At 59.5% G+C, this 57,671-nt stretch carries 41 protein-coding genes (2 of these 41 only partly in view); 15 read left to right on the forward strand and 26 right to left on the reverse strand.

Annotated elements, in window-relative coordinates:
• The 3 genes from LOY38_RS06340 to LOY38_RS06350 form a co-directional block, all read right to left on the reverse strand.
• Positions 1-137, reverse strand: the beginning of a protein-coding gene (locus tag LOY38_RS06340; RefSeq protein WP_258699280.1) for an NEL-type E3 ubiquitin ligase domain-containing protein. It extends 4,984 nt beyond the left edge of the window; 137 of the gene's 5,121 nt are visible here — the first part of the coding sequence; it begins with the start codon at positions 135-137; its stop codon lies beyond the left edge, outside the window.
• Positions 138-292: 155 nt separating this feature from the next.
• The gene (locus LOY38_RS06345) at positions 293-3,403 is read right to left on the reverse strand and encodes a transglycosylase domain-containing protein (RefSeq protein WP_258699281.1); all 3,111 of its coding nucleotides are present in this window, start codon (positions 3,401-3,403) and stop codon (positions 293-295) included.
• 281 nt (positions 3,404-3,684) lie between these two features.
• Positions 3,685-4,143, reverse strand: coding sequence for an REP-associated tyrosine transposase (locus tag LOY38_RS06350; protein ID WP_258699282.1), 459 nt, complete (start codon positions 4,141-4,143; stop codon positions 3,685-3,687).
• A gap of 488 nt (positions 4,144-4,631) precedes the next feature.
• Between LOY38_RS06350 and LOY38_RS06355 the strand changes: the two genes are divergently transcribed.
• Positions 4,632-6,050: an amino acid permease gene (locus tag LOY38_RS06355; RefSeq protein WP_258699283.1), complete on the forward strand. Its 1,419-nt coding sequence runs from the start codon at positions 4,632-4,634 to the stop codon at positions 6,048-6,050.
• Between the two features lie 56 nt (positions 6,051-6,106).
• On the opposite strand, the gene LOY38_RS06360 is transcribed toward LOY38_RS06355, so the two are convergent.
• Positions 6,107-7,231, reverse strand: coding sequence for an OpgC family protein (locus LOY38_RS06360; RefSeq protein WP_258699284.1), 1,125 nt, complete (start codon positions 7,229-7,231; stop codon positions 6,107-6,109).
• Positions 7,232-7,474: 243 nt separating this feature from the next.
• On the opposite strand from LOY38_RS06360, the gene LOY38_RS06365 reads away from it, so the two are divergent.
• Genes LOY38_RS06365 through LOY38_RS06375 form a run of 3 tightly spaced genes read left to right on the forward strand, consistent with a single transcriptional unit; the run spans position 7,475 to position 11,512 of the window.
• Positions 7,475-8,416 carry a glycosyltransferase family 2 protein gene (locus LOY38_RS06365; protein WP_258699285.1) on the forward strand — a complete coding sequence of 314 codons (942 nt, stop codon included), beginning with the start codon at positions 7,475-7,477 and terminating at the stop codon, positions 8,414-8,416.
• Between the two features lies 1 nt (position 8,417).
• Positions 8,418-9,926, forward strand: coding sequence for a glucosyltransferase domain-containing protein (locus tag LOY38_RS06370; RefSeq protein ID WP_258699286.1), 1,509 nt, complete (start codon positions 8,418-8,420; stop codon positions 9,924-9,926).
• Positions 9,923-11,512 (forward strand): glycosyltransferase family 39 protein, encoded by a 1,590-nt coding sequence (locus LOY38_RS06375; protein ID WP_258700672.1) that lies wholly within the window; start codon positions 9,923-9,925, stop codon positions 11,510-11,512. Before LOY38_RS06370 ends, LOY38_RS06375 begins: the two co-directional genes overlap by 4 nt.
• Here the strand turns inward: LOY38_RS06375 and LOY38_RS06380 are convergent.
• The 6 genes from LOY38_RS06380 to LOY38_RS06405 form a co-directional block, all read right to left on the reverse strand.
• Positions 11,490-13,109: an FMN-binding glutamate synthase family protein gene (locus LOY38_RS06380; RefSeq protein WP_258699287.1), complete on the reverse strand. Its 1,620-nt coding sequence runs from the start codon at positions 13,107-13,109 to the stop codon at positions 11,490-11,492. The two genes, LOY38_RS06375 and LOY38_RS06380, sit on opposite strands and share 23 nt — an antisense overlap.
• 285 nt (positions 13,110-13,394) lie before the next feature.
• Positions 13,395-14,801: an ATP-binding protein gene (locus tag LOY38_RS06385; protein ID WP_258699288.1), complete on the reverse strand. Its 1,407-nt coding sequence runs from the start codon at positions 14,799-14,801 to the stop codon at positions 13,395-13,397.
• On the reverse strand, positions 14,798-16,609 hold the full coding sequence (locus tag LOY38_RS06390; RefSeq protein WP_258699289.1) for a DAHL domain-containing protein: 1,812 nt from the start codon (positions 16,607-16,609) through the stop codon (positions 14,798-14,800). Before LOY38_RS06390 ends, LOY38_RS06385 begins: the two co-directional genes overlap by 4 nt.
• On the reverse strand, positions 16,606-17,565 hold the full coding sequence (locus LOY38_RS06395) for a cytochrome-c peroxidase (protein ID WP_258700673.1): 960 nt from the start codon (positions 17,563-17,565) through the stop codon (positions 16,606-16,608). Before LOY38_RS06395 ends, LOY38_RS06390 begins: the two co-directional genes overlap by 4 nt.
• 44 nt (positions 17,566-17,609) lie before the next feature.
• Positions 17,610-19,484 (reverse strand): bifunctional diguanylate cyclase/phosphodiesterase, encoded by a 1,875-nt coding sequence (locus LOY38_RS06400; RefSeq protein WP_258699290.1) that lies wholly within the window; start codon positions 19,482-19,484, stop codon positions 17,610-17,612.
• Positions 19,481-21,787: an EAL domain-containing protein gene (locus tag LOY38_RS06405; RefSeq protein WP_258699291.1), complete on the reverse strand. Its 2,307-nt coding sequence runs from the start codon at positions 21,785-21,787 to the stop codon at positions 19,481-19,483. The genes LOY38_RS06400 and LOY38_RS06405 overlap by 4 nt, the downstream gene beginning before the upstream one ends.
• 257 nt (positions 21,788-22,044) lie before the next feature.
• Here LOY38_RS06405 and LOY38_RS06410 point away from each other — a divergent pair, with 257 nt between their 5' ends.
• The 4 genes from LOY38_RS06410 (at position 22,045) to LOY38_RS06425 (ending at position 25,160) form a co-directional block, all read left to right on the forward strand.
• Positions 22,045-23,424: an HD domain-containing phosphohydrolase gene (locus tag LOY38_RS06410; RefSeq protein WP_258699292.1), complete on the forward strand. Its 1,380-nt coding sequence runs from the start codon at positions 22,045-22,047 to the stop codon at positions 23,422-23,424.
• A gap of 121 nt (positions 23,425-23,545) precedes the next feature.
• A complete protein-coding gene (locus LOY38_RS06415; RefSeq protein ID WP_258699293.1) occupies positions 23,546-23,980 on the forward strand; it encodes an NUDIX domain-containing protein in 435 nt (144 codons plus the stop codon).
• Between the two features lie 23 nt (positions 23,981-24,003).
• Entirely contained in the window at positions 24,004-24,642 is a 639-nt protein-coding gene (locus LOY38_RS06420; RefSeq protein WP_258699294.1) for a LysE family translocator, read from the forward strand.
• A 2-nt stretch (positions 24,643-24,644) separates the two neighbouring features.
• Positions 24,645-25,160 carry a GNAT family N-acetyltransferase gene (locus tag LOY38_RS06425; protein ID WP_258699295.1) on the forward strand — a complete coding sequence of 172 codons (516 nt, stop codon included), beginning with the start codon at positions 24,645-24,647 and terminating at the stop codon, positions 25,158-25,160.
• A 240-nt stretch (positions 25,161-25,400) separates the two neighbouring features.
• On the opposite strand, the gene metR is transcribed toward LOY38_RS06425, so the two are convergent.
• Entirely contained in the window at positions 25,401-26,318 is a 918-nt protein-coding gene (gene metR, locus LOY38_RS06430) for a transcriptional regulator MetR (protein WP_258616935.1), read from the reverse strand.
• 110 nt (positions 26,319-26,428) lie between these two features.
• Here metR and metE point away from each other — a divergent pair, with 110 nt between their 5' ends.
• Complete coding sequence (gene metE / locus LOY38_RS06435; protein WP_258699296.1) at positions 26,429-28,741, forward strand: 5-methyltetrahydropteroyltriglutamate--homocysteine S-methyltransferase; 2,313 nt, start codon at positions 26,429-26,431, stop codon at positions 28,739-28,741.
• 137 nt (positions 28,742-28,878) lie between these two features.
• On the opposite strand, the gene LOY38_RS06440 is transcribed toward metE, so the two are convergent.
• Complete coding sequence (locus tag LOY38_RS06440; protein WP_258699297.1) at positions 28,879-34,458, reverse strand: dermonecrotic toxin domain-containing protein; 5,580 nt, start codon at positions 34,456-34,458, stop codon at positions 28,879-28,881.
• 79 nt (positions 34,459-34,537) lie between these two features.
• Positions 34,538-36,562 (reverse strand): hypothetical protein, encoded by a 2,025-nt coding sequence (locus tag LOY38_RS06445; RefSeq protein ID WP_258699298.1) that lies wholly within the window; start codon positions 36,560-36,562, stop codon positions 34,538-34,540.
• Positions 36,563-36,835: 273 nt separating this feature from the next.
• Here LOY38_RS06445 and LOY38_RS06450 point away from each other — a divergent pair, with 273 nt between their 5' ends.
• Together LOY38_RS06450 and LOY38_RS06455 are read left to right on the forward strand one after the other, a co-directional pair.
• Positions 36,836-37,870: an alpha/beta fold hydrolase gene (locus tag LOY38_RS06450; RefSeq protein ID WP_258700674.1), complete on the forward strand. Its 1,035-nt coding sequence runs from the start codon at positions 36,836-36,838 to the stop codon at positions 37,868-37,870.
• 112 nt (positions 37,871-37,982) lie between these two features.
• Positions 37,983-38,648, forward strand: a complete 666-nt coding sequence (locus LOY38_RS06455; RefSeq protein ID WP_258699299.1) for a DsbA family oxidoreductase — start codon at positions 37,983-37,985, stop codon at positions 38,646-38,648.
• Between the two features lie 154 nt (positions 38,649-38,802).
• Here LOY38_RS06455 and LOY38_RS06460 read toward each other — a convergent pair whose 3' ends face one another.
• The 11 genes from LOY38_RS06460 to LOY38_RS06510 all read right to left on the reverse strand — a co-directional run bounded on the left by LOY38_RS06460 (position 38,803) and on the right by LOY38_RS06510 (position 51,350).
• Positions 38,803-39,132 (reverse strand): GlpM family protein, encoded by a 330-nt coding sequence (locus LOY38_RS06460; protein ID WP_258700675.1) that lies wholly within the window; start codon positions 39,130-39,132, stop codon positions 38,803-38,805.
• Positions 39,133-39,140: 8 nt separating this feature from the next.
• Positions 39,141-40,469 (reverse strand): sigma-54 dependent transcriptional regulator, encoded by a 1,329-nt coding sequence (locus LOY38_RS06465; protein ID WP_258699300.1) that lies wholly within the window; start codon positions 40,467-40,469, stop codon positions 39,141-39,143.
• On the reverse strand, positions 40,466-42,367 hold the full coding sequence (locus LOY38_RS06470) for a sensor histidine kinase (RefSeq protein ID WP_258699301.1): 1,902 nt from the start codon (positions 42,365-42,367) through the stop codon (positions 40,466-40,468). Before LOY38_RS06470 ends, LOY38_RS06465 begins: the two co-directional genes overlap by 4 nt.
• Positions 42,368-42,530: 163 nt before the next feature.
• Entirely contained in the window at positions 42,531-43,265 is a 735-nt protein-coding gene (locus LOY38_RS06475; RefSeq protein ID WP_258699302.1) for an amino acid ABC transporter ATP-binding protein, read from the reverse strand.
• The gene (locus LOY38_RS06480; RefSeq protein ID WP_258622810.1) at positions 43,262-43,933 is read right to left on the reverse strand and encodes an amino acid ABC transporter permease; all 672 of its coding nucleotides are present in this window, start codon (positions 43,931-43,933) and stop codon (positions 43,262-43,264) included. The genes LOY38_RS06475 and LOY38_RS06480 overlap by 4 nt, the downstream gene beginning before the upstream one ends.
• Positions 43,933-44,679, reverse strand: a complete 747-nt coding sequence (locus LOY38_RS06485) for an amino acid ABC transporter permease (protein ID WP_007898526.1) — start codon at positions 44,677-44,679, stop codon at positions 43,933-43,935. The genes LOY38_RS06480 and LOY38_RS06485 overlap by 1 nt, the downstream gene beginning before the upstream one ends.
• A 194-nt stretch (positions 44,680-44,873) precedes the next feature.
• Positions 44,874-45,788 carry a glutamate/aspartate ABC transporter substrate-binding protein gene (locus tag LOY38_RS06490; protein ID WP_258699303.1) on the reverse strand — a complete coding sequence of 305 codons (915 nt, stop codon included), beginning with the start codon at positions 45,786-45,788 and terminating at the stop codon, positions 44,874-44,876.
• Positions 45,789-46,195: 407 nt separating this feature from the next.
• Positions 46,196-47,734 (reverse strand): glycerol-3-phosphate dehydrogenase, encoded by a 1,539-nt coding sequence (glpD, locus tag LOY38_RS06495; RefSeq protein ID WP_258699304.1) that lies wholly within the window; start codon positions 47,732-47,734, stop codon positions 46,196-46,198.
• Between the two features lie 331 nt (positions 47,735-48,065).
• Positions 48,066-48,821, reverse strand: coding sequence for a DeoR/GlpR family transcriptional regulator (locus tag LOY38_RS06500; RefSeq protein WP_258699305.1), 756 nt, complete (start codon positions 48,819-48,821; stop codon positions 48,066-48,068).
• A 95-nt stretch (positions 48,822-48,916) separates the two neighbouring features.
• Positions 48,917-50,422 (reverse strand): glycerol kinase GlpK, encoded by a 1,506-nt coding sequence (glpK, locus tag LOY38_RS06505; RefSeq protein ID WP_258699306.1) that lies wholly within the window; start codon positions 50,420-50,422, stop codon positions 48,917-48,919.
• A gap of 76 nt (positions 50,423-50,498) precedes the next feature.
• Positions 50,499-51,350, reverse strand: a complete 852-nt coding sequence (locus LOY38_RS06510; RefSeq protein ID WP_258699307.1) for an MIP/aquaporin family protein — start codon at positions 51,348-51,350, stop codon at positions 50,499-50,501.
• 369 nt (positions 51,351-51,719) lie between these two features.
• Between LOY38_RS06510 and ybaK the strand changes: the two genes are divergently transcribed.
• The gene (ybaK, locus tag LOY38_RS06515) at positions 51,720-52,190 is read left to right on the forward strand and encodes a Cys-tRNA(Pro) deacylase (protein WP_007938929.1); all 471 of its coding nucleotides are present in this window, start codon (positions 51,720-51,722) and stop codon (positions 52,188-52,190) included.
• A 125-nt stretch (positions 52,191-52,315) separates the two neighbouring features.
• Here the strand turns inward: ybaK and LOY38_RS06520 are convergent, their stop codons facing one another.
• On the reverse strand, positions 52,316-53,425 hold the full coding sequence (locus tag LOY38_RS06520) for an ABC transporter ATP-binding protein (protein WP_258699308.1): 1,110 nt from the start codon (positions 53,423-53,425) through the stop codon (positions 52,316-52,318).
• Complete coding sequence (argF, locus tag LOY38_RS06525) at positions 53,422-54,342, reverse strand: ornithine carbamoyltransferase (protein WP_258699309.1); 921 nt, start codon at positions 54,340-54,342, stop codon at positions 53,422-53,424. Before argF ends, LOY38_RS06520 begins: the two co-directional genes overlap by 4 nt.
• A gap of 405 nt (positions 54,343-54,747) precedes the next feature.
• Here argF and LOY38_RS06530 point away from each other — a divergent pair, with 405 nt between their 5' ends.
• From LOY38_RS06530 to grxD, 3 genes are all read left to right on the forward strand, one after another.
• Positions 54,748-55,038: a hypothetical protein gene (locus LOY38_RS06530; RefSeq protein WP_258616910.1), complete on the forward strand. Its 291-nt coding sequence runs from the start codon at positions 54,748-54,750 to the stop codon at positions 55,036-55,038.
• Between the two features lie 134 nt (positions 55,039-55,172).
• Positions 55,173-57,281 (forward strand): molybdopterin oxidoreductase family protein, encoded by a 2,109-nt coding sequence (locus tag LOY38_RS06535; RefSeq protein WP_258699310.1) that lies wholly within the window; start codon positions 55,173-55,175, stop codon positions 57,279-57,281.
• 97 nt (positions 57,282-57,378) lie between these two features.
• Positions 57,379-57,671 carry the 5' portion of a Grx4 family monothiol glutaredoxin gene (grxD, locus tag LOY38_RS06540; RefSeq protein WP_258699311.1) on the forward strand. Its footprint extends 49 nt past the window's final position, so 293 of the gene's 342 nt are visible here — the first part of the coding sequence; the start codon lies at positions 57,379-57,381; its stop codon lies beyond the right edge, outside the window.

Consider the following 57,671-nt stretch of genomic DNA (forward strand, 5'->3'; position numbering starts at 1 on the left):
ATCTTCAATCCAGTAGCCGCCAGTGCTTGGCCTCTGCTGACGGTGGCGGTTTTGAAGTTGTCGTTGATGGTGTTCTTGATGAACGCGTAGTGCCGGCCTTTATTCGTGTTTTTGGCCGGTGTGTGGGAGTCAGGCATGGCAATCATCCTTGATTGTTTTAAGAATGATCAGCCTATCTGTTGGGGCTCAAAACAAAAGTCTAAACATCTGTGCTCAAACAGCGTTTCCTGGCGCTGAACCGTTGAATATTCGAATCGGAAAAATAACTGAATACCACCTGCTGCGCAAAAACTCACAGTCGCGCTATCGGAACCGGCTGACACGCGACACGGCTACCCGGTTGCAGGTACGGCATGAGAATCGGCGCCATGCCCTTGAGCACTTGCACCGGCAGGGCCGAGGTGAATTTGAACGCCTCGGCCGAGCGTCCGGGCACGAAGGCAGTCAGGGTGCCGAAATGGCGGTCGCCGATGTAGAACACGAAGGTCGCGGTGCGGTTGATCGACTTGGAGCTGAGGATTCGCCCGCCGGAACCGATGGCTTCGATACGGTTGTCACCGGTACCGGTTTTGCCGCCCATGGCCAACGGGGTGCCATCGGCCAGCTTGAAACTGCCTGCCACGCGTTTGGCCGTACCGGCATCCACCACTTGCGACAAGGCCTCGCGCATGGCGGTGGCCACCTCGGAAGGCATCACGCGTTTGCCGACCACCGGATTGTTGACCAGTTGGGTTTCATAGGGCGTATCGGCTGCGAAGTGCAGGCTGTCGATACGCAGCGTCGGCAGACGTACACCGTCGTTGAGGATGGTGCCGATCAGTTCCGCCAGCGCAGCGGGGCGGTCGCCGGAGCTGCCGATGGCGGTAGCCAGCGAGGGCACCAGGTGATCGAACGGATAGCCGACTTTCTGCCAGCGTTGGTGAATGTCGAGGAACGCCTCGATCTCCAGCATCGTGCGAATGCGGCTGTCGCGGGCGCCCTTGTGTTTGCTTTTGAACAGCCAGCTGTAAACCTCCTGGCGTTCGAATTCGCTGGCTTTGACGATCTGGCTGAACTTGGCGTCGGGGTTGTTCAGCAAGTAGCCGATCAACCACAGATCCAGCGGGTGAACCTTGGCGATGAAGCCTTGATCCGGCAGGTCATAGCTGCCCGGGCCGTAACTCAGGTACAGGCGTTCGAGGCGTTCGTCGGTGAGTTTTTCCGTGAGCTTGGCGCTTTTGAGGTGCGAGCGCACGAAGGTGTTGAAGCTCTCCTGGTCGCCCTGCGGGAATAGATAGCGATGCACGGCAGCCATGCGGATCGGTGTCGGGTGCATGCTGTCGAGGAAGGTCTCGAGGCGGGTTTGGGTGTCCTTGTTCTGGTACTTCTTCCAGAACCGCAACAGGAATGCGGTGCCTTCGCGGTCGGCGAACTGGGCCAGGTATTCCTGACGCCGCGGGTCGCGGTCGTCCTTGAGCAATTCGGCGCTGCTGGTGGGGCCGGCGTAGGTGCTGTAGCGCACCAGGTCGCGCATCAGCCGAATGAACGGCAGGTTGATCGACTCACGAATGGCATCGCGCAGGGTCGGCATGCGGCCGTTGTCTTCCTTGCGGAAGTTAACGAACGTGTGCAGCCCGCCACCGGTGAAAAACGCCTCGCCTGGGCTGGCGGAATATTTGCGATCCAGTGCGGCGCCGAGCATTTTTGGCAGGCTGCGGTCGGTGTTCTGAATCATGTAATCGACGGCCCAGCTGCTCAGGCGATCCTGTTCGGCGACTTCGGTTTTCTTCAGTTCGGCAACGCTCATGGTGGCGTAGCGATCGTGCAATTCGGAGATGATCTGCAGGTAGGTGGTGAGCACGCGCATTTTTGCGGTGGAGCCCAGTTCCAGCTTGCTGCCTTCATTGATGTCGAACGGCTGGTCGGTGCTGTCGGTCTGCACCCGTACCCGCGAGCCGTCCGGGGTCAGTTCGAACAGGGTGAAACTGTAGCGCACCTGCGTGGTGCTGGTGGGGGTGAGCAGGCGTTCGCCAATCAAGCCGATTTCCGCGGCATAGGCCGGGTCGGCCAGATGCTTGAGGTACGCGGTGGCCTGGGCTTGCAGCTCGCCTTGCAGGGTGCTGGTGGCGGACAGGTCGAGGCGGTCGAGGTCATACAGCGGACGATTGAGTAACCCGCCCAGACGACTGCGCGCCACACTGATGCCTTTGTTGGTTTCGATCGGCTGAATGGTGGGCTGCGTCTGCCAGTCGCGATAGGTCACTTGGCTGGCCAGTGCCGCCGCCGCGAGTGGCGCATCGATCACGCCATTTTGTGCCAGCAGGCGAATATGGCTGTCGGTGAGGCTGGCCAATTCATCGCGGCCCTTGGTCAAGTAATGGGAAGGGCGGCGCTGGGCAATCATCAGCGACAGCATTTCCCGCAGGGCCAGGCCTTTTTCCGCCAGGCTTTTCTGATCGGTGTCGGTGCTGGCCAGCCGTTCGTTGGCCTTGTTGAAGTCGGCGCCGTACCACACACGCAAACCTTCGGCCATGCCATGCACTTCACCGTGGCCCGGCACCGCCGACAGCGGAACACTGTTGAGGTAGTCGCGAACCACATTTTGCCGTATCTGGAGGGTTTCCGGCCCCGCCTGATAGGCCCGCACGCTGGCGGAAATCATCTGGCGGATTTTTTCCGCGCCCGACACCGTCAAGCCATCGGGCGAGTGTCGATACTTCTCAAGCTGCGTCGCCAGCGTACTGCCACCCGCCGATTGGCCGGGCAGGCGCAACAGCTTGGCCACCTGAGACCACGCCGCCATGCCGAACCGCGGCCAGTCCACGGCGGGGTTGGCCAGGGGCTGACGAGGATCGAGCAAAAAGCGGTTTTCGATAAAGAGCAAGCTGTTGACCACCACAGGAGGGATCGCGGCAAAGCTTGAATAGAGTTGTTGTGGATATTTGAACTGGTACAGCGGTGCCGCGCGGCAATCGGTGATCGACAGCCCGGCCTGGATTTTCTCGGAATAGGGCACGAAAAAGCCCTTGTCGTGGTACTTCATCAGCGCCGGGGAAAAGCGGGTTTGTGCCGACACCACGTAATCGCGCTTGAGCAGGCGCGGCAGAAATTCACTCAGGGCGCTGTAACCCAAACGCTGATCGAACGGGCCTGCGCCAGGGTAGCGAATCGCGTCGCTGGGGCCGGGTTGCAGTTCGTATTTCAGCGAGGCGGCGTATTTGCTGATTTCCCGGGATTGAAACCTGGAGGTGCGCATTTCCTTGGTTGCGGCGAGGCCCAGGACAATCAGGATAATCAGCAGCAGCAACCAGAAAGCCCCCCAGCCGTGCCGGGAACGACGGGGTTTCTCAGGTAAAGGCGCTTCATCCACTCGTTCAGTCGGAACCACGGTTTTACTCGAATCGGTTTGCCACAAAGCGCCCATAGTCGACTGATCCATTCACGCAGATTGATCGGACTTGTTTGAAGCTTAGACGTTGGTTGGCGTTGGTGAAAAAATTGTGAACAACCAAATATCGGGCACGCACCCTTACCTGTGGCAAGGGGGGTGTTGTGGCGAGGGAGCTTGCTCCCGCTGGGCTGCGAAGCAGTCCCAAAAACCAGCAACACTGAGTTTTTTTAAGACACACCGCATTTACAGGACTCACGACTGCTGCGCAGCCGAGCGGGAGCAAGCTCCCTCGCCACAGGTTTGTGGTGCTGGGTTCAAAGCCAGCAGGCATCCCACAGCGGGTAATCGCCAATTTTCTTGACCAGTCCTGCTCGCAAGGGATTGGCAACAATGTAACGGGCGAATGGCAAGAGTTCTTCGCCATCGCGGATTGCCCGATCGTGATAGCCGCTTTGCCAAAAAGCCCCTTCATTGTTTGACGCCCGGTTGATGCTGAGTGTGCTGCGAGATTTGGTGGCTTGCATGAGTTGCGCCAGGGAGCGTTGTTCGAGCTGTACCAACCAATGGAGGTGATCTGGCATGACAACCCAAGCTATTGAGTTGATCCACTTCTGGTCGTGGGCCCGCTTGAGTTCGGCAACTAACAGGCGTCCCAACTGCCAGTCAGTGAATATTCGGCGGCGTTGGTGCACAACCGCAGTGATGAGATAGGCCCGACCTTCTTCCGAAAAGCGTCCATGGCGCAGCAAATGTGAATTGGGGCGTGGATGCATTCCTTGTGTCCTTTTGTAGTGCTCCTCAATTGACCTTAGCCCTTGACCTACCTAGCTGAAGCTGCAACTTCTGCCTGAAATTTCCGAAAACCATGAAGGATCCAATTGAAGGTAGCGCTTTTGTGGCGAGGGAGCTTGCTCCCGCTGGGCTGCGAAGCGGCCCCAATCCCAGCAATCGTGATCTGCCAGGTAAAACCTGTGTGTTTGTTTTGCGACTGCTGCGCAGCCGAGCGGGAGCAAGCTCCCTCGCCACAGGGTGATGTTGTCTGAAAGGACTTTTCCCGAGAGTTGTCGCTGAATGTTGTGGTTTATAGAGTGGAAAGCCCTGTAGAAAGCTTTTTATACTGCACGCCCCGCTGATCTTGCAGGTTTTGTTCTGCAAGACGCGTCCGCCTACGAGGCAGGCCCGGTTTCACCTGACACTGGCTTGTCGGTCGGCGCTTCGACACTCGGTGTGTCATATCCAATAACAAGGAGGTTGTACCCCTATGCCAATCGGCAATCATCTGTCTCACGGCGAGACCGCTCAGGGCGGCCCGCTTAAACGCGAACTGGGCGAACGGCATATCCGTTTGATGGCGCTCGGTGCCTGTATCGGCGTCGGCCTGTTCCTGGGTTCGGCCAAGGCCATCGAAATGGCCGGCCCGGCCATCATGCTGTCCTACATCATGGGCGGTCTGGCGATCCTGGTGATCATGCGCGCCCTCGGCGAGATGGCCGTGCACAACCCGGTCGCCGGTTCGTTCAGCCGTTATGCACAAGACTACCTCGGCCCATTGGCGGGCTTTCTGACCGGCTGGAACTACTGGTTCCTGTGGCTGGTGACCTGCGTCGCCGAAATCACCGCGGTGGCGGTGTACATGGGCGTCTGGTTCCCCGATGTGCCGCGCTGGATCTGGGCACTCGCCGCATTGGTCAGCATGGGCTCGATCAACCTGATCGCGGTGAAAGCCTTCGGTGAGTTCGAATTCTGGTTCGCCCTGATCAAAATCGTCACCATCATTGCGATGGTGGTCGGCGGCATCGGCGTGATCGCGTTCGGCTTCGGCAATGACGGTGTAGCCCTGGGGATTTCCAATCTCTGGGCCCACGGCGGCTTTATGCCCAACGGCGTGCAAGGCGTGTTGATGTCCCTGCAAATGGTGATGTTCGCCTATCTCGGCGTCGAGATGATCGGCCTGACCGCCGGTGAAGCGAAGGACCCGCAGAAGACCATCCCCAATGCGATCGGCTCGGTGTTCTGGCGGATTCTGCTGTTCTACGTCGGCGCCTTGTTCGTGATCCTGTCGATTTACCCATGGAACGAAATCGGCACCCAGGGCAGCCCGTTCGTGATGACCTTCGAGCGTCTGGGCATCAAGACCGCCGCCGGCATCATCAACTTCGTGGTGATCACCGCCGCGCTGTCGTCCTGCAACGGCGGCATCTTCAGCACCGGGCGCATGCTCTACAGCCTGGCGCAGAACGGTCAGGCCCCGGCCGGTTTCGCCAAGACCTCGAACGGCGTGCCGCGTCGCGCGCTGTTGCTGTCGATCGGTGCTTTGCTGCTCGGCGTGCTGCTCAACTACCTGGCGCCTGAGAAGGTCTTCGTCTGGGTCACCGCGATTGCCACCTTCGGCGCGATCTGGACCTGGGCGATGATCCTGCTGGCCCAGCTCAAGTTCCGCAAAGGCCTGAGCGCCAGCGAGCGTGCTGGCCTCAAATACCGCATGTGGCTGTATCCGGTCAGTTCTTATCTGGCGCTGGCGTTCCTGGTGCTGGTGGTCGGCCTGATGGCGTACTTCCCGGACACTCGCGTGGCGCTGTATGTCGGGCCTGCCTTCCTGGTGCTGCTGACGGTGTTGTTCTACATGTTCAAGCTGCAACCGGCCAATGTGCCGCAAGGCGCTGTGCGTTCGGCGTCTTGAACCTGTAACGCCAGCCATACACAAGCCCCGGTCGAGATGACCGGGGCTTGTGTATTTTAAACGGCTGCCACTGGTATCGGCGTGCTCAACCGCCTGTTGAAATCCAGCCAGGCCCCCAGCAACGCCATCAACCCGACCCCCAGCATCGCGCTGAATAGTTGCATCCCCAATGCATTCCCGCCCAAGGCGTTGAGCATGTCCGCCAACGGCGCCAGCAACACGCCAAAGCAGAACACTTCCAGGGAATAGCGGCCCATGCGACAGCTTTGTCGCGCCAGCCAGTGTTGCGTCCAGCCCGTGTCCGGCAACAATCTGGCGGTGACGTAGGCGAGGGCGAGGAAGTGCAGCAGGCGCGCTGGCGAGAGGTGGGTCTTGCTGATCGGATAGAGCCATTCGCCGAGCCGCTGGGGCATGAAGGCGTCATGCACGGTCGGCCACTTCCACGACAGCGCGATCAGCCCGGTGATCAGCAAATAGCTCAGCGCTGCGATGAAAACCGGCTGCCGAGCCAGCGGTCGGGGTTGCGGCGCCCCAGGTCTTTGCCCATGAATCGCCGTCGCGCCACCGAGAATGAACAGCAGCTGCCAGGCCATCGGATTGAAAAACCACATGGCCCCGTCGGCACCCGCCAGGTTCCACTGCAGCCATGGCGCCAACAGGTACACCACCACCGACAACCCCACCACGTATTCAGCCTTGCGCAGCAGCATCGGTAGCACCGGGGGCAGGCCGAGCAGCAACAGAATGTACAGGGGCAGCGGGTCCATCAGGTTCGGCTTGAAGCGCAGCAGCAACTCATCCATCAATGCCTGCTGGGGGTTGCTGAGGAAATACTGCAAGCCCATTTCCTGCACCAGATCGCGGGTTTCCACATGGCTGTTGGCGAAAAACACGATGCCCATCAACAGCGCCAGCAAAAAGATATGCACCACATAAAGCACCCAGGCCCGCCGCAGGATTTTCACCGTGGCGACCATGAAACCGTCGCGCCGGGCGATTTTTCCATAGGCCAGTACGGCCGCGTAACCGGCCAGGAACACGAAAATCTCCGCCGCATCGCTGAAGCCGAAGTTACGCACCGTGAACTGGGCGAGCGGGTTCTGCGGCACGTGATCCCAGAAGATGAAGATCAGGGCCAGGCCGCGGAAAAAGTCGATTCGGTGATCGCGTTCAAACGTCATGACGGCGGGCTCTTGAACGGGGTTGTCGGGGAGGAGCGAGCGGTGCGGCGATCCTACAGCGGCGCGCAGGGTGCCGTGATTCACCGGGAATTGCAAAAGGCTGGATATTACCTAATGTCTCAGTTGCCTGAAGCAAGCGAATTGAACGGCGTGGCCGTCGGTCTGCCGGGCAGGTTGCGCACAAGGACGGCGCCTGATGGCATCTGTCGAACATCTACACTTCATTTCTCAGGAGTGTGAAACGTGAAGGTTTCGCTGATCGTTCCGGTATTCAACGAAGAGCAGGCGATCAGTCTGTTCCATCAGGCGGTGCGCCGTGAGTTGAAACTTGACCCTTATGACGTCGAGATCGTGTTCATCAACGACGGCAGTACCGACCGAACGGCCGAGGAGGCCAAAGCGCTGGCCCAGGCCGATGAACAGGTATTGCTGATCAATTTCTCGCGCAATTTCGGCAAGGAGCCGGCGTTGTTTGCCGGGCTGGAATATGCCACCGGCGATGCGGTGATCCCCATGGACGTGGACCTGCAGGATCCGATCAGCGTTATCCCACGGTTGATTGCCGAGTGGCAGAAGGGCGCCGACGTGGTGCTCGCCAAACGTCGGGATCGTGCTAGCGACACTTATCTGAAACGCCACAGTGCGGCGATGTTCTACCACTTGCTGAACAGAATTTCCTACACCCGGATTGAAGAAAACGTCGGGGATTTCCGGCTCATGGACCGCAAGGTGGTCAATGTGATTCGCGCACTTCCCGAGCATCAGTTGTTCATGAAAGGCGTTCTGTCGTGGGCCGGTTTCACGTCCGTGGTGGTGGAATACGAGCGAGCCCGGCGAGTGGCGGGAAGCAGCAAGTTCAATGGCTGGAAGCTGTGGAACCTGGCGCTGGAAGGCATTACTTCGTTCAGCACCGTGCCGTTGCGATTGTGGACTTACATCGGTGGCGGCATTTCGGTTTTCGCGGTGTTGTACGCGGTGTACATGGTGCTGGACAAGATTTTCTTTGGTAACAGCGTTCCCGGTTATCCGTCGTTGATGACAGCCATTCTGTTTCTCGGCGGCGTACAGCTGATCGGCATTGGCATCCTCGGTGAGTACATCGGTCGTATCTATATCGAAGCCAAACACCGTCCCCGTTATGTGGTTAAGGACGTCATCGGCGGCAAAGACCGACTAGGGCTTTAGCATGGGCAGATTGAGCGATGTGTTCAGCAGTGAACTCGGGCGTCGTCGGGTCTGGCTGTTTTTTCAGATCGCGACCCTGGTTTATGTCATTCCGCTGATCCTCGCGGACTACCCCTACATCGATGACAACTGGCGCTCGCTGTCGGCCGGTACTGCCTGGGCAGGGCAGGGGCGATTGTTCACCGAGCTGTTCTACAACCTGCTGACTTTCAGCGATGCCGCGCCGAACATCTTTCCGTTGCCGCTGTTGATCGCCACGCTGGCCATGGCTTTTGCGCTGACCAGCCTGACGTTCCATTACTACCCGCAGCCGACGATGTCCCGCTGCCTGGTGGTGTTGCCGCTCTGGTACAACCCGTTCTTCCTGCAGAACCTGTCGTATCAATACGACGGGCCGGCCATTGCCTTGAGCCTGGTGGCAGTGATCTATGCAATCACGTTTCGTCACGCCTCGCGCATTCTGCAATGGCTGGTGCCGGCCTTCCTGATTGCGCTGGCGCTGGGGCTCTATCAGGTGAGCCTGAATGTGTTTCTGGGCCTGTGTTGCCTGGAACTGCTCCGGGGCGCGTATGACAAGTGGACCTGGCCACAGTGGTGCGAGTTGATCGGCTGGAAAATCGCCCAGGCGGGGCTCGGCGGGTTGATCTACAGCGTCACGGCCTATCCGTACATGAATCAGAATCGCGCCTTGTTGCTGAACTGGGCGGCGGCGCCCTGGCTGCAAGTTGAAATCAACATCGGCCGCGTGCTGGAAAAAGTCGTGCTGTTGTTTCACGGCGGATTCGCCTGGGTGTTCGCCGCGCTGCTGCTGTGTGCCATCGCGGGTAGCGTACGTCTGGCCAGGAACGTGATCGAACGCCAGGACGCGGCGCTGAGAAAAGTCGTGATGGGGCTGGTCTGCGTGCTGACCGTGCCGGTCGTGACCTTGCTGGTGTCGGGGGCCGCGCTGTTTTTCCGCGACTTCAATGAAGGCGCCAGAACCTTGATGGGTTTCGCGGTGCTGTTGGTGCTGCTGTTCTATTTGAGCCATCTGGCGCTGACGTCCATCCATGAGCGGCTGACGATGTTGCTGGTGGTTCCGCTGCTGGCCATGCTTTCGCTGTCCTACGCTTATGGCCGCGTGCTGACAGTGCAGAACACCTTTGCATCCAGCGCGTTGTTTTCCCTGGGGCATGACATTGCGTCCCATCGGCAATTGCGCGAGGCCAAGCGCATCTACATGTCGGTGAGTTACTCCGATCACTGGTTGGTGGAGGCTGCGGGCTCGTTCAAGCAGATGCCGGTTTTGCATTATCTGCTGAACATCAATTTCTACATGCTGGCGGAAAACCTGCCGAAAGCAGGCATCACCAACGTGGTCGCGGAGAGGGAGCGGCGCAACGCGACACTGGTGGGTTACCAGGGTTATCCGCCGCTGGTGGAGAGCAAGTTCTACAGTCTCTATCTGTTGGGTGACTACGGTTTCATCGTGATGAAAGAGCCGACTCCGATCACCGCGCTTGCGTGGTGAAGCCGGTGAGTGCCTCTTCGACCTGTCCCAAACGCTTTCCATCCCGGGTTGCCGACGGGGCAGGTCTGCTGGCGGTGCTGGCGATCGCGTTGTTTGCGAGGTTTCACGCCATCACCGTGCCGGTCATCTGGTACGACGAGGCCTACAGCATACTGCTGGCCGAGGGCTCGCCTGCGTCTATCTGGGCCACGACGGCTCGGGATGTTCATCCGCCGCTTTACTATGCCTTGCTGCATTTCTGGATGTTGTTGTTCGGTAATGGCGTGTTGTCTGCGCGGTCCCTGAGTGCACTGGCCGATGTCGGCACGCTGTTGCTGTGCATGAAATTGATAAGTCTGGTGGCCACGCGAAGAGCAATCTGGATCGCGGCATTGTTGTTGGCATTGCTACCGATATCGGTGCGCTACAGCCAGGAAGTGCGAATGTACACCTTGCTCGGCTTTTGGCTGATGGGCGCGACCGTGGCGTTGGTGTGCTGGGTCAGGGCAGCGGATCAAAAACGTTATCCGGTCTTTTACGTGCTGCTGATGACGGCTGCGTTCTACACGCATTACTTCGCTGCGTTGGGCGTGTTGGTGCATTGGCTTTTTTGGTGGCTAGAGCGCAAGGCCCAAGGCACGGTACCTGTTCGTGCGTGGATCTTGGCCAACAGTGCGATCGTTGTGTTGTACCTGCCGTGGATACCGCCTCTCATCCGCCAACTGCTGCGAATGGACGGGCTCGAATGGATACCGCCACTCACTTGGCGGACGGTGCTGACTTTCGTTTGGCAACTTGTGGTGATGGAGGGTTCAGCCAGTGACTTGTGGCGCATGACTCCTTTAGTTTTGATCATTGTTTGCGCCGCTGCGGTGCTGCTCAAGGCACGCAATGAGCGACCTTTCAGCGTCTTGCTGGTGGGCTATTTTTTTGTGCCGGTACTGACCGTGTTTCTGGTGTCGCTGATCGTTCCGGTTTTCAACGCCAGATACCTGGTGTTCGCAGCCACTGCGTTGCCCCTTATCGTTGCGCTCGCGCTGGACACATGGGGCCAACGCCACGCCGCCCTTGCCGCTGTCGCCCTGGTTTTTATTGTGTGGGCAGAAGTCCACGGGCTTTCGGCGGTTTACGCACAAACGGATGAGATGAACGGGACAAGCATTCGCAAAGACGCGAGGCTGGACGCCGTGGTCGCGGCTCTCGGTCGCGAAGTCCGTCCGGGTGACGAGATCATTTTGGATAACCTGTATTGGTACTTGCCGTTCACGTACTACAACTCGACAGGCATCCAGCCGAGGCTATACGTCTTCAAAGCACCGATAGGCACCCTTTGGGGAACCGCCGAATATGGCGGTTGGGCACTCATCCCCCGTCACCTGCACTCGATTTTCTTCAACGATTTTTCGACCCTGAAACTGAATGCCAGGCGAGTCTGGTGGGTCACGGGCTACGCTCGTCCTGAACATGACGCCTTGTTTCCCAAACACTGGAAACAGGCGCAGACGCTAAGGGAAGGGGACAGTGAAGCCCGCTTGTTCATCCTGGAGGACGCGCCAACCCCTGAGGTTGGCGCGCAAACACGTCCTACGCAGCCGCCGCTTCATTAGGCTCAAAACTGTCCGCCCGCGCCATCTGCCACATCCGCGAGTAAAACTCGCCATTCACTTCTCCGGTGAGCAATTCGCCTGGCTTGAGGAACACATGCAACTGCGAGAACAGTTTGATCTCTGTGGCCGACATGCGCCGCACCAGATGCTTGGCCGACAATTGCGAAGGATGTTCCAGGCCCGCGGCGGCGAGCATTTCGGCCAGGGCTTTGAGCGTGTTGCGGTGGAAGTTGAACACGCGCTGGGCCTTGTCCGGAACCACCAGCGCGCGTTGGCGCAGGGTGTCCTGGGTGGCGACGCCGGTCGGGCATTTGTTGGTGTGGCAGCTTTGCGACTGGATGCAGCCGATGGCGAACATGAAGCCGCGCGCCGAGTTGGCCCAGTCGGCGCCGATGGCCAGAACGCTGGCGATGTCGAAGGCGCTGACGATCTTGCCGCTGGCGCCGAGTTTGATCTTGTCTCGCAGGTTCAGGCCCACCAGCGTGTTGTGCACGAACAACAGGCCTTCGCGCATCGGCACACCGATGTGGTCGGTAAACTCCACCGGTGCGGCGCCGGTGCCACCTTCCTTGCCGTCGACGACGATGAAGTCCGGAAGGATGCCGGTTTCCAGCATGGCCTTGGCGATGCCCATGAATTCCCACGGGTGGCCCAGGCAAAACTTGAAGCCCACCGGTTTGCCGCCGGACAGTTCGCGCAGTTGCGCGATGAAGTGCATCAGTTCGATCGGCGTGGAAAACGCGCTGTGGCGCGACGGTGAGATGCAGTCTTCGCCCATCAGGATGCCACGGGTTTCGGCGATTTCCTTGGTGACCTTGTGCTTGGGCAGGATCCCGCCATGGCCGGGTTTGGCGCCTTGGCTCATCTTGATTTCAATCATTCGCACTTGCGGAGTCTGTGCCTGGGCGGCGAAGCGTTCCGGATCGAAGCGGCCATCGGCGGTGCGGCAGCCGAAGTAGCCGCTGCCCAGTTCCCAGGTCAGGTCGCCGCCGTTCTCCCGGTGATAAGCGCTGATGCTGCCTTCGCCGGTGTCATGGGCGAAGTTGCCGAGTTTGGCGCCTTGGTTCAACGCACGAATGGCGTTGGCGCTGAGGGAGCCGAAGCTCATGGCCGAGATGTTGAACACCGACGCCGAGTACGGCTGGGTGCACTGCGGGCCACCGACCGTTACGCGAAAACCGCTTGGATCGCTCAACGGCGCCGGGCGCATCGAGTGGCCGATGAATTCGAAACCCGACTGATACACATCGATCAGCGTGCCGAAAGGTTTGTCGGCGCTTTCATTCTTGGCCCGCGAATACACCAGTGAGCGCTGGGCCCGGGAGAAGGGCAGGGCATCGCTGTCGGACTCGAGCAGGTACTGGCGGATTTCCGGGCGAATGCCCTCCACCAGATAACGAATATTGCCCAGGATCGGGTAGTTTCGGCGCACGGCGTGGGGGCTTTGCCGCAGGTCGAACAGGCCTATCAGGCTGAGGATGCCGGTGACGGCGGTGAACGGCCAGAGCCAGTCGTATTCCAGAAAGGGCAGGCTGGCGAGGGTAAACATCACGCAGACGGCAAAGAAGGCGTAGCGGCTCAGGAGTGACAGGCTCATACGGTTTCCTTGGGTTCGGACTCGGTAATTGTAGGGCAGTGGCATACAGGTTTTTGTGGCGAGGGGGCTTGCCCCCGCTCGGCTGCGCAGCAGTCGCAAAACCTACTGACGGGGTTTGTCTGACTGAACGCATTGCCTGTTTTGGGATCGCTTCGCGATCCAGCGGGAGCAAGCTCCCTCGCCACAGAGAGCTCCTGTGCCAGAACAGGGTTGTCAGGCATTCTGCGCCTGGAGAAATAACGAAAACAGCTCGGGCCGGGATTTGATCCACATTTTGTCAGGTGTTCAGGCCGCTGTTTTTGTCTGGCGCACCGGCAACCGGACCCGAAACGTGGTGCCCACCCCGACTTCGCTACGTACCGAAATATCGCCCTGGTGTTTTTTCACGATGCCATAGGACAGGGACAACCCGAGCCCCGTCCCCTGGCCCACCGGTTTGGTGGTGAAGAACGGGTCGAATATTTTTTGCAGGCTGTCCGGTTCGATGCCGGATCCGGTGTCCTCGACTTCGATCGACACCGTTTCGCCTTCAAACCCGGTGCGCAACGTGATGGTGCCCCGGTCCGGCCCCATGGCCTGAGACGCGTTGACGATCAGGTTCATGATCACCTGATTGATTTGCGACGGCAGGCATTCGATGTCGGGCAGGTCTTGATACTCCTTCACCACATCGGCCTTGTACTTGAGTTCATTGGCGACGATGTTCAGGGTCGACTCGATGCCCTGTTGCAGATTGGCCCACTGCCATTCCTGATTGGAGTCCACGCGGGAGAAGTCCTTCAGGTCTTTGACGATCTGCCCGACCCGGTTGATCCCGTCCTTGGACTCCTTGATCAGCAGCGGAATGTCCTCGCGCAGAAAGTCCAGTTCGATCCGTTCGCGCAACTGGCCGAGACGGTCGATGACTTCGCTTGAAGCAATGGCCGTTTCCGCCCCTCGATAGGCATCGAGCATTTCCTGCAGTTGTTTGAAGTAGCCATCGAGGGCACCGAGGTTGGAGGAAATGAAGCCGATGGGGTTATTGATTTCATGGGCGACGCCCGCTGCCAGTTGCCCCAGAGAGGCGAGCTTTTCCGACTGCACCAACTGGCTTTCCAGTTGTTTACGCTCGTCTATTTCCCGCTGCAACGCCTCGCTGGCCTGTTTGAACTGGGTCGTTCGCTGCTCCACCAGATGCTCCAGATGGCTCATCTGAATGGAAGCCCGTTCGGTCATGTCCCATTTGGTGAGGAGGGTGTTGGCCATCTGCTGGACTTCAATGTTATCGAACGGTTTTTTCAGGATCAGCAGGCGATCGTGGGCCTGCAAGCGGTCCAGCAGTTCATCCCAGGAATAGTCGGAATAGGCGGTGCACACCACCACTTGCAGTTGCGGGTCTTCGTGCCACAGGTGTTCGATGGTCTGTGCACCGTCCCAGCCCTCAGGCATGCGCATGTCGACGAAGGCCAGGGCGTAAGGGCGGTTTTCCTTTAATGCCTGGATAAGTTTGCCCAGCCCCTCCTGGCCGCCATAAGCCGAATCCAGTTCGAATAGAGCGCTGGCGGATTTTACTTCGCTGCCGAACAGCGCGGCCTCCATTTCGTCCAGTTCTGCATGTTGCGCCGACATCGGGGTGAGGATCTTGCGAAAGTCTTCATGGATGGACGGCGTGTCATCGATCAGCAGAATGCGTCGGTTCAAATGCTCGCTCATGCTTCCACCGTTACGGGTTTGAGCGGGATCTGCAAGGTGAACAGGGCACCTTTGCCCGGCCCGTCGCTGTGGACGGTGAGGTGGCCGTTCATCTCGATCGCGGCCAGGGCGCAGCTGTGCAGGCCGAAGCCGTGACCTTCCTTGCGGGTCGTGAAGCCGTGGGCAAAGATCCGCGTCATGTTCTCCGGCGCGATGCCTTCGCCGTCATCCTTGACGCTGATTTGCAGGATCGTGCCCTCGACGACTTTTACCCCAAGGGTCATTTGCCGCTGGCGGTTGCTGAGGTCGGACATGGCGTACTTGGCGTTGCTGATCAGGTTGATCAGAATCAGCAACAAGCGGTGCTTGTCGCCCATGACCTGCGGCACGTCGCCGTACTCCTTGACCACCGTGACGTGATGCCGGGTCAGGGCGCCGGCGTTCATGCGCAGGGCGTCCTCCAGCAGTTCGTTGATGTGCAGCGGTTCCATCAGGCTGCCGGCTCCCGCGTAGGATTGCTGGGTGGCGACGATGTCCTTGATGTGGTCGACGCTCTTGCTCAGTTGGGCGAGTTCGTCGGCCATGCCTTGCTGTTCGAGGGCGATGGCGTCCACCAGTTGATTCAGGTAGCCGGGCAGCAGTTTTCCTTTCTCGTCCTGGGTCAGAAAGGTGCCCAGGTCGCTTTGATGTTCGTTGATCAGCTGCATCGCCCTGCCCAGCCCCAGGGCCTTGCTGCTACGCAGTTTGCGGGTGACCAGGTCGGCCGAGATGTTCACGCTGTTGAGTACGTTGCCGACGTTGTGCAGCACATTGGTGGCGATTTCGGCCATGCCGGCCTGGCGCGCGGTGTCGAGCAGTTCGCTCTGGGTGTCCTTGAGTTCGCGGGTGCGCTCTTCGACCCGTTGTTCGAGGACGTCGTTGGCGGTCTGCAGGGCTTTGTTGACGCGATTGATCACCGTGAAACTGCGCATCAGGCGAATCGCCATATACAGCAGCAACAGCACCAATAGCGTGGAAAACACCAGCATGAACAAGTGGTAGCGCTGGTTGATGGAGTCGGTGCGTTGTTGATCCTGATTGAGCAGGCCATTGATGTCATCGAGGCGTTCCGCCACCGGGATGGCGGCGATGTTCTCGAGCAGCCGATTGACGATGGGCTGTTCACGCAGGATCAGCGCGATATGGTTGCTCAGTATCGTGATCGGGCTGTGAAACTGTTCCGGCAATCGCTCCTTGTTCACGTCCAGTTTGTTCAAACCCACCAGAATCTGGGCGGCCTTGTCGTCGGAGGTCACCTGGGCGAACTCCAGGCTGCTGAGCAACAAGTCATAGGTGTCGGTGGCGATGTTCTGCAACCGCAGTTTGTTTTCGTCCGGCAGAGCGGCCAGTTGGCCCAGGATATCGTCTTCGGCGGTCGGTAAAAATGCCAGGGAGTTACGCAGCACGGCGTTATGGGATTTGAACTGCTCCACCAGTCGGGTCTTTTCCTTGATGGTCGCCAGATAAGCTTCATGACTGGCCTTCCACACTGGCGCGTCCTTGCGACCATTAGCCGTTTCGAGCTTGTCGAATTGCTCCCACCGACCTGTCAGCTCGGTCAGGGGCGAGACCAACGGATCGTAGTTATGCGTGATGGCAATCCTGGACTTGAGGATTTCGGTTTCCCATTGGGCGTTCAGCTGTTTCATGTGGCGGATCAGGTCCCGGGACTCGGTATAGGTCGAGGCCTGGCCCGAGTTGGACTGCAAGTACAGGAACAGCAGTATCGAGGCGAGCAGCAGGGCGACGCAGGTGAGCAACAGCAGGCTGAGACGGGGCGATATTTTCATAACGGCTTGCCTCCCCATTCACCGGTCAGGGTCTTGAGAAACTTGATGATCAGGGCCTTGTCCTGGTCAGAGGGCACACGACCGAGCTGGAACTTGAACATCACGTCGACCGCCTCTTCGAGGGTTTTTGCCGAGCCGTCATGAAAGTACGGTGCGGTCACGGCGACATTGCGCAGGCTCGGAACCTTGAACACGTTGCGGTCCTCCTCGGCCTGGGTGACCAGATAGCGGCCCAGATCGGCTTCGGTGGGATTGCCTCGAACCTGGAAGTAATCGCCCATGACCCCGAATTTCTGGAACATGTTGCCGCCGATGTTCACCCCCTGATGGCAGGCAATGCAGCCATAGTCCTTGAAGCGTTGGTAACCGTACTTTTCTTCGGTCGTGAGAATCTCGGTGTTGCCCAGCAGGTACTGGTCGAAACGCGAGTTGGCGCTGATCAGCGTGCGCTCGTAGGTGGCCAGGGCATTTTGCACGTTGTTCATGGTCACGCCGTCCGGGTAGGCCTTGGTGAAAGCGCTTTTGTAATCAGGGTCGGCGGACAGCACTTCGACCACATGCTCCCAATGACTGCCCATTTCGCTGGGGCTCTGCACCACTTCGTGGGCCTGTGTTTCCAGGGTGTCGGCGCGCCCGTTCCAGAATTGCCGGAAGTTCAGGCTTGAGTTGAACACGCTGGGGGTATTGATCGTCAGGGGATCGCCTTTGAAGCCGACAGACAACGCCTTGTCGTCGGCACCGCCGATTTCCAGGCGATGGCAACTGGCGCAGGACAGGCGGTTGTTGACCGACAGGCGTGGCTCGTTGAACAAGCGGCGACCGAGTTCGACTTGCAAGGGATTCTGCTGGGGCACCGCGGGCAAGGGTTTGAGCGGTTCGTCCAGCGGCTCGCCATTGGCCATCAGACAACATCCGAGTAGAGGCGCGAGAAGCAGGTAGTAGAAGGCGCGCGACATCATGGGATTCCTTGGCTGGTGGCCAGAGTGTCGTTGCACGTCGCTCATGTGGCGGCGGATGGCGCGGGTTTCACGGACGTCAAATATTGCACGAAGGCATCCGGTTCCACGGCTTTGCTGAAGTAGTAACCCTGGCCTTCCTCACACTGGAGGGCCTTGAGGAAATTCAGTTGTTCGAGGGTTTCCACCCCTTCGGCAATGACGGTCAGTTTCAGGCTCTTGCCCAGGCTGATGATGGCGCTGACCAGGGCCGCGTCGTTGCTGTCACGGCTCAGGCCACGAATGAACGACTGGTCGATTTTCAGCACATCGATGGGAAACCGTTGCAAATAACTCAGGCTGGAATACCCGGTGCCGAAGTCATCGATGGCCAGCCGCACGCCCAATGCCTTGAGCCGGTTCAGCGCGACCATGGTGGCCTCGACGTTTTGCATCAAAACGCCTTCGGTGATTTCCAGCTCCAGCAAGGCCGGTTCCATACCGGTTTGCTTGAGTATCTGTTCGATGCCTTCGACAAAATCCCGCTGACGGAAATCGATGGCTGACACGTTCACCGACATAGAAATCTTCGGCAGACCGTTCGCTTGCCAGGCGCAGGCTTGCCGACAGGCCTGGGCCAGCACCCATTTGCTCAACGGTACGATCAAGCCGCTGTCTTCGGCCACGCCGATGAAGTCGGTAGGGAAGACCCAGCCTTGCCCCGGTTTTTTCCAGCGGATCAATGCCTCGGCGCCGACCACCTTGCCGCTGCCCAGGTCGAGTTTGGGCTGGTAGTGCAGGACAAATTCGTCCCGTTCCAGCGCCAGGCGAATGCCCGATTCGATGGTCTGCTGTTCCCGGGCGCGCTGGTTCATCTCATCGATGAAAAAGCTGAAATCGTTCGGGCCGCTTTCCTTGACGTTGCGCATGGCAGTTTCGGCTTTCTTGATCAGTGCAATGGCATCGAAACCGTCATCGGGGTAGATGCTGATGCCCAGGCTGGCCGTCACGCTCAGGTCGTGACCGGCGACGTGCTGGGGCGCGCGTATGGCGTTCAAGAGTTTTTCGGCGATGCCCTTGGTCTGTTGGGGGTGGTGGATGTCAGCCAGGATCACCACAAATTCATCGGAGCCGTAGCGAAACACCGAGTCGGACGCGCGCACGTTGGCGACCAGGCTTTGCCCGACCCGTTTGAGCATCTCGTCACCGGTGGGATGACCCAACGCATTGTTGATGCGTTTGAAGCGATCGAGTCCCAGAAACATCACCGCCAGTTGTTTGTCATGGCGTCTGGACAGGGCAAGGGACTGGTTCAGCCGGTCACCCAGCAAGGTGCTGTTGGGCAACTCGGTCAACACGTCGTACTGCAACAGGTGAGACACCTTGAGCAGTTCGTGGACCCGGGCTTCGATGGTTTGCTCCAGACTCAGCACTTTCATCGCCGCGTCCTGCGCCATCTGCCATTTCCAGGTCAGGGCGCTGGCCATCTGGCGGATTTCCAGGCTGTCGAAGGGTTTTTTCAGCACCAGTAACTGATCACCGAATTCCAGCCGTTCGGCCATGGCTTCCCAGGTGTAATCGGAGAAGGCGGTGCACAGCGCGATTTGCAGATGAGGATCAGCCTTCCAGAGTCGTTCGATGGTTTCCAGACCGTCCCAGCCTGGCGGCATGCGCATGTCGGTGAACGCCAGGGCATAAGGGCGACCTTCGGCCAGGGCGCGATTGACCAGTTCGAGCGCTTCCTGGCCCTGGTAGGCGGAGTCGAGCTGGAACGTCGGCCGAGTTGGCTGCTGGCTGCCAAACAGCGCCGCTTCAGTACCGGCCAGAGTTTGTTCATCGTCGGTCTCGGCGCCGAGAATCTTGCGAAAGTCCTGATGGATCGAGGGTGTGTCGTCAATGATCAGGATGCGCCGATTGGCCTGGATGAACGAAGTCTTCATTCCTTGTCCTCCGTGGCACGCCGCGAATCGCCCGGTATTGATCCGGGACCAAGGTTCGCATGCACGATGCTCCCGGCCTTCAGCAACTCGGCGGCTTGCTGGCTGCTGACCGCTTTGCTGAAGTAGTAACCCTGGGCGTTCATCGGTGAGCCGGTGGCCATCAGCGAAGTGCGCTGCTCCTGGGTTTCGACGCCTTCGGCGATGATGCCGATCCCGACGTCGCGGGCGAAATTGATGATGGCCCGCAAGGTGGTGGCGCTGGCCGCGTCGTGAGCGGCGGTGTCGATGAACGCCTGAGCGAGTTTCAGGTGATTGACCTGGTAAGTCTTGAGGTAGTCGAACGAAGAGTATTCGGTGCCGAAGTCGTCGATGGCGATCTTCACCCCCAGTTCACGCAGGCGCGGCAGTACATCGTTGTGGGTCCACTTGGTCTGGGCCAGGGTCGCTTCGGTGACGTCGAAGCGCAGGTCCCATGGGCACAGTTCCCAGCGCGCGGTGGTACGCAGTACGTCGTAGATCAGCTCGGGACCACTCTTGAGCTGAGCCAGGGACAGTTTTATCGCCACCACCGGTGGCGCCATGCCTTCGTCTCGCCACTGGCGCATTTGCCGGCAGGCACGATCCAGCACCCAGTGACCGAGGGCGACGATGGTGCCGGTCTTTTCCGCCGCAGGCAGAAACGCCGGGGCTTCCAGCAAACCGCGCAGGGGGTGATTCCAGCTGACCTGGGCTTCCATCCCGAGGATCTTGCCACTGCTCAAGTCCACTTCCGGCCAGTAACTGAGTTCGAGTTGGTTGTGTTCGATGGCCGTTTTCAAGTCGTTGGCGATGGTCATGCGCTCGACCACTTCCTGATTGATCTCCTCGGAGTGAAAGTGGTACTGGTTGCGGCCCTTTTCCTTGGAGCGGTACAGCGCCATGTCGGCCTGGGTCAACAGGCTGTCGGCGCTGAGGCTGATCGGGGCGTAGCTGCTGATACCGATGCTGACCGAGACCCGCACATCATTGCCGGCCAGGGAGTAGGGCAGCACCAACGCATCACGGACCTTGGCGGCCAGGGCCGCGGAGTGGGTCGGATCGCTGACGTCCAGTTGCAGTATCGCGAACTCGTCGCCACCCAGGCGGGCGACCACGTCGTTTTCCCGCACGCAGCCTTTTATGCGTCGGGCGACCTCCTGCAATAACAGGTCGCCCACCGGGTGACCGAGGGTATCGTTGATGCGTTTGAAGTGATCCAGATCCAGGTAGAACATGGCGAACGGTGTGGCCCCGCGCCGTGCGGCGGCGAACGCCTGGTGCAGCCGCTCGATCAGCGTTGCGCGGTTGGCCAGCCCTGTCAGCCCGTCGGTACGGGCCAGCAGGGCGATTTTTTCCTCGGCCTGTTTGCGTTCGGTGATGTCGATGATGATGCCTTCGACTTCCAGCAAGCGGCCTTCATCGTCGCGCACCGGGATATAGCGGTTTTCGACCCAGCGCCAGTCACCGTCGCCGGTGCGCATCCGGAATTCGATGGAAGCACCCGCCGCATGGCGATCCAGCACCCGGGCCATGGCCGTGTCGACTTTCTCTTGATCGTCGGGGTGGATCAGCTCCTGAGCCCAGTTGGAGGATGCCACCAGGGCTGCCGCGACGTGGCCGTATTTGGTGATGTTGTGGGAGATGTACATCAGCGGAAACGACGGCTCACCCCGTAGCCGATACAGAATGGTCGGGCTGTTCTGCACGATGATGTTGGCGTCGGACAGCTCCCGGGTGCGCTCTTCGACCGCTTGCTCAAGCAAGGACATCTTCAGCGCCGCGTCTTCGGTCATTTGCCACTTGGCAGTCAATGCACTGGCCATCTGACGGATTTCGATGGCATCGAAGGGCTTTTTCAGGATCAGCAGGCGGTCGCCCAACTCCAGACGCTCGTCGATATCTTCCCAGGAATAGTCGGAATACGCGGTGCAGAGCGCCACTTGCAGCTTGGGATCGACCTGCCACAGGCGCTCGATGGTTTCCAGGCCGTCCCAGCCCGGCGGCATGCGCATGTCGATGAAGGCCATCGAGTAGGGAGAGTCATTCGCCAGCGCGGTCTCGACCTTGTCCAGCGCTTCGCGGCCCTGAAACGCGGAATCGATGATGAAACCTTGCGGCGATACCGACACAGCGGTTCCGAACAGGGCGTTTTCGGCGCTGGCCAGGCTGTCGTCTTCGTTCGATGGCGGGCTGAGAATCTTGGCAAAGTCCTCATGAATCGACGCGGTGTCGTCGACGATGAGAATCCGACGATTAGCCCGCGCAAGCAGCGTATTCACTGACATGCGCCTGGACCGACAGCAGTTTGGTGCGGTGAGCTCATAGAGGGTATCCCTTCCCTGATCGCTGGACGGAGCGGGCATCGTTTGGATCCGAGTGATCTGAGCATAGTCGCCAGGTCAGAAATTCGCCCGGTTGCCCGAAACGAATCATTTCCGGGGTCGGTCTGAAAATCATCTAGCCTGTAGGTCAGGCTAGGGAAAGTCAGAGGACGTTTGCCCGCGCCCGACATAAAGAGGCTGGTTTCACCTGAGGTAATGCCATGGAAGAGCAACTCCCCACGACTGTGACCGATAAACCCACGTTACTGCTGGTCGACGATGAGGAGTCGATTCTCAACAGCCTGCGCCGCCTGCTGCGCGGCCAGCCCTACGAGGTGCTGCTGGCCACCAGCGGCGCCCAGGCCCTGGAAATCATGGCGCAGCGGCCGGTTGACCTGGTGATGAGTGACGCGCGCATGCCCAATATGGACGGCGCCACGCTGCTGGCCCACGTGCATCAGCGCTACCCCGACACCCTCCGGATCATGCTGACCGGTTATGCCGAGCCCGCGGCCATTATCAAAGCCATCAATGAAGGTCAGATCCATCGTTACATCAGCAAGCCCTGGCACGATGAGGAAATGCTGCTGACGTTGCGACAATCACTCGCCTATCAGCACTCCGAGCGTGAACGGGTGCGCCTGGTGCAGGAGACGTGGGATCAGAACGAGCGATTGAAGCAGCTCAACACCACCCTGGAAAAACACGTCGCGGCCCGCACCAGCGAGCTGCAACAGACCGCCGACATGCTCGACCTGGCCTATGAAGAGCTCAAACGCAGCTATGTCACCGGCACCGAAGTGTTTTCGTTGCTGGCCAACCTGCGCCTGCCGCCCGCCAAGCAGACCAACCGACAGATCATCGAACTGGTGCGGATGTACTGCAAACGCCATGGCCTGGACGAAGGCAGCAGTCGTGACCTGACCATGGCGGCGGCGCTCTACAACATCGGTAAGTTGAGCTGGACCGACAGCATGATGAGTACGCCTTCGGATCTGCTGCATCACAATGACCGCGAGCGCTATCGGGGTTATCCGAAGCAGAGTGAGTCGCTGTTGATGACACTCGATCCGATGAAGGATGCCGCCCGGCTGATCCTGCACCACCAGGAGCGTTGGGACGGCAGCGGTTTTCCTGACCGGCTCAAGGGCGAAGCGATTCCGTTCGGTGCGCGGTTGCTGAAACTGGCGGTGGACTTCATCGAGTTGCAACGCGGGCTGATCCTCGAACGGCAGATGAACAGCGATGAAGCCCTGGTGTATATCCGTCAGTACGCCGGTCGCCTCTACGACCCGGAACTGCTGGAGGATTTCATTCAAGTCTGCGCCGCTTACCTGAGTGACGTGACGCTGGCCGATCCGACGGTCAAGGTGCTGACCACCCGGGATCTGCTGGCGGGCATGATCCTGGCGCGCAACCTGAATGCCGACAACGGCATGCTGCTTCTCAATGCCGGCAAGGTGTTGAACGGGCCACTGGTGGAAAAGCTGATCGCTTTCGAGGCGATGGAGGGTGCCAAGTACAGTATCTTCGTGAAAGTGCCGGAGGACGTAGAGGCCGCACTTCTCGAGGTGGGAGAGGTGTTCCAGGCTCAGCACTGATCAACTGTGGGCGCCACACAAGTTCCCACATTTACTGCGCTCGGCAGATGCTTTTTCGGCGTGACGCAGAACCGACACTCGTGTGATCCTTGCGCTTTTTATCCAAGGCCGAGCTTGATCCATGACGCTTTCATCCGTCGCTTCGCCCCGCATCATCCGCATTGCCGCCGCTCTGCTGATCGGCCCCGATGGTCGCACCTTGCTGGTCCGCAAGCGCGGCACCTTGGCGTTCATGCAACCGGGGGGCAAGATCGAGGCCCACGAGCAACCGGTCCACGCTCTTGCCCGTGAGCTGGAAGAGGAACTGGGGCTGGTCATCGATCCGGCGCACGCCGCTTACCTGGGGACATTTTCGGCACCGGCCGCCAACGAGCCGGGTTTTGTCGTACAGGCTGAACTCTTTCAACTGACCATCGATTCGCATGTTTCCCCGGCGGCGGAAATCGAAGAGGTGCGCTGGATCGATCCGGCTACCGACGGCGATATCACCCTGGCGCCATTGACACGGGACCTGATCTTGCCGTTTTATCGAGCCTCACTGATCGAAACCGCCTGATCGTCCAAGGACGGAGGATGCCCATGATTCCGCTTCAAGACTTGCTGATTTTCGCCGCAGCGGCGCTGTTGATGGTACTCACGCCCGGGCCGAACATGATCTATCTGATTTCTCGTTCAATTTGCCAGGGGCGCAAGGCCGGGGTGACTTCGTTGCTGGGCGTGGTCGCGGGATTTCTAGTACACCTGTTCGCTGCCGCAGCGGGTTTGACCGCGGTGTTCATGGCCGTGCCAGTGGCCTACGAAGTGCTGAAGTGGGCCGGTGCGTTGTACCTGCTATGGTTGGCCTGGCAGGCGGTCAAACCAGGTGCGCGGTCGCCGTTCGAGGCGCAGCAGTTGCCGGCGGACTCGTCGCGCAAGCTGATCACCATGGGCTTCCTCACCAGTGCTTTGAACCCGAAAATCGCGGTGTTTTACCTGTCGGTGTTTCCGCAGTTCATTACCCCTGAGCACGGTTCGGTGTTCACCCAGAGCATCATCCTCGGCCTGACCCAGATCAGTGTGAGCTTCAGCGTCAACCTGCTGATCGCGCTGTTCGCCGCGGGCATCGCGTCCTGGTTCGTCAACAACCCGAACTGGCTGGCGATGCAGCGTTACTTCATGGGCTTTGTGCTGTCCGGGCTGGCGGTGCGGTTGATGATTGAGCAGCGGCGAGCGGTCTGAGCATGTGGATTGAACGGCTTGATGCCAGCCACGCCCTGGATTATCGGGCGCTGATGCTTGAAGCCTACGACCAGCATCCTCAGGCGTTCACGTCCAGCGTGCGTGAGCGTGCGGCGATGCCGTTGGGTTGGTGGGAATCGCGCCTGGCCAGCAAGCTGGACGTGGTGCTTGGTGCGTTCGAGGAGGGCAAGTTGGCGGGCATCGTCGGCCTGGCCTTCGAACCCCGGGAAAAGGCCCGGCACAAGGCCACGCTGTTTGGCATGTACGTGACCGGCAAGGTACGCCAGCGTGGGCTCGGTTACCAACTGGTTCAGGCCGCGTTGGCCGAAGCGCAAACCCACCAGGGCCTGAGGCTGATCCAGCTGACCGTCACCGCCGGCAACGAAGCCGCCTTCAGGCTGTATCAGCGCTGTGGATTCGTGCAGTTCGGCCTGGAACCGTTGGCGGTAAGGGTCGGCGAAGACTACTTCGACAAGATCCACATGTGGCGCGAGATCCCCCCAAAACTTGAAGTTTAAGGTTTTGTGGCGAGGGGGCTTGCTCCCGCTGGGCTGCGAAGCGGCCCCAAAAACTGCAATCGTATGTTTTCAGGCACTCCGGGCATTCAGCTTGCCACTCACCGCTCTCACCCTCAGTCTAAGTCCTGCGCAAGACACAAGCGGGCTTGCTCGCGAAAACGGCAGGTCAGCCAACATCCATGTTGAATATGAAACCGCCTTCGCGCTCCCGCTCCGTTCCGTGTTTCTTCATTGCGAGGTTCAGCGGACGGCGCTAACCCCATCCAGCGTCGAAAACGACGTGTCCTTGGCCGTCAGCAAAAAGTCGCGCATGTACGGCGCATCCAGCATGTCGGCGCGAATCCCGGCGTAGAGCGTTGCGAACAAGCCTTTTTCCCCCAGTCGCTTGGCCTTCACGTAACCCCGTGAGCTGTACTCATGCAGCGCCCAATGGGGCATGCCGCATACGCCGCGACCACTGGCCACCAGTTGCATCATCATCACCGTCAGTTCCGAGGTGCGCACCTGGGCCGGTTCGATGTCGGCCGGCTCCAGGAAACGGGTGAAGATGTCCAGCCGATCGCGCTCCACCGGGTAGGTGATCAAGGTTTCCGTGAGCAGATCTTCGGGCACGATGTACGGCTTGCTCGCCAAGCGGTGCTGGTTCGCCACCGCGAGCATGGCTTCATAGGTGAACAGCGGCACATAGGTGATCCCGGCCAGTTCCAGCGGGTCGGAGGTCACCACCAAATCCAGATCGCCACGGGCCAGTGCCGGCAGCGGGGCGAAGGAGAAACCGGAGGCCAGGTCCAGCTCGACTTCCGGCCAGGCATCGCGGAACTGGTCGATGGTCGGCATCAGCCACTGGAAGCAACTGTGGCACTCGATCGCCATGTGCAAACGCCCCGCCGTGCCACCGGCCAGCCGCGCAATGTCACGCTCGGCGCCGCGCAACAACGGCAGAGTGGCGTCGGCCAGTTGCAGCAGGCGCAAGCCGGCACTGGTGAAGCGCACCGGTTTGGTCTTGCGCACGAACAACGGCATGCCCATGCGTTCTTCCAGCTCCTTGAACTGGTGGGACAGCGCCGACTGGGTCAGGTGCAGGCGGTCGGCCGCATCCACCAGGCTGTCGGCTTCGCGCAGGGCATGCAGGGTTTTCAGGTGACGGATTTCAAGCACCGGGGGGGCTCCATGAGGAAAACTTGTGATCAACACGAAAAGGTTGAGTTTGTCTCATGTTGGCTTGGCTGTCGACAATAGGGCCATCTTTTACAGGGAGAATTATCACCATGGCCTTGGCCCACACACTTGGTTTCCCGCGCATCGGCGCTGACCGCGAACTGAAAAAAGCCCTCGAAGCCTACTGGAAGGGCGACCTCGGTCAGGACGCGCTGAAAAGCGTCGGCCGGCAACTGCGCGCCACCCACTGGCAATTGCAGAAAGACGCCGGCATCGACCTGCTGCCCGTGGGCGACTTCGCCTGGTACGACCAGGTGCTGACTCATTCGCTGACCTTCGGTGTGATTCCCGAGCGCTTCGACAGTGCCAAGGACTCGCGCGGCCTGCCGACTCTCGACACCCTGTTCGCCATGGCTCGTGGCGCATCGGCGGCCTGCTGCGGCGGCGAACATGCCAAGGCGCAATACGCCCAGGAACTGACCAAGTGGTTCGACACCAACTATCACTATCTGGTCCCGGAGTTCAGCGCAGACCAACAATTCAAACTGAGTTGGGAGCAGTTGTTCGACGAAGTCGACGAAGCCAAGGCCCTTGGTCACAACGTCAAACCGGTGATCATCGGCCCACTGACTTACCTCTGGCTGGGCAAAGCCAAAGGGAACGATTTCGACAAGCTCGACCTGCTGGAACGCCTGCTGCCGATCTACGGTGAAATCCTCGGCCGCCTCGCAGCCCAAGGCGTGGAATGGGTGCAGATCGACGAGCCGATCCTGACCCTCGACCTGCCACAGGCCTGGAAAAACGCGTTCGAACGCGCCTATCACATCCTTCAATACTCGCCGCTGAAAAAACTCGTGGCGACCTACTTCAGCGGTCTGGAAGACAACCTCGGTCTGGCGGTCAGCCTGCCGGTGCAAGGCTTGCACATCGACGCCGTGCGCGCCCCGGATCAACTCGGCCAGGTGCTGGATCGTCTGCCGACCTACAAGATTCTCTCTGTAGGTCTGGTCAACGGCCGCAACGTCTGGCGTTGCGAACTGGAGCAAGCCATTGCGCAACTGCAACCGGCGCAGGAACGTTTTGGCGACAACCTGTGGGTCAGCAGTTCTTGCTCGTTGCTGCACAGCCCGGTGGACCTGGATCGCGAAGACAAGCTCGACCCGGAACTGAAAAGCTGGCTGGCCTTCGCTGTACAAAAGTGCGGTGAAATTGCCGTGTTGCGTGATGCCCTGAACGACCCGCAATCACCCAAGGTGCAAGCTGCCCTGGCCCAAAGCCGTGCGATTCAGGCCGGTCGCGCCGAGTCACCGCGTATTCATAAAGCCGAAGTGCAAGCACGCATCGACGCCATCGGTGCAGCGGACAGCCAGCGCCACTCGCCTTTTGCCAAGCGCATCGAGCAACAACGAGCGCGGCTGAAACTGCCGGCCTTCCCGACCACCACCATCGGCTCGTTTCCGCAAACCGGCTCGATCCGTCTGGCGCGGCAAGCCTTCAAGCAAGGCAAACTGTCGGCCAGCGACTACACCGACGCCATGCACAGTGAAATCCGCCACGCCGTGCAAGTTCAGGAACGCTTGGGCCTGGATGTGTTGGTACACGGTGAAGCCGAACGCAACGACATGGTCGAGTACTTCGCCGAGCAACTGGACGGCTACCTGTTCACCCGTTTCGGCTGGGTTCAGAGCTACGGTTCGCGTTGTGTGAAACCGGCGATCATCTATGGCGACCTGAGCCGCCCGAAGGCCATGACCGTCGACTGGATCACGTACGCACAAAGCCTGACCGACAAGGTCATGAAAGGCATGCTCACCGGTCCCGTGACCATGTTGATGTGGTCGTTCCCCCGCGAAGACGTCTCGCGCAAAATCCAGGCGCAGCAGCTGGCCCTGGCGCTGCGTGACGAAGTAGTCGACCTGGAAAACGCTGGCATCAAGATCGTCCAGATCGACGAAGCCGCGTTCCGCGAAGGGCTGCCGCTGCGTCGGGCGCAGTGGCAGGAATACCTCGACTGGGCGGTGGAAGCCTTCCGTTTGAGTGCCTCCGGCGTGCGTGACGAAACCCAGATCCACACCCACATGTGCTACAGCGAATTCAATGACGTGATCCAGTCCATCGCCGCCATGGACGCCGATGTGATCACCATCGAAACCTCGCGTTCGGACATGGAACTGCTGGAGGCCTTCGAAGCCTTCGATTACCCGAACGATATCGGCCCGGGCGTCTATGACATCCACTCGCCACGGGTGCCGGACACGGCCGAGATGGTCAAGTTGATGAGCAAAGCCGTTAAACGGATTCCGGCCGAGCGGTTGTGGGTCAACCCCGATTGCGGGTTGAAGACCCGGGGCTGGCCGGAAACGGAAGCCGCTTTGGTGAACATGGTGGCGGCGGCGCGGCAGTTGCGTAGCCAACTGGCTTAAAGCTCTCGCGCAAAGGGCTGGGGTTGTGGAACCTGTGGGAGCGGGCTTGCTCGCGAAGAGGACGTGTCAGTCGACATCAATGTTGCCTGGCCCACCGCCTTCGCGAGCAAGCCCGCTCCCACATGGATTGCCGGGCGTCAGAGGTTTTCGAAGTGAGCAAGTACCGCCGAACGTTTGCCGATATCGGCGTAGGGCAGGGTGGTATCGTCAGCGTGGGTCAGAAACCGGTGCTCAGGCAGCTTCAAGTGGGCTTTCTCGAATTGCCGTACTGCCGGTTTTGCGCTGGAGTAGTGAAAGTGGGCGTACCACAGCAATTCCTCCGGTGTTAGCGTCAGGTCCCAGATTTCGTATTCCTGCATATAGTCGGTGCGGCCGTCCTTGCGTTTGCCGAGGTTTTTGATCGGTTTGGTTCTACGGATCTCCACCGCGTTCTGGTCGATCAGATCCTGGAGCATTCCATCCGTGGGTTTTCTGCTGGTCAGTGACTGCCGGGTACGCATCGCTCGTCCGGTCGTTTTGAGTGCGCCGGCCTTGTCGCGCAGTTGTTGAATGATGGGGTCTTGCGCAGCCATGTTCTGGATGCGATCGGCGCGGCGGGTCAGTTCGTCGGCTTCGCTGACCATCATGTGTTCCAGGTCGACCGGAAGCATGTCCTGCTCGGCATAGGATTGAACCCTGGCGTGGTAGGTCGGTTGGGCATCCAGGCGCATTCGCGCATCGGCCACTAACGCTGGGAGATTCATTTGAGCCGGCGCTGGCGCCGGTTGCGTGTCTGGCGGGTTCAAAAGGCGGAATTTGCCGTTGCTGGCTTGCTCCCAGATTTCCTCGTATCCCCCGCGGCCGGTCGAGACGTATTGGTGCCTCTGGGTCGTCGGTTCCCAGCGCTCAACCCCGATCAGCAATTGATCGTCTTCGGTGGTGAAAACTCTCTGTCTGACCTGCCCTGCAGGTGCCGTTGGGGCAGGCTGTTCGATAATGCCTTTACGGGCCCGTTCGGCTATCTTTTCGATCCCGGTCATCAGCGGTTCAACTTCATCCAAGTGGAAGTGTTGCGGGTAGCTGGTGGTCCAGATTTTCATCTCGCGACGAAATTGCGTGTACAGCGTGAGGCAGTCCTGGAGGACCTGATTGCGTTGTGCCCGGGTCGCGCTGACTTCTGGCAGCTTGTATTGCGTGTACAAGGCTCGATCGACTTTGGCGCGAAGATCCTGTGCCTGTCCTAACAGGTAGTACCAGGACACATCGCTGGTGCGGCCATAGCGTTTGATGATTTCCAGCCGTTGGCTGGTTCTCAGATAAAGCAAATTGGCTTCACTGTGTTTGGTGTTCAGCTCGTCGACAAGGGCCGTCATTTGTTCCTTGTCCGATCTCATGCGAATGCGTTCATACCATAGATTGACATCGCCCTTGAGCGCTTCCATCTGATCCAGTTTGCGCACGTACTCCACACGCAATGTGCGGATTTCTTCCAGTATGCTCACACGTTGGGTGAGCGTATTGCTCGGCAAGTTGTCCAGTTCCTGGGTCAGGTCGTCAATCCGTTTCGTCAAGGGGGCGATACTATGTGAAGCGTGAAGTGCGCGGCGCCTGTACCGGTCAGTCAACAGCCAGGCTGTCTTGCTTTGCATCTCGATCAATGCACGTTGTTTGTTGCCACGGGTCAGTGGCTGCAAATCAACCAGTGTCTGGTAACGCCGGGCTGCCAATTCGATATCGCCGACACATGCGGCTTCGGCAGCAGGCATCAGCGCCGGGCGATTCTCAGCCGTGGCGGCGCCGTATTGGTTGATCACGCTATCGCTCTTCACGCCCCGGGTCTCGAGTTGCCGAGCAAGGTCATCGGCCGCTTCGGCCAACTGATGATGACGGCGAAAAGCCTGATCGGCCCACCAGCGCGGCAACCGTTGGCGAAAGGTTTGCGGCCAGATCGGGTTGAGCGCATCGGCCAAGTGCCCGAATACCTGCCCACCACCAAGACCGCCGCCTTCGAAGGTCGTCCCGTGGACGCCGAACCAGGTGTCCCAATGACCCGCTTCATCCAGGGCAATGGGCTGTTTATAGGTAACTTGGCGGGTACCGCGTAAACGCCAGTTGCGTGAGTCGTTGCTTCGTTCGACCTGAAAAATGCGCCCCTGGCGGACAATAAAGTCACCGTCGGCATGGCGGTAGATATTGCGGTAAATGCCATGGGTGGCTGGTTGCAGCCCGGACAGGGAAATCGGTTGTTCATACTCGTAACCGGCGAAGCGTGCGACCACGTGCCGGGCCTGACGCATGGAGGGCGCCTGCAGCGCTGACACACTTCTGGCCAGCGCACGAAGCTGGCGAACACGCGTCAGTGATCGAGCGCCCTTGGACATCACCGAGAATGCCGCCTCACCGGGGAGCAGGTCCATGGCCGCGTCGATCAATGACAACAACACCGATTCGATCTCCGCCAGACCGTCACCCACGTCACCGCGTAAAAAGGCCGCCACCGCCTGATTCGCGGCAGTCCAGGCATCGTAGAGGGCGAAGGCGGTACCGACAAAGGGCAGCAGCCCCAGGGCCATTTTCAGGTAGTTGAACGCGCGCGGGCCTTTCAGGGCATACCGCTCCATGTACAACGCATCGTTGGAGCGAGACGTGCCGCGATGGGCTTCGATCAGGCGTCCCATATGGGCATCGAGCAGGTGCGCGGCCAACGATGTGGTCGCCGGCCAGCGTACGCCGACACCGATCATGGCATCGAAGTGTTGGAGCACGGCCTGATTGATGCGGCTTTCATGGGCTCGTACGCTGCCCTCCAAAGCCCGGCCGGCCAGATAGCTGACCCACTTGTCTTGCACGCACAGGTTGAACAGGGCCTTGCGCGCGGCTTCCAGGCTGTCGTAACGGCGCAGGAACTGGTTATCGGGGCTGTCGGGCAGATACAGCAGGGTCATGCCGCTGATCTGTTCTTGAATGAAGGTCACGCCGGATAAGGTGGCGGGGCCTTGATTGGACGTGTCGCTGCCCCCCGCGCTCAGGTAGGCCGGCAGGATTACGATGCGCTTGCGATCGGCGCGCCAGGCTTCAGGGGTATTGGCGTCGATGGCAATGTCCAGGACTTGCAAGTCGTCGTGGCTGATCTGCCTTTGCAGGCGCGCGAATTCACCCTGCAACTTGAGCATCACCCGCCAGGGCTCGATCAGGCATTCACGGCGATGATCCTTCACGAAAACAGGCTCGTCGGCCGCCCCCATGAAGGTGTCGCGGATGAGTTTTTCGTAGGCCTTGGGCAGATCCAGTTCCGGCAGGAGTTTTTTCAAGTAGGGAACGGTGATGCCAGCCGTCAGGCGCTGGCGCTCGGTTTCATCTGCCGTGCTGACCTCGACTTTCATGAAACCCAATCGTAGTGAAAGGGGTTCCAGTTGCATCGACGGGGTGTTGTCGATATTAAGCTGGGCCAGTTCTTCGAGTGACATTTTGCTGCGCGTGACACTGGGCACCGGTACGATCCTGGTGCCCGAATATCCGGGAGCTGGATCGGCTCGTTTTTCCAATTTCACCGAATCGGGTAAATCGAGCTTCACCTCGAAACTGCCCTCGATTGAGAAGTCTTTGCGCAAACGGGCGTGCAAGTGTTTCCGGGTGAAGTCGTCCCGTGGTTCCAGCGCGATTGCCAGGAATTCGTGGCTGCGGCGCATCGATGGGATGAATGTTTCGATCAGAGCCTTGAGCCCTACGCGGTCGTCTGCAGGCAATGTGCTGAGCCAGTCGGGCAGGCTGGAGGCCAGCGTGGCGCTGCGGTCTTGCTCCAGCAGATGTGAGAAGACCAGGCTTCTGGCCGCGTGCACCGGAACCTGCAAGGCGGCGAGGGTTTGTTTGCGCAGGGTTTCCAGTTCGTCGGCATGCTGTGCGCGCTGACGTATGAGGCCTGCCTTTTCTTCGTAGTCAGTGGTCTGTTCGTTCAGGCTGTAATGCAGAGGGTCGGTATCGATTTTTTTCAGTTGCAACGCCAGGATTTTGTCCTGGTCCTGAATCTTGAACACCTGGCGCTCCAGCTCCCGACGGCTGGCGAACCGTTGCAAACCTCCACCGCTGCCTGGCCAATAGAGCAGAAGGCTATGTGATGAGCTTGGGTCCAGCAGCGTGGCCGGTCGTGTGATGACAAACGGACCGTTGAGCGCTTCGGTCTGGACGGTGGTCGTGGCGCCATTTTGCTCGGTCATCGACAACGAGAGGCTGGCTGCGACGATGGCCGCATCGCGATCGGCCGCGGCGGGTGTGTCCAGCACAGCCTTGAGCAGGTTGAACTCATCGCTGTCGAGCTGGTTCAGAGCCAATTGAAGCCTGGCCTCGGCTTGCAGGCCGTCCTTGTGTGCCTGGTAGAGTGCGCTGAATTCGCGGTTGAAGGTCGTCAGGTCCAGGGTTCGCGTCCGGTAAAGCAGGGCGGAGGCGGCCGTGTCAGCGGCTTGTTCAGCTGTCTCCAGGGCCTTGAGTGAGTCTTTGAAATTTCGCTGGCGGTCGGTTTGGCTGTCGTCCTCCAACCATGTTTCGAGTGCGTCGCGCTGTGTGTTCAGCGCAGCTTGACGCTGGGGCCAGGGGATATCGGCATACAGGCTGCCGAATAAGGGTTGTTCATCTGCCTCGGTATCTCCATCGGCGGTTGAGATCCGTTTCTCAAGCATGGGTGGTGAGGCGAAAACGACTCCGTTGCTGCGCTGTCGATCAATCTGGTTGGCCTGGACGAGGGATTGAGCGCCATGCTCCGCCAGCCCGGGTTTATCGCGAGTTCCATTGCGTAAAGCGGTGATCTGCGCCTGCTGCCGAGCAGAAAACAGATCGCTGATGCCCACGACCAGTGGATCGGTTCTGGCGGTGTATTCAAAGCGGATGTTATCGATGGGCAATCCCATCGAGACGAGTGTTTGTCGAGACAGCCAATCTTGCATGTCGCTGCGTTGATTGAAGGCCTGGATTGCGGTGGGCCGGCAGGGTAGGTACAGCAATTGGCTGACGCTTGCCGGATCTCCCGCGCTGATGACCCACGCGCCTGGGAGTTTGACTTTACGGTCGTTGCTCAACACCAGGGCCAGTTCCTCGGTGTGGATGGGCTGGTTGTTCAGACTCAGGGCCTCGAGGGGCGGATCAATGATCAACAGCAGTGGTTTGAGTTGTTCAGCCGTCACGGTTCGCCGGGCAAATGCCACCTGAGCGGCTGCCTCGATATGGTCACGGTAAAGCTGCACTGCCCGTTCACGTCGCGATACCGGCGTGCCGGGGGCACGCTGATCCCAAAAGGCTCGCCAGCGATCGCTGTGCGCCTGTTCCGGGTTGAGGGTCTTGAGCCGTTCGAGCATTTGCAGCGGTGTCAGGGCCGACAGGGAATGGGGCGGGTTCAGGCCGGTCACTCGACAGCGCTGATCAAGTGTCGTCTCCAACGTCGGGTGTTGCAGGACGAAGGCGCAGGCATCGGTGAAGCTGACAAAACGTTCCGGGTGCTCATCCGTGGCGAAGAAGAGCAAGCCGGCTTGTTGCCCGTCCAGATCCAGCTTCTGTTTCAGCAGTTGGTCCAGGGTGTCTCGCACGCCCGGCGTCGCGGCAAACAGCTCGCGTATGCCTTGGTTGCTCTCGCGCCAGCGTGCCGAGGCATGCAGAAGCAGGCTTTCATCAGGGTTGTCCGGTAGGGGGAATGAGGGCGGTATTACGACCGGCGCCGGGTAGGGGAGGTCGGGAAGAAGTCTATCGATCATGGCAACTTGGCTCGGTTGGGGAGCGGTGGATCCACTCCATTCGCGAGCCATTTAAGGAAAATTGCCGGGGGCGGTGGCGTTACATAGTTATGGCATCGGGCAGCACAAGCTTGGAAATGACACCGTTGTACTGAGGCGCTTGCGACGCTGTTGGGACATTACTCATGGCTCCACCATTTTCAATCCTGGTGATCCTCACGTTTCGAATACCGAAATCATTGCCATTGCTGATGTTCTGACGGTTATTCAGGTAAAGACGCCGGGTTTGTTTTTGGGTGATGGTGAGTCGGATCGAGAGGGTGTACCACACACCATTTTTAGGTAATTCATGAACCAAAAACGCCGAGCCCGCACTGTCTTCAACGGAAAGCAGAGGGTTGCGTAGTCCTGGGTTGGGGTATTCCTTGATATGACAGGCTTCGATGCTGCAAACGTACTGACCTGGTGGAAACTCTACGTCGCGGTAAAAAATAGCCCCCGCGGCTTGGTCGACCGGGCCTGAATCGGTGAAGTTGAAAAAAGCAGTAACCCCGGCCCAGTTGCGGATCGAACCGCCTCTTGCAGCGTTCCACGGTATCCAGCCCCCATAGTTACTCTGGAACGTGTCATGCAAATCTGTCCATCCCACTGTTTCGCCAATCGTGATCTGCAATGGCTCGGACTGCACCACGGCCTTGCCGGGGTTTTCGATCTTGTAGAGCACTGTCAGCGGGCTGCTCCCGTACCGGTCGATGTAGTCGCTCTTCACGGTGAAGATAACGGGCTGTGTGGCATCGATGATGACTTGGCGGAAAATGTAGAGATGGGCAACGCCATCGGTGCCGGTGACCTGCCAGTACAACTCCACCGTTGCACCGTTGACCAACGGCCGGTAAGTGGGGATTCGCACATGTGCCAGCGTGGTGTCGGCGGGCAGTTCCTCGCCCTTTTGCTCGTCGATGGTCGGGGCCGGGGCGGGCAGGACGAGGCCGCTGATGGTGACGGTGTAGGATCTGGAATGACGGGTGTCCCTGGCCCTTTGTCGGGTATAGCCAAGGGTCATGCCGCCGCGGATACCGTTTTGAATGAACTCATTTTCCAGATCGATTCGCAGTGACCGGGTGTTGCTCCTCACGTTCAGCGGGATGACGCGCTCGACTCGGTCACCGACGGCGGTTGACAGTACAATCGTGAGCACTACTACGTCACCGGCCGTGAACTGTTCGTTTAGCAATACCGTTGCCGTCTCGCCGTTCAATGCGTGGTGTTTGAGGTTGTCAGGATTGCCTGGCTCCGCCTGATCTATCACGGGGGCTATCAGTAATTGTTCCGTCGGTTTCAGCGCGAGGAAAACGGCTGACGACCAGCCGCTGCCATTCTCCACGATGTCCCAGATTTCGTAGGCAAGTGCCACCCTGTCGGTATTGGGCAGCGTGGCCAGGAAGTCGGGCGTCAATTCAAACAGCAGATCACCTAGAGCGGTGACTACCATTCGCAGTTCGCGTGGCCCTACCGCCAGATAAACCACGTCGTCGATTGCCTGGTACTCGTATCGAGGCACGGTGACGAACATACCGTTTTCGATCACGGTTTTGTCGATGACTGTTTCCGAGGGGATCGGCAGGGCCAGTCCCTGATTGTTTGGCAGGTCGAGTCGGGTATCCGCTTCGCCCGGCCCGAAAGGTTTGTACAACAGGGGCAAGGAAGGCGAGTTTTTCTCGTTTTCGCTAGGACGTTTAACGCTGAAATACAGCGACAGCGCATCGGGCATGGGCGCCGGCGAGGCATACATCTGTTCGAGGAGGTCGGTCGGAATATAGAAAGGCACCAGTTGGTTGACGTACTGCCCGACGAAAAAGAGTTCCCCGACAGGCGTCGGGCGTGACCCGAGATACAGCCGGATTTCGTCGGTACTGTCCATGTTGAAATACGGGAAGATATAGCCCAACAAACCGCGTCGGTCGCTGTTCACCATGTTGCGGTTCACGCCAACGACGTTGTTGGCTAGAGATTTGTACCCCGGAATGAACGGCGGGACGTCCGCCAGTACGCGCAAGGGGTCTGCATCGGTGGAGAACACCAGTACTTGGGTCGCGGCGTTACTGTTTTCAGAAAGGTTGGTCATGCCCAGGGCTCAACTAATGGATGGATAGCGCCGTACTCAGCTGCGGAATGGCGTGCGGATGACCTGATTGGATACCGGCCAACGGAATCTTTCTACTGTCAGAACTAACAGCTCAGCGCTCCTTTCAGACGGATGGCGTAGCTGATCCATCCGTTGTGCCCGGCACCGACCGCTCGGCAATCTTCATCAAACTGTCACGTAACTGTGGCAGCGCGCTTGAACAAACTTCATCAGACTCGCGCTCTACTGGAGTTCTGCGTTTCGGTGTTTTTCATGCGAGCCTTGTTTTTATCGGCGGCCACTTTTCTGGCCGCTTTATTGTTCAGCCTGTCGTCCCTGGCGGCTTCGCGCTGCGATGTCAATGTTCCGACCGAGCGGGTCGATCTGGATCAGGTGAGCCTGGCGTACCAGAGTATTGGCCGTGCCTCGGACCCGGCGTTGTTGCTGGTGATGGGGCTGGGCGGGCAGTTGATTCACTGGCCGGACGAGGTGGTGGTGGCGCTGTGTCAGCAAGGTTTTCGGGTGATTCGCTACGACAATCGCGATGTCGGCCTGTCCACTTGGCGCCAGACGCCGGCCGAGGCCAACCTGACCTTTGAAGTGCTGCGTTACAAGCTCGGTTTGCCGGTGGCCGCGCCTTATACGCTGACGGACATGGCCGACGATGCACTGGGGCTGATGGACGCCTTGCACGTCGAGCAATTTCACGTGCTGGGTGCCAGCATGGGCGGGATGATCGCCCAGCATCTGGCAGCCATGGCGCCGCAGCGTGTCGAGAGCTTGACGTTGTTGATGACCAGTTCGGGGGCCGAAGGCTTGCCGGCGCCGAGTGCGGCGCTGGTGCAGTTACTGTCGCGACGCGGTGCGCCGAATCGTGAAGTGGCGCTTGAGCAACAGGCTGATTTGCTGGCGGCACTGGGCAGCCCGGCGGTGAGCGATGACCGGCAGGCGCTGCTGCATCAGGCGGCGCAGTCCTATGACCGGGCGTTCAACCCCGAGGGCGTGAAGCGCCAGATCATGGCAATCCTTGCCGAACCGAGCCGCGTGGCGCTGCTCAACCAATTGCGCGTGCCGACGTTGGTGGTTCACGGCACCGCCGATCCGCTGTTGCCGGTGATGCATGGCGTGCACCTGGCGGCGCATATTCGTGGCAGCCAATTGAAGCTGATTCCGGGGCTGGCCCATCGTTTTCAGGAGGCATTCAAGGCACCGTTGCTGGCGGCGGTGTTGCCGTACTTGCAGGCCCACCGCGAAGACACCTCACATTGGGCGCAGATTGATCCGGTGGCTGAACATAATCTTCTATAACACCTCAATCCAGTGTGGGAGCAGGCTTGCTCCCACAAGGGATCTGCTGCGTGCTCTCACCTGGTGTATCGTTCGAGCTTTCCGGCGCGATCCAGGCTTGCGAGGTGTGTGAATGAGTACCCCCCTGAAAATCGATTTCGTCAGCGATGTATCCTGCCCTTGGTGCGTCGTCGGCCTGTACGGTCTGACTCAAGCCCTGGATTTGCTGGGCGACGAGGTGCAGGCCGAGATCCGTTTCCAGCCGTTCGAGCTGAACCCGAAGATGGGCCCGGAAGGGCAGAACATCACCGAACACATCAGCGAAAAGTACGGCTCGACGCCTGAGCAGTCGCAGAAAAATCGCGAGATGATCCGCGCGCGCGGCGCCGAGGTCGGGTTTGCCTTTCGCACGGACGGCAATAGCCGTATCTACAACACCTTCGATGCCCATCGCTTGCTGTACTGGGCGGGGCTGGAAGGGTTGCAGTTCAACCTGAAAGAGGCGCTGTTCAAAGCGTATTTCACGGAGGGTGGCAATCCGTCGGATCACGCACAATTGGCGCAGATCGCTGAAAGCGTGGGGCTGGTTCGGCAGCGGGCCGAGGCGATTCTGGCGTCCGATGAGTTCGCCAAAGAGGTTCGCGAGGAAGAGCAGTTATGGTTATCGCGCGGTGTGAGTTCAGTGCCGACAGTGGTGTTCAACGGGCAGTATGCCGTCAGTGGCGGACAGCCGGTGGAGGCGTTTGTCGGCGCGATTCGGCAGATCGTGAGTGAAGCGAAGGGCGGTACGGTGAGCTGATTTGTGGCGAGGGAGCTTGCTCCCGCTGGGCTGCGCAGCAGCCCAATAACAACGAACTGTTTCCGTCAGGCACACCGGTTTTGCGGCTGCTGCGCAGCCGAGCGGGAGCAAGCTCCCTCGCCACAAAGGATGGGGGCAGCCTCAGGGACGATGGTCAACCGTGGACGCGAACCCACACGCTGACCAGCACCGTCGCCGCCATCAACCACGCCACCGCCGCGACCGCCAGCGACGCCTCCAGGCGCAGCCGGTCGACCATCACATACAAGGTCGCCAGATACACGAAGTACGGAATGATCGACCACATGCCAAACACGATGGTGGTCTTCAGATCATCCAGCGAACGGCCCTTGCCGACGATGTAGTGAGCGATCAGCGCAAAGGTCGGAAACAGCGGCACCAGGCCTGCGATGTAATAGTTTTTGGTCTTGGCCAGCATGGCGAGGATGATCACCACCACCGCGCCCAGGGTTGCTTTGAGAATCAGGTCCATCAGTGGCTCAGCCCGTATTTCTTCACTTTGTCGAACAGCGTGGTCTTGGCCATCCCCAGTTCCTGGCTGGCCTGGGTCAGGTTGCCGCCGCTGCGCTGCAAGGCGTCGTTGAGCAGGTTGCGTTCGAAGGCTTCCACCGCTTCGGCGAAGGCCAGACCCTGATTACTGCCGCTGGCACCGGATTTTTTGAAGGCCGGCAGGCCCAGGGCGAAACGCTCGGCGACGTTACGCAGCTCGCGGACGTTGCCCGGCCAATCGTGGCTCATCAGGGTCGACAGGGTCTGGTTGTCCAATTCCGGCGCGGTGCGGTCGAAGCGCAGGGACGACTGCTGCAGGAAGTGTTCGAACAGTTGCAGGATGTCTTCGCGGCGTTCGCGCAGCGGCGGCAGTTCCAGAGTCACCACGTTCAGGCGGTAATACAAGTCGCTGCGAAATTCGCCGGCCTTGCTCGATTCATCCAGATCGGACTTGGTCGCGGCGATTACCCGGCAATCCACCGCCACGCTCTGGTTCGACCCCAGGCGTTCGAGAGTGCGTTCCTGCAACACCCGCAGCAGTTTGATCTGCAACGGCAGCGGCATGCTTTCCACTTCGTCGAGGAACAGCGTGCCGCCATCGGCGTGCTCGATCTTGCCGATCCGCCGCTTGCCGGCACCGGTGAAGGCGTTGGCCTCGTGGCCGAAGATTTCGCTTTCGAACAGGTTCTCCGGCAGGCCACCGCAGTTCAGCGCGACGAACTGTTTGGTGTGCCGGCGGCTGAAGTCGTGCAGGCAGCGTGCAACCAGTTCCTTGCCGGTGCCGGTCTCGCCTTCGATCAACACGTTGGCCGACGTATCGGCGACGTTGGCGATCAACTCCCGCAGGTTCTGCATGGCGGGCGAGCGACCGATGATCCGGCCTTCCAGGGAATCCCGCTCCGCCAGTTGCCGGCGCAACGAAGAGACTTCCCGGGCCAGGCTACGTTGCTCTAGCGCGCGGCGGGCGACGTCCACCAGGCGTTCGGGGGAGAAGGGTTTCTCCATGAAGTCGTAGGCGCCTTTCTGCATCGCGCCGACGGCCATCGAGATGTCGCCGTGGCCGGTAATCAGCACCACCGGCAGGCTGCGATCGCGGGCCTTGAGCCGGGTCAGCAGTTCCAGGCCATCGATGCCCGGCAGGCGGATGTCGCTGATGACGATGCCGGCGAAGTTATCGCCGACCCGTTCCAGCGCTTCTTCGGCACTGCCGACGCCGATGCAGGGAATGTCTTCCAGGGTCAGCGCCTGTTGGCAGCCGAGCAGCACATGGGGGTCGTCTTCGACGATCAGCACACTAAGGTCGTTGTTCATATTGGCTCGGCGGGTGTGGGGCTTACCAACGGTAAACTGAGGACGAAGGTGGTACCACCGCTGGCCGGGTGTTCGACACCCAGATGCCCGCCGGTGGCGGCGGCCAGGCTCGCTGAAAGGGTCAGGCCGAGGCCCAGGCCCTGTTCACCGGGCTTGGTGGTGAAGAACGGTTCGAACAGATGCTTGCGCGCTTCGGCATCGATGCCATGGCCGTTGTCGCGCACCCGCAGACGATACTTGCCGTCGAATTCCTCGCCTTCAAGCCACAGCGCTGGTTGGGGCTGCGATTGCATGGCGTCGAGCGCATTGCCGATCAGGTTGACCAGAATCTGCTCCAGACGGGTCTGGTCGATCTGCACCTGCACGTCGGCGAAATCGCGTTGCAATTGCAGATGCGCGCTTTCCATTCGACTGCCCAGCAGTTGCAGGGCGGCGTCCACGGCTTTGCCGAGGCTGGCCTGGCCCTTGTCGTCGCCGCGCCGGGCGAAGGAACGCAGGCTGGCGGTGATCCGGCCCATGCGGTCGATCAGCTCATTGATGGTCTTGAGGTTGGTGCTGGCGACATCCAGCTGACCGCGCTCCAGAAAGCGCACGGTGTTGCCGGACAAGGTCCGCAATGCCGCCAGCGGCTGGTTCAATTCGTGAGCGATGCTGGTGGACATCTGGCCGATGGCGGCCAGTTTTCCGGCCTGGACCAGTTCATCCTGGGCGCGGCGCAAGGTTTCTTCTGCCTGCCTGCGTTCACGAATCTGACCCTTGAGCCGTTCGTTGCTGGCGCGCAGGTCGGTGGTGCGTTCGGTAATCCGACGCTCCAGTTGATTGTTGGCTTCCTGCAGGGCTTCCCGCGCCGCGAGGCGGGTGGCGATCACCTTGCGCCGCTCGTTCCAGGCGATCAGCAGAAACGCCACCAGGGCAAACGCCACCGCCACCAGAATTCCCTGATTGATCGCTTCACGCCGCAGGTCTTGCAGGGGCGTGAGCAGGGTGAAGTTCCATGGCGTATCGCTCAGCGGTCGGGTTTGCGACAGGTAGCTGATGTTCTCTTCATCGGACACCAGTTCGCTGTTGGCGGGAAAGGTCAGTTTTTCCTCACCTTCGGCCAGTCGCTCACGCGCCAGCGGTTGCAGTTCGTTCAGCGGGTACCAGTAGTACTGGAGGCTGCGGGCCAGGCGTTCCTTGGTGTCGTCGCTCAACGGCAGCACCGACTTGAGCCGCCGCGCCGGATCGCTGGAGAGAATGATGATGCCGTTCTCGTCGCTGACGAAGGCTTCCAGGCGCGCCCGTTGCCAGCGTTCTTCCATGGCTTCGAGGCGCACCTTGACCACCGCGACGCCGATGATCTTGCCGTGCTCTTCCAGGCCGTGAGCCAGGTAATAGCCGGGTTCGCCGCTGGTGCTGCCGATGCCGTAGAAACGCCCCGGCTGACCGCGTACGGCGTTCTGGAAATAGGCGCGGAAGGACAGGTCTTCACCGAGATAACTGTCGACATCGCGCCAGTTGCTGGTGGCCAGTACACGACCGGTGGTGTCCATCACATAAATGGCCCGACTGCGGCTGCGCCGGTTCAGACCTTCAAGGTATTCGTTGACCGTCTGCCGGTGTTCCGGCGACGGGGCGGCCAACAGCTTGGAAACACTCGATTCGAGTTCCAGCAGGCTGGGCAGGTAGGTGTACTTGCTGATTTCGCTCTCGACGGCGCGGGCGTGCAGTTCCAGCTGACGCTGGCCGTTCTCGCTGAGACCGCGAATACCGTAGTGTTCACTGACCCAGAAGCCGATATAACCCAATCCGATCATCAGCGCGATGATCAGCGGCGGCAGGAACAGATGGCGAATCAAACGGGGTTTCACGGCGAGTGATGGCGGCGCGGCGCGATAGAGAGTGGAGTCGCATTTCATCACAGATGCCTTGGGTCAACCACAACACAAATATCCATATACCCGTTGACCCCCTGTGGGGGCGGGCTTGCTCGCGAAAGCGGTGTGTCAGCCAACATGGATCCTGAATGTGATGGCCTCTTCGCGAGGAAGCCCGCTCCCACATTGGGGAGCGGTGTATTGCTTAGTGCTGCAAAATTTTCGCGAGGAAGTGCTGTGTACGCTCGGCACGGGCGTTGATGTCGCCGAAGAACTCTTCTTTCTTGCAGTCTTCGATGATCTTGCCGGCGTCCATGAAAATCACCCGGTCCGCCACTTTACGGGCGAAGCCCATTTCGTGGGTCACGCACATCATGGTCATGCCTTCGTGGGCCAGTTGCACCATCACGTCGAGTACTTCGTTGACCATTTCCGGGTCCAGCGCCGAGGTCGGTTCGTCGAACAGCATGACGATCGGGTCCATCGCCAGCGCACGGGCAATCGCCACACGCTGTTGCTGACCACCGGAGAGTTGGCCCGGGTGCTTTTTGGCGTGGGCGGAGAGGCCTACGCGCTCAAGCAGTTGCAGGGCTTTTTTGGTGGCTTCTTCCTTGCTGCGGCCCAGCACCTTGATTTGCGCGATGGTCAGGTTGTCGATGATGCTCAGGTGCGGGAACAGTTCGAAATGCTGGAACACCATGCCGACGCGCGAACGCAGTTTCGGCAGGTTGGTTTTCGGGTCGGCGATGGACGTGCCATCGACGATCACGTCGCCTTTCTGGAACGGTTCCAGCGCGTTGACGCATTTGATCAGGGTGGATTTTCCGGAACCGGATGGCCCGCACACCACGATCACTTCGCCTTTTTTGACCTCGGTGCTGCAGTCAGTCAGTACCTGGAAGTCGCCATACCACTTGTTGACATTCTTGATAGAGATCATACGGCAAACCTTTTTTGCAGACGCTTGACCAGCTGCGAGGCGGCAAAGCTGATGATGAAGTATGTGAAACCGGCGAAGATCAAAAACTCATTGGAGCGGCCGATGATGTCGCCACTGGCGCGCGAAGCATTGAGGAAGTCCACCAGACCCACCGCGTAAACCAGCGAGGTGTCCTGAAACAGGATGATGCTCTGTTGCAGCAGCAGCGGGGTCATCTTGCGGAACGCTTGCGGCAGGATGATCAAACGCATCATCTGGCCGTAAGTCATGCCCATGGCCTGGGCAGCCGCCATCTGGCCCTTGGGAATCGACTGCACGCCGGCCCGGACGATTTCGCAGAAGTACGCCGCTTCGAACATCATGAAGGCCACGATGCACGAGGCGAACGCACCGATCGGGGTGTCTTCGCCGGTGATCCAGCGCAGTACGAACGGCACCGCGAGGTAGAACCAGGTGATGACCAGCAGCAGCGGGATCGAGCGGAAGTAGTTAACGTACGCGCCGGCCAGGTTCGACAGCAGTTTGCTGTGGGACAGACGGCACAGCGCCAGGATGGTACCGAGGATGATCCCGCCGATCACGCCCAGCGCCATCAGTTGCAGGGTCATGACCATGCCGTTCCACAAGCCCGGCAGGGAAGGGATGATGCCCGAGAAGTCGAATTCCATCATTTACCCCCTACGGAGATCAGGCCCGGTACGGCGACTTTCTTCTCGACCGCGCGCATCAGCAGCATCAGGCCCATGTTCAGCGTGAAGTAGATCAGCGTTGCCAAGGTGAAGGCTTCGAACAGGTTGGCGGAGAACTCGGCGGTCTGTTTGGTTTGCGCGAGCAGCTCCATCAGGCCGATCAGCGACGCTACGGAGGAGTTCTTGAACACGTTCAGGAATTCCGAGGTAAGCGGCGGAATGATGATGCGATAAGCCTGGGGCAGCAGCACGTTCCAGTAGATCTGCGGCAGCTTGAAACCCATCGCGCGGGCAGCGGATTCCTGGCCGCGAGGCAGCGCCTGGATACCGGTGCGCACTTGTTCGCAAACCCGAGCGGTGGTGAACAGACCCAGGCACACGACGACGCTCAGGAAGGCCGAGGTGGTCGGGTTGAGATCCTGCTTGTACCACTCCTGGATGTCCGCAGGCAGCAGGTCGGGCACCAGGAAGTACCAGATGAACAGCTGAACCAGCAGCGGTACGTTACGGAAGAGTTCGACGTAGCAGGTCGCGATGCCCGATACGATGCGATTCGGTACCGTGCGCATGACGCCCAGAATCGAGCCCAGCAGCAGCGCGATGATCCAGGCTGCGACGGCAATGGCGATGGTCCAGCCCAAACCGGAGAGGTACCAGTCGAAATAAATTTCGCTGCCCACGCCGGTGGACTTGAAGAACACGCCCCAGTCCCAGTTGTAATTCATTAGGGTCTCCCCTCGGATTCGTTCGATTTACAAATGCCCGCCTGGGGAAGCTCCGTTCCCGCCCGAACCTTGAAGTTCAGGCACACACGAGCGGCTCGACAACCACCGGTTCGAGTGTTTCCAAAAAAGCCAGCAGGGAGTGACAACCCCCTGAAAGGGCGCAGGCCTTCTCAGGGGATAAGGTTAGTCAGAAATCAGGATTTCTTTTCGTCAGCCGCTTTGTCGGTCGGATTGGCGATCAGAGCCTTGAGCTCTTCGCTCATCGGGAAATTCAGGTTCAGGCCTTTTGGCGGGATTGGCGCCATGAACCATTTTTCGTAGATCTTGTTGATCTCGCCCGACTTGTAGGTTGCGATGATTGCATCGTCGACGGCTTTCTTGAACGGTGCGTCGCCCTTGCGGACCATGCAGCCGTAGATTTCGAACGATTGTGGTGTGCCGGTCACGGCCCAGTCATCCGGCTTCTTGGCCTTGGCCATTTCGCCGGCCAGCAAGGCGTCGTCCATCATGAACGCCACGGCACGGCCGGTTTCCAGCATCTGGAAGGATTCGCCATGGTCTTTGGCGGAGATCACGTTCATGCCCATCTGCTTGTCGGCGTTCATCGACTTGAGAATGCGCTCGGACGTGGTGCCGGCGGTGGTCACGACGTTCTTGCCTTTCAGGTCGGTGAAGTCTTTGTAAGGCGAGTCTTTCTTGGCCAGCAGCTTGGTGCCGATTTCGAAGATACCGATGGAGAAGTCAACTTGCTGCTGACGCTCGACGTTGTTGGTGGTGGAGCCGCACTCGACGTCCACGGTGCCGTTCTGCACCAGCGGGATACGGGTTTGCGAGGTCACCAGGTTGTATTTGACCTGGAGGTTGGGCATGTCGAGGTCTTTCTTGATGGCTTCAACGATTTTCAGCTGGATATCGTGGGAGTAGCCAACCGGTTTGCCGGAAGCGTCCGCGATGTAGGAAAACGGAATGGAAGCGTCACGATGCCCGAGGGTGATGGTGCCGGACTCTTTGATCTTCTTCAGTGTGCCGGTGAGTTCGGCAGCGAAAACTGGAGTGCTAATCAGAGCGGCAGCAATGGCTGCGCCCAGGATATGGGGAACGATGCGCATCAAATTTTCCTCGACATTGTTTTTATATATGGAGCCAGTTCATCGGCCCTTTTTTGTGCTTCGAATGCTTGCCGGCTCCTAAGGGGGGCGCAACAGGCATTCGTCCAAGAGTGTAGAGCATGACTCGTGCCAGGCCAGGTGAAACAGATCAAAGTATTGATTTATAAGGATATTAAATATTCATGGCGTGATTTTTTGCTAGCGGATAATCCGGTTAACCGAATCGACCGACAAGTCGCGTTCGGAAAACCGAATGCAAAAGATCGCAGCCTTCGGCAGCGCCTACAGGGTTCGAGTGCATTCCGATCTAATGTAGGCGCTGCCGAAGGCTGCGATCTTTTGATCTTCCAGACAAAAAAGCCCCTGAATCGTGAAATTCAGGGGCTTTCGTTCAACCGGATTCCCGATCAGGCCGCTTCGATCTTGCTGCGGTTCTGTTCGACCTTGCTCAGGTAATCCTTGAGCTTTTCCTGTTCCGCCAGGGTGGTGAACAATCCAAGCTTGGTGCGGCGCCACAGAATGTCGTGCGCGGTGGTCGCCCATTCTTCGCTGCACAGGTAATCGACTTCGCGGGTGTAGAGGCCGCCGCCGATGTGTTCACCCAGGTCACTGAGTTTTTCGACGCCTTCGAGCATGCGCCAGGTGCGGCTGCCGTAGCTGGTGGCCCAGCGACGGGCGATTTCGGTGGTCACCCAGTCGAACTTGTCGCGGACCCGCGAGCTCAACGCCTGCGGGGTGGTCATGTCTTCGCCGCCGGGCAGGGTAGCGCTGGCGGTCCAGCTTGGCTTGATGTGCGTGAAGTACGGGGCCAGTTGCGCCAGCGCCGACTCGGCGAGTTTGCGGTAAGTCGTCAGTTTGCCGCCGAACACCGACAGCAGCGGCGCTTCTTCGGCACTGCCCGACAAGGCCAGGGTGTAGTCGCGGGTGACGGCCGACGGGTTGTCGGATTCGTCGTTGCACAGCGGACGAACGCCGGAATAGCTGTGCAGGATGTCGTCGCAGCTGAGTTGCTTCTTGAAGTGGGCGTTGACCACTTTGAGCAGGTAATCGGTTTCGCCTTCGGTGATCGCAACTTTTGCCGGGTCGCCGGTGTACTCGCGGTCTGTGGTGCCGATCAGGGTGAAGTGGTTCAGGTACGGAATGGTGAAGACGATGCGCTGATCTTCGTTTTGCAGAATGTGCGCGTGTTCGCCTTCATACAGTTTCGGCACGATCAGGTGACTACCCTGGATCAGACGGATGCCATATGGCGATTCCATCTTCAGGTCGTCACGGATGAACTTGGCCACCCATGGGCCGGCAGCGTTCACCAGCGCCTTGGCGCGGATCGAAAACAGGCTGCCATCGGCACGTTCCAGGTTCAGGTGCCACAGGCCTTTGGTGCGGCGGGCACTGACGCAGCGGGTTTGCGTATGAACGTGGGCACCTTTCTCGCGGGCAGCCATGGCATTCAGTACGACGAGGCGTGCGTCATCGACCCAGCAATCGGAATATTCGAAGCCTTTGGTGATTTCGCTTTTCAGCGCGCTGTCCGGGCCGAACTTCAGGCTTTTCGAGCCTTCGAGTTTTTCCCGCTTGCCGAGGTGGTCATAAAGGAACAGGCCGGCGCGGATCATCCAGGCCGGACGCAGGTGCGGGCGGTGTGGCAGCACGAAGCGCATCTGTTTGACGATGTGCGGCGCCTTGGCCAGCAGCACTTCGCGCTCGGCCAGGGCTTCGCGCACCAGGCGGAATTCGTAATGTTCGAGGTAGCGCAGGCCGCCGTGGATCAGCTTGCTGCTGGCCGACGAGGTGTGGCTGGCCAAGTCATCCTTTTCGCAAAGGAACACCGAAAGGCCGCGGCCGGCGGCATCCGCTGCGATCCCCGCGCCATTGATTCCACCACCGATGACGGCGATATCGTAAACCTCGGCGAGAGGGGGCGTAGGCAAGGTAGAAGTGGGCATCGGCTGGCCTCGGGGCTTTTTGGATTTCTATATTTGAATTCGAACATTTATGTTCGTTTGCGAAAATATTAGCCCATAAAGACGCCCACAGCCAGCGAGCTTCGATTGAAAATACTGATCGAAGGGCGGCTAAAGGAAAATTTTCGAACATTTAGTGATGGTGGGGAGTGCTTCTGTGGCGAGGGAGCTTGCTCCCGCTGGGCTGCGAAGCGGCCCTAAAACCGGCAACCGCGGTATGTCAGGAAGAACATGTTGTTTGATTGGCGTCTGCTGCGCAGCCGAACGGGAGCAAGCTCCCTCGCCACAGGGAGCGCGCTGTTTTAGAAAGGGGTTAAACCACTTCCAACCGAATCTTGTGTTGGCTCAACAACTGCGCCAAGGCCGGCGAAGGCTGCTGATCGGTGACCAGGCAATCGATCAGGCTGATCGGCCCCAGTCGAATCATGGCGTTGCGCCCGAATTTGCTGGAGTCGGCCGCGAGAATCACCTGCCGGGCGTTGGCGATGATCGCCTGGGATACCCGCACTTCCTGGTAATCGAAGTCCAGCAGGCTGCCATCTTCATCGATGCCGCTGATACCGACCAGGGCGAAGTCGACCTTGAACTGGTTAATGAAGTCGACGCTGGCCTGACCCACCACGCCACCGTCACGCCTTACGTTGCCGCCCGTCAGCAGGACGTCGAAGTCGTCCTTGGCACTGAGCATTGAGGCCACATGCAAGTTGTTGGTGATGATCTTCAGGTGATTGTGATTGAGCAGCGCCCGAGCGATGGACTCGGTGGTGGTGCCGATATTGATGAACAGCGAGGCGTGATCGGGAATCTGAGCGGCAATGGCTTCGCCGATACGCTGCTTTTCATGGCGCATCTGATCGGCGCGCATGGCGTAGGCGGTGTTTTCGACGCTGGAATCATAGGCCGCGCCGCCGTGGTAGCGACGCAGCAGATTGACTTCCGCCAGCTGATTGATATCACGGCGGATGGTTTGCGGTGTAACGACGAACAGCTGAGCCATTTCCTCGATGCTGACATAGCCGCGTTCGCGGACCAGTTCAAGGATTTGCTGCTGACGGGGAGGCAGATTCATGGGGCTTCCTTTGGGCTGCCATGCAAAATTCGCCCATCATGCCGCACGAATCCACTCCCTGCCAGTTACATGCTGATACGAACCCTCAGCTTGGCTTATTCAGCGCCCTCATGCGGTTCCCAATCGCGAGTGCGGCTGACGGCTTTTTTCCAGCCAGCGTAGAGTTTTTCCTTCGCGGTTTCGTCCAGCGTCGGTTCGAACTCGCGCTCGATCACTGCCTTGCCGCGCAACTCGTCCAGGCTGCCCCAGAAGCCGCAGGCCAGACCCGCCAGATAAGCCGCGCCCAGTGCCGTGGTTTCGCGCATTTTCGGACGCTCGACCTGAGTACCGAGGATGTCGGCCTGGAACTGCATCAGGAAGTTGTTCGCGACTGCACCACCGTCTACGCGCAGGGCCTTCAAGCGTTCGCCGGAATCTTGCTGCATGGCGTCCAGAACGTCGCGGGTCTGGTAGGCGATCGACTCCAGCGCGGCACGAATGATGTGATCCACGCGTACACCACGGGTCAGGCCGAACAGCGCGCCGCGAGCATACGGGTCCCAGTAGGGAGCACCCAGGCCGGTGAAGGCCGGCACCAGATACACGCCGTTGCTGTCCTTGACCTTGTTGGCGAAGTATTCGGTGTCGTGGGCGTCGTTGATGATTTTCAACTCGTCGCGCAGCCACTGCACGGTGGAGCCGCCATTGAAGACCGCACCTTCCAGCGCATAGGCCACCTCGCCGCGCGGGCCGCAAGCGATGGTGGTGAGCATGCCGTGCTTGGATTTCACCGCTTTGTTACCGGTGTTCATCAGCAGGAAGCAACCGGTGCCGTAAGTGTTTTTCGCCTGGCCTGGCTCGACGCACATCTGGCCGAAGAGGGCAGCCTGCTGGTCGCCGGCAATGCCGCCAATGGCGATGCCGCTTTTGGTGTGGCCGTAGATTTCGGACGACGATTTAACTTCCGGCAGCATCTCCCGCGGGATGTCGAGGACTTCCAGCATCTTCGCGTCCCACTCCAGCGTGTGGATGTTGAAGAGCAGGGTGCGCGAGGCGTTGGTGTAGTCGGTGACGTGCACTTTGCCGCCGGTAAATTTCCAGATCAGCCAGCTATCGATGGTGCCGAACAGCAGTTCACCGTTGCGCGCACGCTCACGGCTGCCTTCGACGTTATCGAGGATCCACTTGAGTTTGGTGCCGGAGAAGTACGGGTCGGTGACCAGGCCAGTGGTGTCGCTGATGTATTGCTCGTGGCCATCGCGCTTGAGCTGCTGGCAGATTTCGGTGCTGCGCCGGCACTGCCAGACGATCGCATTGTAGATCGGGCGACCGGTGGTCTTGTCCCAGACCACGGTGGTTTCGCGCTGGTTGGTGATGCCGATGGCCGCGACCTGGTCGTGATGCAGGCCGGCTTGGGCCAGGGCCTCGACCATCACGGCGCTTTGGGTGGCGAAGATTTCCATCGGGTCATGCTCGACCCAGCCGGCTTGTGGGTAATGCTGTGCGAATTCACGCTGGGCAGTGCAAACCACGTTCGCGTCGCGGTCGAAAATGATCGCGCGGGAACTGGTCGTACCCTGATCGAGGGCAATGATGTAGTTCTTATTCTGAATGTCGGTCATGTCGATTGCCTTGGACGAAATAAGGAAAGTGAAGTCAGGCGCGGGACCCAATGGGCAGGATCACGCGCCAACGGTTTCAAGACGTTCTTGGTTTGCCGTCAATGGCCGGTGTTGCGTTCTTTGTAGCAGGTATGACGCTGGGCAGATGACGGGCAATCAGCCCGCGATAAGCGGCAGCACCGAGGCAGGCACCGACAATCGGTGCAAAAACCGGAATCAGGAAGTACGGGATGTCGCGACCGCCAGTGAAGGAAATTTCACCCCAGCCTGCAAAGAAAGTCATCAATTTAGGGCCGAAATCACGCGCCGGGTTCATCGCAAAACCGGTCAGCGGGCCCATCGAGCTGCCAATCACGGCAATCAGCAGGCCGATCAGCAACGGCGCCATTGGCCCGTTGGGCAGGCCATTGTTGTCGTCGGTCAGCGACATGATCACGCCCATCAGGATGGCGGTGATGATCACTTCGACCAAAAAGGCCTGGGCCGTGGACAGGGCAGGGTTGGGGAAGGTGGAGAACACAGAGGCCAGCTCAAGGCTGGCCTCGGTGCCACGAACCATTTGGTGAGTTTGTTCGAAATCGAAAAACAGGCTGCTATACAGCGTGTAAACCAATAAGGCCCCGCAGAAGGCGCCGGCCACTTGGGCGAAGATATAAAAGGGTAGTTTACGCTTTTCGAAGTCAGCGAAAATGCTCAGCGCAATACTCACGGCCGGGTTGAGGTGCGCGCCGGAAACGCCGGCGGTGAGGTAGATCGCCATGCTGACGCCAACCCCCCATATGATGCTGATTTCCCATAGACCGAAGCTGGCACCCGCCACCTTGAGCGCGGCAACGCATCCGGTGCCGAAAAATATCAGCAATGCAGTACCCAGAAACTCGGCCATGCATTGGCTCGAGAGCGACGGTTGTTGTAAAGCAGTTGTCATTGAAACCTCTTTTTTGTTGTTGTCTGGCGCTTCTTTCATCATGGCCAAAGCGCGATTTCCACCGAGGCAGGATCCCCATCCTGTGCTCGGCTTACTGCCGGGTGCTGTGGTGAGACATTCGTACAATATTCAGATTCGAAAAAATATAGACAAGAAACGCTGCTGTCAAAGGTCGAAAGTGAACCGTCAGTCACAAATCAACTACTAGTCACGTGAATGATTGCATCGTTCACGTGGCAGGCTGGCTGCGGACGAGTGGTCGAAGGTGCGGCCAAACCTTTGAAACGGCGCGGCAATAGAGCCTTTTGTTGATCAATGACCTAGAATCCGGCGCAGTATTTTTCTTCTGCCGCCTGGCCCGGAGCTGCCATGACCCCTGCATTGGATTTGTTGAAAAAAGTTCGTGCCGAACATCGCGTGCACAGCTACGAACATGATCCGAAGGCAGCGTCCTATGGTCTCGAGGCTGCGGAGAAACTGGGCCTGGACCCGGCGCAGGTGTTCAAGACGTTGCTGGCGGCCAGCGAGAAGGGGGAGTTGTTGGTGGCAGTGGTACCGGTCGTCGGAAGTCTTGACTTGAAGGCACTTGCGCAGGCCGCTGGCGTGAAAAAAGTCGAAATGGCCGATCCTGCTGCCGCACAGCGTTCGACGGGGTATCTGTTAGGCGGCATCAGCCCGCTCGGGCAGAAGAAGCGTCTGCGTACTTTTATCGATCATTCGGCTCAGCCTTTTTCCAGCATTTTCGTCAGCGCCGGACGGCGCGGTCTGGAAGTCGAGCTGGCGCCCGCTGTGCTGGCTGAACACACCCAGGCGAAGTTCGCCGATATCGGTCGCGCCTGAGCAGAAGGCCCCTAGGGGGAAGATTGGTGGGGATGAGCCGAAAAGATCGCAGCCTTCGGCAGCTCCTACAGGAGTACGCGTTGCATTGTAGGAGCTGCCGAAGGCGGCGATCTTTTAGCGGTGGTTCAGCTGGCGGGGCTGTAGCGCCGGACACTGGACTCGACCGCTGGAATCTGCGCCGCCGTGCTGCCGGAGGCCTGGAACAGCACCAGGTGTTCAGCCGCTACCCGGATGCCTACTTCAGCACCGACCAGATGATCGGCGTGACTCGGGAAGATCGACTCCAACTGCGCGCCTGTCGGCAATTGCAGGCGGTATAGGGTCGATGCACCCTGGAAACTCTTGCCGATAATCTGCGCCTTCAGAGGGCTGGCCGGCGCGTAGACGATATCGTCCGGCCGCAACAGCACGTCTACGGCGCCACCGATCGGCCAGGTGTAGGCACGATTGCCGCGCAGTTCGCCCAACTCGGTCTGCACCGACTCCGGGCTGCTCAACTGACCGCGAATGAAGTAACCCTGGCCAATGAAACTGGCCACGAATGGCGTCAGGGGCTCGTGATAGAGGTTGTAGGGGGTGTCCCACTGCTCCAGGCGACCTTCCTTGAAAACACCGACATGGTCACTGACCGCGAAGGCTTCTTCCTGATCGTGGGTCACCAGAATCGCACTGGTGCCGCGCGCCTTGAGAATATCGCGTACTTCATGGCTGAGCTTGCGTCGCAGTTCGCCGTCGAGGTTGGAGAACGGTTCGTCGAGCAACAGCAGTTGCGGTTCCGGCGCCAGAGCGCGGGCCAGGGCGACACGTTGCTGCTGGCCGCCGGACAGCTCATGGGGGAAGCGCTTGCCGAGGTTTTTCAGGTTGACCAGTTCAAGCAACTCTTCGGTGACGCGATCCTTTTGCGGATGCTTGCGGATCCCGAAAGCGATGTTCTCGGCCACGCTCAAATGCGGAAACAGCGCGTAATCCTGGAACACCATGCCGATGCGACGTTTCTCCGGAGCGAGGGTGAAGCCAGCGCTGGAGATAGTCTCGCCCGCCAGCTGGATTTCACCTTCGTGCACCGGTTCGAAACCGGCAATCGCTCGCAGGGTGGTGGTTTTGCCGCAGCCCGAAGACCCCAGCAGGCAACCGATATCGCCGGCATTCAAATGCAGGTTGAGGTTCTGCACAACCCGCTGGTTTTGATAACCGCAGGCGAGATTGCGCAGGTTCAGCAGTAATGGCTGGCTCATGCGTGGTGATACGACGGCGGGACAAGGAACTCGAGCAGGGCCTTTTGTGCGTGAAGACGGTTTTCGGCTTGATCCCAGGCCACCGAGCGTGGGTCGTCAAGCAAGTCGAGGCTGATTTCCTCGCCACGGTGGGCTGGCAGGCAATGCATGAACAGCACGTCCGGGGCGGCCAGGTCGAGCAGGGCGCGGTTGACCTGGAACGGTGCGAACAACTTCAGGCGCTTGGCGGTTTCCTCTTCCTGGCCCATGGAGGTCCAGACGTCGGTGCTCACCAGGTGTGCGCCGCGCACGGCTTCCTGCGGATCGCGGACGATGGTCACCCGATCGCCGGCCTTGGCCACGAATTCAGGATTGGGTTCGTAACCTTCCGGGCAGGCGATGCGCAACTGGAAGTCGAACTGAATCGCCGCTTCTATATAGCTGTTGCACATGTTGTTGCCGTCGCCGATCCAGGCCACGGTCTTGCCTTGAATCGAACCGCGATGCTCGAGGAAGGTTTGCATGTCGGCCAGCAACTGGCACGGGTGCAGGTCATCGGACAGGCCGTTGATGACGGGCACACGGGAGTTGGCAGCGAATTCGGTCAGAGTGTTGTGGGCAAAGGTACGGATCATCACTGCATCGAGCATGCTCGACATGACGATGGCGCAGTCGCCGATCGGCTCGCCACGGCCCAGTTGGGTGTCGCGCGGCGACAGGAAGATCGCCTGACCACCGAGCTGGATCATGCCGGCTTCGAACGAAATACGGGTGCGGGTCGAGGACTTCTCGAAAATCATCCCCAGGACGCGGTTCTTCAACGGCTCGAACAGTACGCCGCGGTTACGCAGGTCCTTGAGCTCAACGCCTCGACGGATCACGCTGACCAGCTCTTCGGGCGTGCAATCCATCAGGGAGAGAAAGTGCCTTGCGCTCATCATTGACTACCTTTTTGCAACAGACCGCAGATACTCAAAGCCTTGTTTAACTGAAAAACGGGCGAGACCTGCGGCGTAAGCCGCACGGGGCGACGAAATAGGGGAAGGCGCGATATTGACATTAAATGTCGCGTTTTTCCAATGGGCTACGGTGTTGGGGGATTTCAGAGGGGCTACGGGGTGACCGCAGTAGCGCTTTTGAAGCCTGTTTCCTGACAGTAGCTGACCATTTGTACACCGGCCCCGTCGGGCTTGGCAATCAAACGGGGCGTAAGCGATGCGTTGACGGTCGGTTTTTGACCTGTCATTCGAGCCTCTGGCGGGCAATGTGTGTTGTCCGAAATATTTGCTAAAGCAAAGTGCTGGGTTATAACTAAGGCACGAGCGACGCAGGAAGCCTTTGGAATGGAATCGAAAGAACAGCTGTTGATGGAGCTACTTGGCCTTACGGCACGCTCCCTGACCCACCTCACTGCTTCCATGACCTCGATGTCTTTCGAATTGTTGCGTAGTGAAGACGAAGTCACGAAGGTGGCCGGCCGGCGCATGATCGACCGCATGGCCACCATCAGCGCCGGGCTCGACGAGCATTGGCGACTGATCGGCGAGCTCACCGGCGTGCATGTTGCCCACGAGCAGATCGAAACCATCGAGGAGATCCAGTTGCAGGCGCCGCCGAGTCTGCCATCGAACTGATCCCTTGCTGCCATCGGCTGGCCTGATAGTCACCGATTCACAAGACGAACGTCGCTGGCAAAGGGGTGAGTCGCGCGCCATAGTTTTGTTCCCGCGGCCGATATTGCCCGCCCAGAACAAAACAGAGACTGGCCATGACCAAGACTCTCCATCACCGTGCGTGCCACCTGTGTGAAGCCATCTGCGGTCTGACCATCGAAACCACCGAGGTCGAAGGCAGCGGTGTACAGATTACCTCGATCAAGGGGGATCCTCAGGACGCCTTCAGCCGTGGGCATATCTGCCCCAAAGCGGTCGCGCTGCAAGACATACAGAACGACCCGGATCGCCTGCGGCAGCCGATGCGGCGTGTGGGTGGCGAATGGCAGCCCATTGAGTGGGAAGACGCCTTCGCCCTTGTAGCCGAACGCCTGGCGGCGATTCAGGCACGTCACGGGCAAAATGCGGTGGCGGTCTATCAGGGCAATCCCAGCGTGCACAATTACGGGCTGATGACCCACAGCAATTATTTTCTCGGTCTGCTGAAAACCCGTAACCGGTTTTCAGCAACGTCGGTCGATCAGTTACCCCATCACTTGACCAGTCATTTGATGTACGGCCACGGCTTGCTGTTGCCGATCCCGGACATCGATCACACCGATTTCATGCTGATCCTGGGCGGCAATCCACTGGCGTCCAACGGCAGCATCATGACCGTGCCGGATGTAGAGAAGCGCCTCAAGGCGATTCAGGCCCGGGGCGGCAAAGTGGTGGTGGTCGATCCGCGTCGCAGCGAAACGGCGGCGATTGCCGATCAGCATCTGTTCGTGCGCCCCGGTGGCGATGCGGCGCTGTTGTTCGGGCTGCTTAATACGTTGTTTGCCGAAGGCCTGACCTGCGACAGTCATTTGCCGGTCGATGGTCTGGATGAGATGCGTCAGGCCATCGTCACCTTCACTGCCGAAGCCATGAGCCCGTTGTGCGCAGTGCCCGCCGAACAGATTCGTCAACTGGCGCGGGACTTCGCGGCAGCTCCGACTGCGGTCTGCTACGGTCGCATGGGCGTTTCGACCCAGGCTTTCGGCACCCTGTGTCATTGGCTGGTGCAACTGATCAATCTGGTCACCGGCAACCTCGATCGGGTGGGTGGTGCGTTATGCACCGAGCCTGCGGTGGACCTGGTAGCGTCTACTTCGGGCGGTCATTTCAATCTGTGGCAAAGCCGCGTGTCCGGGCGTCCTGAATACGGTGGCGAGTTACCGGTGTCGGCACTGGCCGAAGAGATGCTCACCGAAGGGGAAGGGCAGGTCCGCGCACTGATCACCGTTGCGGGTAATCCGGTGCTGTCCACGCCCAATGGCCGACAACTCGAGCAGGCGCTGGACGGACTGGAGTTCATGGTCAGCGTCGATCTGTACATCAATGAAACCACGCGTTATGCCGACCTGATCCTGCCGTCGACGTCGGCGCTGGAAAACGATCATTACGACACCACCTTCAACATGTTCGCGGTGCGCAACGTCACTCGCTTCAACCGGGCGATTCTCGCCAAGCCGCAAGGCGCGCTGCATGACTGGGAGATCTTCGTGGGGCTGGCCAAAGCCTTTGCGGCGAAGATCGGCAAGGAGCTGAAACCGACCATCGCGCCGGCGCAGATGATCGATCGGGGGCTGCGGATGGGGCTGTATGGCGACGCTTCGGAACACAAGCTGTCACTGGCGACCTTGTTCGATCACCCTCACGGTATCGATCTCGGCACGCTCAAACCCAACCTGACGCCACGCCTGAAGACCGCCAATCAACGAGTCCAGGCAGCGCCTGTCGAGATCCTCGCCGATCTGGCGCGCTTCGCGGCGCTACAAGCACCGGCCGCCGATGAGCTGCTGATGATCGGTCGCCGTCATGTGCGTAGTAACAATTCATGGATGCACAACTATCACCGTCTGGTGAAGGGCAAACCGCGCCATCAACTGCTGATGAACCCGGACGACCTCGCCAGCCGGGGGCTCAGCGATGGGCAGCGGGTGCGCGTCAGTTCGCGGGTTGGCGTGATCGAGGTTGAAGTGGTCGCCAGCCTGGATATGATGAAAGGTGTGGTCAGCCTGCCTCACGGTTGGGGTCATGCGCGGTCGGGCGTGCAGATGACGATTGCCAGTGGCCAGCCAGGTTCCAGCGCCAATGACCTGACTGACGAATGTCAACTCGATGAGTTGTCGGGCAACGCGGCGCTGAACGGCGTGCCGGTGACCGTGGCGGCGGCATGAACATGACTGTCGGGGAGGCCGAGCATGGCGCTCGGGTTTCCGTTACAATGCGCCACCGTGCCGACCACTGAGTCGGAAAGTTCAGCCGAGGTGCTCCATGGATATCATCGAAACGATTAAAGAGCAGATTGCCAACAACACCATTCTGCTTTACATGAAAGGCTCGCCGAATGCCCCACAGTGTGGGTTCTCCGCGAAAGCCGCTCAGGCTGTAATGGCCTGTGGCGAAAAGTTTGCCTATGTGGACATCCTGCAGAACCCGGAAATCCGCGCCAACCTGCCAAAGTACGCCAACTGGCCAACCTTCCCGCAACTGTGGGTCGGTGGTGAGCTGGTCGGTGGTAGCGACATCATGACTGAAATGTCTGCTGACGGTTCGTTGCAAGCGAC

Source organism: Pseudomonas sp. B21-015 (assembly GCF_024749285.1).
In the GTDB taxonomy this organism is placed as follows: domain Bacteria; phylum Pseudomonadota; class Gammaproteobacteria; order Pseudomonadales; family Pseudomonadaceae; genus Aquipseudomonas.

What these genes read in the sequence shown, in the direction of transcription:
- LOY38_RS06345 (WP_258699281.1), bottom strand. Translation starts at nt 3,403, where the DNA reads ATGGGCGCTTTGTGGCAAACCGATTCGAGTAAAACCGTGGTTCCGACT.
- LOY38_RS06350 (WP_258699282.1), bottom strand. Translation starts at nt 4,143, where the DNA reads ATGCATCCACGCCCCAATTCACATTTGCTGCGCCATGGACGCTTTTCG.
- LOY38_RS06355 (WP_258699283.1), top strand. Translation starts at nt 4,632, where the DNA reads ATGCCAATCGGCAATCATCTGTCTCACGGCGAGACCGCTCAGGGCGGC.
- LOY38_RS06360 (WP_258699284.1), bottom strand. Translation starts at nt 7,231, where the DNA reads ATGACGTTTGAACGCGATCACCGAATCGACTTTTTCCGCGGCCTGGCC.
- LOY38_RS06370 (WP_258699286.1), top strand. Translation starts at nt 8,418, where the DNA reads ATGGGCAGATTGAGCGATGTGTTCAGCAGTGAACTCGGGCGTCGTCGG.
- LOY38_RS06380 (WP_258699287.1), bottom strand. Translation starts at nt 13,109, where the DNA reads ATGAGCCTGTCACTCCTGAGCCGCTACGCCTTCTTTGCCGTCTGCGTG.
- LOY38_RS06385 (WP_258699288.1), bottom strand. Translation starts at nt 14,801, where the DNA reads ATGAGCGAGCATTTGAACCGACGCATTCTGCTGATCGATGACACGCCG.
- LOY38_RS06390 (WP_258699289.1), bottom strand. Translation starts at nt 16,609, where the DNA reads ATGAAAATATCGCCCCGTCTCAGCCTGCTGTTGCTCACCTGCGTCGCC.
- LOY38_RS06395 (WP_258700673.1), bottom strand. Translation starts at nt 17,565, where the DNA reads ATGTCGCGCGCCTTCTACTACCTGCTTCTCGCGCCTCTACTCGGATGT.
- LOY38_RS06400 (WP_258699290.1), bottom strand. Translation starts at nt 19,484, where the DNA reads ATGAAGACTTCGTTCATCCAGGCCAATCGGCGCATCCTGATCATTGAC.
- LOY38_RS06405 (WP_258699291.1), bottom strand. Translation starts at nt 21,787, where the DNA reads ATGTCAGTGAATACGCTGCTTGCGCGGGCTAATCGTCGGATTCTCATC.
- LOY38_RS06410 (WP_258699292.1), top strand. Translation starts at nt 22,045, where the DNA reads ATGGAAGAGCAACTCCCCACGACTGTGACCGATAAACCCACGTTACTG.
- LOY38_RS06415 (WP_258699293.1), top strand. Translation starts at nt 23,546, where the DNA reads ATGACGCTTTCATCCGTCGCTTCGCCCCGCATCATCCGCATTGCCGCC.
- LOY38_RS06420 (WP_258699294.1), top strand. Translation starts at nt 24,004, where the DNA reads ATGATTCCGCTTCAAGACTTGCTGATTTTCGCCGCAGCGGCGCTGTTG.
- LOY38_RS06425 (WP_258699295.1), top strand. Translation starts at nt 24,645, where the DNA reads ATGTGGATTGAACGGCTTGATGCCAGCCACGCCCTGGATTATCGGGCG.
- metE (WP_258699296.1), top strand. Translation starts at nt 26,429, where the DNA reads ATGGCCTTGGCCCACACACTTGGTTTCCCGCGCATCGGCGCTGACCGC.
- LOY38_RS06440 (WP_258699297.1), bottom strand. Translation starts at nt 34,458, where the DNA reads ATGATCGATAGACTTCTTCCCGACCTCCCCTACCCGGCGCCGGTCGTA.
- LOY38_RS06445 (WP_258699298.1), bottom strand. Translation starts at nt 36,562, where the DNA reads ATGACCAACCTTTCTGAAAACAGTAACGCCGCGACCCAAGTACTGGTG.
- LOY38_RS06450 (WP_258700674.1), top strand. Translation starts at nt 36,836, where the DNA reads ATGCGAGCCTTGTTTTTATCGGCGGCCACTTTTCTGGCCGCTTTATTG.
- LOY38_RS06455 (WP_258699299.1), top strand. Translation starts at nt 37,983, where the DNA reads ATGAGTACCCCCCTGAAAATCGATTTCGTCAGCGATGTATCCTGCCCT.
- LOY38_RS06465 (WP_258699300.1), bottom strand. Translation starts at nt 40,469, where the DNA reads ATGAACAACGACCTTAGTGTGCTGATCGTCGAAGACGACCCCCATGTG.
- LOY38_RS06470 (WP_258699301.1), bottom strand. Translation starts at nt 42,367, where the DNA reads ATGAAATGCGACTCCACTCTCTATCGCGCCGCGCCGCCATCACTCGCC.
- LOY38_RS06475 (WP_258699302.1), bottom strand. Translation starts at nt 43,265, where the DNA reads ATGATCTCTATCAAGAATGTCAACAAGTGGTATGGCGACTTCCAGGTA.
- LOY38_RS06480 (WP_258622810.1), bottom strand. Translation starts at nt 43,933, where the DNA reads ATGGAATTCGACTTCTCGGGCATCATCCCTTCCCTGCCGGGCTTGTGG.
- LOY38_RS06485 (WP_007898526.1), bottom strand. Translation starts at nt 44,679, where the DNA reads ATGAATTACAACTGGGACTGGGGCGTGTTCTTCAAGTCCACCGGCGTG.
- LOY38_RS06490 (WP_258699303.1), bottom strand. Translation starts at nt 45,788, where the DNA reads ATGCGCATCGTTCCCCATATCCTGGGCGCAGCCATTGCTGCCGCTCTG.
- glpD (WP_258699304.1), bottom strand. Translation starts at nt 47,734, where the DNA reads ATGCCCACTTCTACCTTGCCTACGCCCCCTCTCGCCGAGGTTTACGAT.
- LOY38_RS06500 (WP_258699305.1), bottom strand. Translation starts at nt 48,821, where the DNA reads ATGAATCTGCCTCCCCGTCAGCAGCAAATCCTTGAACTGGTCCGCGAA.
- glpK (WP_258699306.1), bottom strand. Translation starts at nt 50,422, where the DNA reads ATGACCGACATTCAGAATAAGAACTACATCATTGCCCTCGATCAGGGT.
- LOY38_RS06510 (WP_258699307.1), bottom strand. Translation starts at nt 51,350, where the DNA reads ATGACAACTGCTTTACAACAACCGTCGCTCTCGAGCCAATGCATGGCC.
- ybaK (WP_007938929.1), top strand. Translation starts at nt 51,720, where the DNA reads ATGACCCCTGCATTGGATTTGTTGAAAAAAGTTCGTGCCGAACATCGC.
- LOY38_RS06520 (WP_258699308.1), bottom strand. Translation starts at nt 53,425, where the DNA reads ATGAGCCAGCCATTACTGCTGAACCTGCGCAATCTCGCCTGCGGTTAT.
- argF (WP_258699309.1), bottom strand. Translation starts at nt 54,342, where the DNA reads ATGAGCGCAAGGCACTTTCTCTCCCTGATGGATTGCACGCCCGAAGAG.
- LOY38_RS06530 (WP_258616910.1), top strand. Translation starts at nt 54,748, where the DNA reads ATGGAATCGAAAGAACAGCTGTTGATGGAGCTACTTGGCCTTACGGCA.
- LOY38_RS06535 (WP_258699310.1), top strand. Translation starts at nt 55,173, where the DNA reads ATGACCAAGACTCTCCATCACCGTGCGTGCCACCTGTGTGAAGCCATC.